At 68.8% G+C, this 53,343-nt stretch carries 58 protein-coding genes (1 of these 58 only partly in view); 36 read left to right on the forward strand and 22 right to left on the reverse strand.

What is annotated here, in order from left to right; translation table 11 throughout:
* Window positions 1-82 precede the first annotated feature (82 nt).
* Together TSO352_RS16800 and TSO352_RS16805 are read right to left on the reverse strand one after the other, a co-directional pair.
* Window positions 83-2,035, reverse strand: coding sequence for an acetoacetate--CoA ligase (locus TSO352_RS16800; RefSeq protein WP_109108472.1), 1,953 nt, complete (start codon window positions 2,033-2,035; stop codon window positions 83-85).
* A 215-nt stretch (window positions 2,036-2,250) separates the two neighbouring features.
* Window positions 2,251-4,248 carry a methyl-accepting chemotaxis protein gene (locus TSO352_RS16805; RefSeq protein ID WP_247872208.1) on the reverse strand — a complete coding sequence of 666 codons (1,998 nt, stop codon included), beginning with the start codon at window positions 4,246-4,248 and terminating at the stop codon, window positions 2,251-2,253.
* A gap of 529 nt (window positions 4,249-4,777) precedes the next feature.
* Here TSO352_RS16805 and TSO352_RS16810 point away from each other — a divergent pair.
* Both TSO352_RS16810 and TSO352_RS16815 read left to right on the forward strand, forming a co-directional pair.
* Entirely contained in the window at window positions 4,778-5,359 is a 582-nt protein-coding gene (locus TSO352_RS16810; protein ID WP_109108473.1) for a DJ-1/PfpI family protein, read from the forward strand.
* Window positions 5,360-5,430: 71 nt separating this feature from the next.
* Window positions 5,431-5,775: a ribbon-helix-helix domain-containing protein gene (locus TSO352_RS16815; RefSeq protein ID WP_109108474.1), complete on the forward strand. Its 345-nt coding sequence runs from the start codon at window positions 5,431-5,433 to the stop codon at window positions 5,773-5,775.
* A gap of 14 nt (window positions 5,776-5,789) precedes the next feature.
* Here TSO352_RS16815 and plsY read toward each other — a convergent pair whose 3' ends face one another.
* The 4 genes from plsY to TSO352_RS16835 form a co-directional block, all read right to left on the reverse strand.
* A complete protein-coding gene (gene plsY, locus TSO352_RS16820) occupies window positions 5,790-6,404 on the reverse strand; it encodes a glycerol-3-phosphate 1-O-acyltransferase PlsY (RefSeq protein WP_109108475.1) in 615 nt (204 codons plus the stop codon).
* A gap of 4 nt (window positions 6,405-6,408) precedes the next feature.
* Window positions 6,409-7,704, reverse strand: a complete 1,296-nt coding sequence (locus tag TSO352_RS16825; RefSeq protein WP_109108476.1) for a dihydroorotase — start codon at window positions 7,702-7,704, stop codon at window positions 6,409-6,411.
* Window positions 7,701-8,663: an aspartate carbamoyltransferase catalytic subunit gene (locus tag TSO352_RS16830; RefSeq protein WP_109108477.1), complete on the reverse strand. Its 963-nt coding sequence runs from the start codon at window positions 8,661-8,663 to the stop codon at window positions 7,701-7,703. The genes TSO352_RS16825 and TSO352_RS16830 overlap by 4 nt, the downstream gene beginning before the upstream one ends.
* 67 nt (window positions 8,664-8,730) lie before the next feature.
* Window positions 8,731-9,618 carry a transcriptional regulator GcvA gene (locus tag TSO352_RS16835; protein WP_109108478.1) on the reverse strand — a complete coding sequence of 296 codons (888 nt, stop codon included), beginning with the start codon at window positions 9,616-9,618 and terminating at the stop codon, window positions 8,731-8,733.
* 193 nt (window positions 9,619-9,811) lie between these two features.
* Here TSO352_RS16835 and TSO352_RS16840 point away from each other — a divergent pair, with 193 nt between their 5' ends.
* The 6 genes from TSO352_RS16840 to TSO352_RS16865 all read left to right on the forward strand — a co-directional run bounded on the left by TSO352_RS16840 (window position 9,812) and on the right by TSO352_RS16865 (window position 14,167).
* Window positions 9,812-10,042: a DUF1127 domain-containing protein gene (locus tag TSO352_RS16840; protein ID WP_109108479.1), complete on the forward strand. Its 231-nt coding sequence runs from the start codon at window positions 9,812-9,814 to the stop codon at window positions 10,040-10,042.
* A 1-nt stretch (window position 10,043) separates the two neighbouring features.
* Window positions 10,044-10,502, forward strand: a complete 459-nt coding sequence (locus tag TSO352_RS16845; RefSeq protein WP_109108480.1) for a GFA family protein — start codon at window positions 10,044-10,046, stop codon at window positions 10,500-10,502.
* Window positions 10,499-10,921, forward strand: a complete 423-nt coding sequence (locus TSO352_RS16850; protein ID WP_109108481.1) for a GFA family protein — start codon at window positions 10,499-10,501, stop codon at window positions 10,919-10,921. Before TSO352_RS16845 ends, TSO352_RS16850 begins: the two co-directional genes overlap by 4 nt.
* Window positions 10,922-11,050: 129 nt before the next feature.
* Entirely contained in the window at window positions 11,051-11,401 is a 351-nt protein-coding gene (locus TSO352_RS16855) for a cupredoxin domain-containing protein (RefSeq protein ID WP_109108482.1), read from the forward strand.
* Window positions 11,402-11,446: 45 nt separating this feature from the next.
* A complete protein-coding gene (locus TSO352_RS16860; protein ID WP_109108483.1) occupies window positions 11,447-12,292 on the forward strand; it encodes an FTR1 family protein in 846 nt (281 codons plus the stop codon).
* A gap of 99 nt (window positions 12,293-12,391) precedes the next feature.
* Window positions 12,392-14,167 (forward strand): monovalent cation:proton antiporter-2 (CPA2) family protein, encoded by a 1,776-nt coding sequence (locus TSO352_RS16865; protein WP_109108484.1) that lies wholly within the window; start codon window positions 12,392-12,394, stop codon window positions 14,165-14,167.
* A gap of 21 nt (window positions 14,168-14,188) precedes the next feature.
* On the opposite strand, the gene TSO352_RS16870 is transcribed toward TSO352_RS16865, so the two are convergent.
* The 3 genes from TSO352_RS16870 to TSO352_RS16880 all read right to left on the reverse strand — a co-directional run bounded on the left by TSO352_RS16870 (window position 14,189) and on the right by TSO352_RS16880 (window position 17,011).
* Window positions 14,189-14,986: an ABC transporter ATP-binding protein gene (locus tag TSO352_RS16870; protein WP_109108485.1), complete on the reverse strand. Its 798-nt coding sequence runs from the start codon at window positions 14,984-14,986 to the stop codon at window positions 14,189-14,191.
* Window positions 14,983-15,876: an ABC transporter permease gene (locus TSO352_RS16875; RefSeq protein ID WP_109108486.1), complete on the reverse strand. Its 894-nt coding sequence runs from the start codon at window positions 15,874-15,876 to the stop codon at window positions 14,983-14,985. Before TSO352_RS16875 ends, TSO352_RS16870 begins: the two co-directional genes overlap by 4 nt.
* A gap of 154 nt (window positions 15,877-16,030) precedes the next feature.
* A complete protein-coding gene (locus TSO352_RS16880; RefSeq protein WP_109108487.1) occupies window positions 16,031-17,011 on the reverse strand; it encodes an ABC transporter substrate-binding protein in 981 nt (326 codons plus the stop codon).
* 155 nt (window positions 17,012-17,166) lie between these two features.
* Between TSO352_RS16880 and TSO352_RS16885 the strand changes: the two genes are divergently transcribed.
* Window positions 17,167-17,547: a DUF983 domain-containing protein gene (locus tag TSO352_RS16885; RefSeq protein WP_109108488.1), complete on the forward strand. Its 381-nt coding sequence runs from the start codon at window positions 17,167-17,169 to the stop codon at window positions 17,545-17,547.
* Window positions 17,548-17,660: 113 nt separating this feature from the next.
* Here the strand turns inward: TSO352_RS16885 and TSO352_RS33255 are convergent, their stop codons facing one another.
* The 3 genes from TSO352_RS33255 to TSO352_RS16895 all read right to left on the reverse strand — a co-directional run bounded on the left by TSO352_RS33255 (window position 17,661) and on the right by TSO352_RS16895 (window position 19,272).
* Window positions 17,661-17,834 carry a hypothetical protein gene (locus TSO352_RS33255; protein WP_158284599.1) on the reverse strand — a complete coding sequence of 58 codons (174 nt, stop codon included), beginning with the start codon at window positions 17,832-17,834 and terminating at the stop codon, window positions 17,661-17,663.
* A 207-nt stretch (window positions 17,835-18,041) separates the two neighbouring features.
* Complete coding sequence (locus tag TSO352_RS16890; protein WP_109108489.1) at window positions 18,042-18,419, reverse strand: hypothetical protein; 378 nt, start codon at window positions 18,417-18,419, stop codon at window positions 18,042-18,044.
* 37 nt (window positions 18,420-18,456) lie between these two features.
* A complete protein-coding gene (locus TSO352_RS16895) occupies window positions 18,457-19,272 on the reverse strand; it encodes a hypothetical protein (RefSeq protein WP_109108490.1) in 816 nt (271 codons plus the stop codon).
* A gap of 70 nt (window positions 19,273-19,342) precedes the next feature.
* Between TSO352_RS16895 and TSO352_RS16900 the strand changes: the two genes are divergently transcribed.
* From TSO352_RS16900 to moaE, 8 genes are all read left to right on the forward strand, one after another.
* Window positions 19,343-20,113 (forward strand): SDR family oxidoreductase, encoded by a 771-nt coding sequence (locus TSO352_RS16900; RefSeq protein WP_109108491.1) that lies wholly within the window; start codon window positions 19,343-19,345, stop codon window positions 20,111-20,113.
* 548 nt (window positions 20,114-20,661) lie between these two features.
* Window positions 20,662-22,506, forward strand: a complete 1,845-nt coding sequence (uvrC, locus tag TSO352_RS16905; RefSeq protein WP_199231747.1) for an excinuclease ABC subunit UvrC — start codon at window positions 20,662-20,664, stop codon at window positions 22,504-22,506.
* A 108-nt stretch (window positions 22,507-22,614) separates the two neighbouring features.
* A complete protein-coding gene (gene pgsA, locus TSO352_RS16910) occupies window positions 22,615-23,217 on the forward strand; it encodes a CDP-diacylglycerol--glycerol-3-phosphate 3-phosphatidyltransferase (RefSeq protein ID WP_109110693.1) in 603 nt (200 codons plus the stop codon).
* Window positions 23,218-23,227: 10 nt separating this feature from the next.
* Window positions 23,228-23,731, forward strand: a complete 504-nt coding sequence (gene mobB / locus TSO352_RS16915) for a molybdopterin-guanine dinucleotide biosynthesis protein B (protein WP_109108493.1) — start codon at window positions 23,228-23,230, stop codon at window positions 23,729-23,731.
* Complete coding sequence (locus TSO352_RS16920; RefSeq protein ID WP_109108494.1) at window positions 23,721-24,368, forward strand: HAD hydrolase-like protein; 648 nt, start codon at window positions 23,721-23,723, stop codon at window positions 24,366-24,368. Before mobB ends, TSO352_RS16920 begins: the two co-directional genes overlap by 11 nt.
* Before the next feature lie 56 nt (window positions 24,369-24,424).
* Window positions 24,425-25,678, forward strand: coding sequence for a gephyrin-like molybdotransferase Glp (gene glp / locus TSO352_RS16925; RefSeq protein WP_109108495.1), 1,254 nt, complete (start codon window positions 24,425-24,427; stop codon window positions 25,676-25,678).
* Between the two features lie 11 nt (window positions 25,679-25,689).
* The gene (gene moaD, locus TSO352_RS16930) at window positions 25,690-25,941 is read left to right on the forward strand and encodes a molybdopterin converting factor subunit 1 (RefSeq protein ID WP_109108496.1); all 252 of its coding nucleotides are present in this window, start codon (window positions 25,690-25,692) and stop codon (window positions 25,939-25,941) included.
* A gap of 4 nt (window positions 25,942-25,945) precedes the next feature.
* On the forward strand, window positions 25,946-26,398 hold the full coding sequence (gene moaE, locus TSO352_RS16935; protein ID WP_109108497.1) for a molybdopterin synthase catalytic subunit MoaE: 453 nt from the start codon (window positions 25,946-25,948) through the stop codon (window positions 26,396-26,398).
* Window positions 26,399-26,587: 189 nt separating this feature from the next.
* On the opposite strand, the gene TSO352_RS16940 is transcribed toward moaE, so the two are convergent.
* Window positions 26,588-27,178, reverse strand: a complete 591-nt coding sequence (locus TSO352_RS16940; protein ID WP_109108498.1) for a YqgE/AlgH family protein — start codon at window positions 27,176-27,178, stop codon at window positions 26,588-26,590.
* 195 nt (window positions 27,179-27,373) lie between these two features.
* Between TSO352_RS16940 and TSO352_RS16945 the strand changes: the two genes are divergently transcribed.
* Together TSO352_RS16945 and TSO352_RS16950 are read left to right on the forward strand one after the other, a co-directional pair.
* Window positions 27,374-29,500 (forward strand): protein-disulfide reductase DsbD domain-containing protein, encoded by a 2,127-nt coding sequence (locus TSO352_RS16945; RefSeq protein WP_109108499.1) that lies wholly within the window; start codon window positions 27,374-27,376, stop codon window positions 29,498-29,500.
* A 142-nt stretch (window positions 29,501-29,642) separates the two neighbouring features.
* Window positions 29,643-30,125 carry a peroxiredoxin gene (locus TSO352_RS16950; RefSeq protein ID WP_109108500.1) on the forward strand — a complete coding sequence of 161 codons (483 nt, stop codon included), beginning with the start codon at window positions 29,643-29,645 and terminating at the stop codon, window positions 30,123-30,125.
* Between the two features lie 45 nt (window positions 30,126-30,170).
* Here the strand turns inward: TSO352_RS16950 and rnhA are convergent, their stop codons facing one another.
* From rnhA to cysQ, 4 genes are read right to left on the reverse strand one after another with little or no spacing between them, the layout of a single operon-like run.
* Window positions 30,171-30,662, reverse strand: coding sequence for a ribonuclease HI (gene rnhA, locus TSO352_RS16955; protein WP_109108501.1), 492 nt, complete (start codon window positions 30,660-30,662; stop codon window positions 30,171-30,173).
* 4 nt (window positions 30,663-30,666) lie between these two features.
* The gene (locus tag TSO352_RS16960) at window positions 30,667-31,650 is read right to left on the reverse strand and encodes a homoserine kinase (RefSeq protein WP_109108502.1); all 984 of its coding nucleotides are present in this window, start codon (window positions 31,648-31,650) and stop codon (window positions 30,667-30,669) included.
* 13 nt (window positions 31,651-31,663) lie between these two features.
* The gene (locus TSO352_RS16965) at window positions 31,664-32,512 is read right to left on the reverse strand and encodes a ferritin-like domain-containing protein (protein ID WP_109108503.1); all 849 of its coding nucleotides are present in this window, start codon (window positions 32,510-32,512) and stop codon (window positions 31,664-31,666) included.
* Window positions 32,509-33,285, reverse strand: a complete 777-nt coding sequence (gene cysQ, locus TSO352_RS16970; RefSeq protein ID WP_109108504.1) for a 3'(2'),5'-bisphosphate nucleotidase CysQ — start codon at window positions 33,283-33,285, stop codon at window positions 32,509-32,511. The genes TSO352_RS16965 and cysQ overlap by 4 nt, the downstream gene beginning before the upstream one ends.
* 145 nt (window positions 33,286-33,430) lie before the next feature.
* On the opposite strand from cysQ, the gene TSO352_RS16975 reads away from it, so the two are divergent.
* Window positions 33,431-33,919 carry a GNAT family N-acetyltransferase gene (locus tag TSO352_RS16975; protein WP_247872209.1) on the forward strand — a complete coding sequence of 163 codons (489 nt, stop codon included), beginning with the start codon at window positions 33,431-33,433 and terminating at the stop codon, window positions 33,917-33,919.
* Between the two features lie 4 nt (window positions 33,920-33,923).
* Here the strand turns inward: TSO352_RS16975 and TSO352_RS16980 are convergent, their stop codons facing one another.
* Complete coding sequence (locus TSO352_RS16980; RefSeq protein WP_109110694.1) at window positions 33,924-34,685, reverse strand: EAL domain-containing protein; 762 nt, start codon at window positions 34,683-34,685, stop codon at window positions 33,924-33,926.
* Window positions 34,686-34,827: 142 nt separating this feature from the next.
* Window positions 34,828-37,173: a xanthine dehydrogenase family protein molybdopterin-binding subunit gene (locus TSO352_RS16985; protein ID WP_109108506.1), complete on the reverse strand. Its 2,346-nt coding sequence runs from the start codon at window positions 37,171-37,173 to the stop codon at window positions 34,828-34,830.
* Window positions 37,174-37,370: 197 nt separating this feature from the next.
* Between TSO352_RS16985 and TSO352_RS16990 the strand changes: the two genes are divergently transcribed.
* The 3 genes from TSO352_RS16990 (at window position 37,371) to TSO352_RS17000 (ending at window position 39,647) form a co-directional block, all read left to right on the forward strand.
* Window positions 37,371-38,093 (forward strand): SOS response-associated peptidase, encoded by a 723-nt coding sequence (locus tag TSO352_RS16990; RefSeq protein ID WP_109108507.1) that lies wholly within the window; start codon window positions 37,371-37,373, stop codon window positions 38,091-38,093.
* Window positions 38,071-38,637 (forward strand): thermonuclease family protein, encoded by a 567-nt coding sequence (locus TSO352_RS16995; RefSeq protein WP_109108508.1) that lies wholly within the window; start codon window positions 38,071-38,073, stop codon window positions 38,635-38,637. Before TSO352_RS16990 ends, TSO352_RS16995 begins: the two co-directional genes overlap by 23 nt.
* Before the next feature lie 209 nt (window positions 38,638-38,846).
* Window positions 38,847-39,647, forward strand: a complete 801-nt coding sequence (locus tag TSO352_RS17000) for a response regulator (RefSeq protein ID WP_109108509.1) — start codon at window positions 38,847-38,849, stop codon at window positions 39,645-39,647.
* A 105-nt stretch (window positions 39,648-39,752) separates the two neighbouring features.
* Here the strand turns inward: TSO352_RS17000 and TSO352_RS17005 are convergent, their stop codons facing one another.
* On the reverse strand, window positions 39,753-40,010 hold the full coding sequence (locus tag TSO352_RS17005) for a GlsB/YeaQ/YmgE family stress response membrane protein (protein ID WP_109108510.1): 258 nt from the start codon (window positions 40,008-40,010) through the stop codon (window positions 39,753-39,755).
* 219 nt (window positions 40,011-40,229) lie between these two features.
* Here TSO352_RS17005 and TSO352_RS17010 point away from each other — a divergent pair, with 219 nt between their 5' ends.
* Window positions 40,230-41,045, forward strand: a complete 816-nt coding sequence (locus tag TSO352_RS17010; protein WP_158284600.1) for a DUF4142 domain-containing protein — start codon at window positions 40,230-40,232, stop codon at window positions 41,043-41,045.
* A gap of 114 nt (window positions 41,046-41,159) precedes the next feature.
* Here the strand turns inward: TSO352_RS17010 and rpe are convergent, their stop codons facing one another.
* The gene (gene rpe / locus TSO352_RS17015) at window positions 41,160-41,813 is read right to left on the reverse strand and encodes a ribulose-phosphate 3-epimerase (protein WP_109108512.1); all 654 of its coding nucleotides are present in this window, start codon (window positions 41,811-41,813) and stop codon (window positions 41,160-41,162) included.
* A gap of 212 nt (window positions 41,814-42,025) precedes the next feature.
* Between rpe and modA the strand changes: the two genes are divergently transcribed.
* From modA to modC, 3 genes are read left to right on the forward strand one after another with little or no spacing between them, the layout of a single operon-like run.
* Complete coding sequence (gene modA / locus TSO352_RS17020) at window positions 42,026-42,838, forward strand: molybdate ABC transporter substrate-binding protein (protein ID WP_109108513.1); 813 nt, start codon at window positions 42,026-42,028, stop codon at window positions 42,836-42,838.
* A gap of 10 nt (window positions 42,839-42,848) precedes the next feature.
* Entirely contained in the window at window positions 42,849-43,544 is a 696-nt protein-coding gene (modB, locus tag TSO352_RS17025) for a molybdate ABC transporter permease subunit (protein ID WP_109108514.1), read from the forward strand.
* A gap of 20 nt (window positions 43,545-43,564) precedes the next feature.
* Window positions 43,565-44,686, forward strand: coding sequence for a molybdenum ABC transporter ATP-binding protein (gene modC / locus TSO352_RS17030; RefSeq protein WP_109108515.1), 1,122 nt, complete (start codon window positions 43,565-43,567; stop codon window positions 44,684-44,686).
* Window positions 44,687-44,729: 43 nt separating this feature from the next.
* Here modC and TSO352_RS33260 read toward each other — a convergent pair whose 3' ends face one another.
* The gene (locus TSO352_RS33260; protein ID WP_158284601.1) at window positions 44,730-45,047 is read right to left on the reverse strand and encodes a hypothetical protein; all 318 of its coding nucleotides are present in this window, start codon (window positions 45,045-45,047) and stop codon (window positions 44,730-44,732) included.
* Window positions 45,048-45,450: 403 nt separating this feature from the next.
* Between TSO352_RS33260 and TSO352_RS17040 the strand changes: the two genes are divergently transcribed.
* The 9 genes from TSO352_RS17040 to TSO352_RS17080 form a co-directional block, all read left to right on the forward strand.
* Window positions 45,451-45,822 (forward strand): septum formation initiator family protein, encoded by a 372-nt coding sequence (locus tag TSO352_RS17040; protein ID WP_199231643.1) that lies wholly within the window; start codon window positions 45,451-45,453, stop codon window positions 45,820-45,822.
* A gap of 193 nt (window positions 45,823-46,015) precedes the next feature.
* Entirely contained in the window at window positions 46,016-47,038 is a 1,023-nt protein-coding gene (gene pdhA / locus TSO352_RS17045; RefSeq protein ID WP_109108517.1) for a pyruvate dehydrogenase (acetyl-transferring) E1 component subunit alpha, read from the forward strand.
* Window positions 47,039-47,124: 86 nt separating this feature from the next.
* Window positions 47,125-48,513: a pyruvate dehydrogenase complex E1 component subunit beta gene (locus TSO352_RS17050; RefSeq protein WP_109108518.1), complete on the forward strand. Its 1,389-nt coding sequence runs from the start codon at window positions 47,125-47,127 to the stop codon at window positions 48,511-48,513.
* A gap of 16 nt (window positions 48,514-48,529) precedes the next feature.
* Complete coding sequence (locus tag TSO352_RS17055; protein WP_109108519.1) at window positions 48,530-49,861, forward strand: pyruvate dehydrogenase complex dihydrolipoamide acetyltransferase; 1,332 nt, start codon at window positions 48,530-48,532, stop codon at window positions 49,859-49,861.
* A 20-nt stretch (window positions 49,862-49,881) separates the two neighbouring features.
* Window positions 49,882-50,184, forward strand: coding sequence for a chorismate mutase (locus tag TSO352_RS17060; RefSeq protein ID WP_109108520.1), 303 nt, complete (start codon window positions 49,882-49,884; stop codon window positions 50,182-50,184).
* Between the two features lie 15 nt (window positions 50,185-50,199).
* A complete protein-coding gene (lpdA, locus tag TSO352_RS17065; protein ID WP_109108521.1) occupies window positions 50,200-51,597 on the forward strand; it encodes a dihydrolipoyl dehydrogenase in 1,398 nt (465 codons plus the stop codon).
* 40 nt (window positions 51,598-51,637) lie between these two features.
* The gene (locus tag TSO352_RS17070) at window positions 51,638-52,123 is read left to right on the forward strand and encodes a DUF29 domain-containing protein (RefSeq protein WP_109108522.1); all 486 of its coding nucleotides are present in this window, start codon (window positions 51,638-51,640) and stop codon (window positions 52,121-52,123) included.
* 61 nt (window positions 52,124-52,184) lie between these two features.
* A complete protein-coding gene (lipA, locus tag TSO352_RS17075; protein WP_109108523.1) occupies window positions 52,185-53,144 on the forward strand; it encodes a lipoyl synthase in 960 nt (319 codons plus the stop codon).
* Between the two features lie 30 nt (window positions 53,145-53,174).
* Window positions 53,175-53,343: the 5' portion of a type II toxin-antitoxin system RatA family toxin gene (locus TSO352_RS17080; protein WP_109108524.1), read on the forward strand. Its footprint extends 287 nt past the window's final position; 169 of the gene's 456 nt are visible here — the first part of the coding sequence; the start codon lies at window positions 53,175-53,177; the stop codon falls past the right edge of the window.

The following is a 53,343-nucleotide window of genomic DNA, read 5'->3' on the forward strand; positions in this document are numbered from 1 at the left end:
CCGCTTGCCGGTGACCGCGACGACGCCGCGGTCGAAATCGGCCAGCACCCCGTCAAGGTCGAGGAACAGCGCCGGCGTCACCTCATGCCCCCGTCAGCTCGTCGCGCTCGCGGAACTCGTCGAGCGCCTGCGGGTTGGCCAGCGCCTCCGTGTTCTTGATCGGGCGGCCATGGACGGCATCACGCACCGCCAGCTCGGTGATCTTGCCGGAGCGGGTGCGCGGGATGTCGGTGACCTGGACGATCTTCGCCGGAACGTGGCGGGGCGAGCAGTTGTCCTTGATCCGCTTGCGGATGGTCGCGGTCAGCCCGTCGTCCAGCGTCATGCCCTCGCGCAGCACGACGAACAGCACGACGCGGACGTCGCCGTCCCACTCCTGGCCGATGCAGACCGCCTCCATGATCTCCGGCAACTGTTCGACCTGGCGGTAGATCTCCGCCGTGCCGATGCGCACGCCGCCGGGGTTCAGCACCGCATCCGACCGGCCATAGATCACCCAGCCGCCATGTTCGGTCTGCTCGATGAAGTCGCCATGGACCCAGACGTTGGGGAAGCGGTCGAAATAGGCGGCACGGTACTTGGCGCCGTCCGGGTCGGCCCAGAAGCCGATGGGCATGCTGGGGAACGGGCGGGTGCAGACCAGTTCGCCCTTCTCGCCGCGCACGGCATGGCCGTTGTCGTCGAACGCCTCCACCGCCATGCCCAGGCCGCGGGTCTGGATCTCGCCCTTCCAGACCGGGGAGATCGGGTTGCCCAGCACGAAGCAGGACATGATGTCGGTGCCGCCGCTGATCGAGGCGAGATGCACGTCCTGCTTGATGGCGCGGTAGACGAACTCGAAATTCTCCGGCATCAGCGGCGATCCGGTGGAGGTCAGGGTGCGCACGCTGGCCAGCGAATGGGTCCTGATCGGCTCCAGCCCGGACTTCTCCAGCGACTGGATGAATTTGGCCGAGGTGCCGAACAGGGTGACCTTCTCGGCGTCCGCATAGTCGAACAGGATGTTGCCGGTCGGCGCGAAGGGCGAGCCGTCATAGAGCACCAGCGTCGTGCCGCTGGCCAGCCCGGTCACCAGCCAGTTCCACATCATCCAGCCGCAGGTGGTGAAGTAGAACAGCCGGTCGCCGGGCTTCAGGTCGCAATGCAGCCGGTGTTCCTTCACATGCTGCAGCAGCGTGCCGCCGGTGCCGTGGACGATGCACTTGGGCTTGCCCGTCGTGCCCGACGAATAGAGGATGAACAGCGGGTGGTCGAAGGCAACCCGCTCGAAGGTCGGCTCGGCGGCCGGGAACGGCGCCATGAAGTCCTGGAGGCCGACGGCGCCGGGGATCGCCGAGACGTCCGGCGCCGGATTGACGTAGGGCACGATCACCGTGGCGGCGACCGACGGCAGGTCCTTCAGCACCTCCGCCACCTTGGCGCGGACGTCGTGGCTCTTGCCGTTGTACCAGTAGGCGTCGGGGGCGAAGACCACCTTCGGCTCGATCTGGCCGAAACGGTCGGTGATGCCCTGGATGCCGAAATCGGGCGAGCAGGAGGACCACACCGCGCCCAGGCTGGTGGTGGCGATCATCGCCGCCAGCGTTTCCGGCATGTTCGGCATGATGGCGGCGACGCGGTCGCCCTTGCCGACGCCCTTGGCCTTCAACGCCTGCTGCAGGCGGGAGACGGTCGCCTTCAGCTCCGCCCCGCTCCAGCGGTACTTCACCTTGTCCTCGCCCCAGAACACCAGGGCGTCGCCGTCGGGTGCCCCCGCCAGCAGATTCTCGGCGTAGCTGAGGCTCGCCTCGGGGAACCAGCGGGCACCCGGCATGCGGTCGCCGTCCAGCAGATCGACCGTGCCGAGATCGCCGGTCAGGCCGGCCCACTCCCACAGGAAACGCCAGAACCGTTCCTTTTCCGCGATGGTCCAGTTGTAGAGCGCCTCGTAATCGTCCAGCCGCAATCCAAAGCGCGCGTTGGCCGCTTCACGGAAGGCGGTCAGATTGGCGTGCGCGACGCGATCCGCGCTCGGGCTCCACAGCGGAGTGTCCATTCTCGGTTCCCTCAGGTCTTCGTTGGCGCTGGAGGTGTTCGACCCCCGGATTGCGGGGCAGCATAAACCAAGCCCGAGGCGGTTGTCTTTTCTCCGGTTGACCCTGCCGATCGACCAGCGGGTTGGGGGTGGCCCAAAACGAAGGCGGCGGGGAATCGCTTCCCCGCCGCCGTTCGACCGTGAAACCGGATGCGCGCGATGCCGGGTGCCTGCGGTCAGGCCGCCCGGATGGTGGCGATGAAGTTCTGCACTTCGCCGCGCAGGCGTTCGGCGTCGCGCGCCAGCCCCTCGGCGGCGTGCAGAACCTGGGTGGCGGCCGAGCCGGTTTCCGACGCCGCCTGGTTGACGCCCAGGATGTTGGCCGAGACGTCGCCGGTGCCGCGGGCGGCCTGCGACACGTTGTTCGCGATGTCGCCGGTGGCGGCGTTCTGCTCCTCGATCGCGGCGGCGATGCCGGTGGAGATGTCGTTGATCTGGTCGATGGTGCCGGCGATGTCGGTGATCGCGGTCTGGGCACCGGCCGTTGCCGACTGGATTTCCCGCACCTTCACCTGGATGTCCTCGGTCGCCTTGGCGGTCTGGTTGGCGAGCTGCTTCACCTCCGACGCGACCACGGCGAAGCCCTTGCCGGCCTCGCCGGCGCGGGCCGCTTCGATGGTGGCGTTCAGGGCCAGCAGGTTGGTCTGGCTGGCGATGGAGTTGATCAACTCCACCACCTGTTCGATCTGCTGCGCCGCTTGCACCAGCCCGGTGATCGCCTTACCGGTCTGGCGCGCGTCGTCCACGGCCTTTCCGGCGACGCGGGTCGAGGTGGTGACCTGCCGGCCGATCTCGGCGATGGAAGCCGACAGCTCTTCGGTCGCCGCCGACACCGTCTGCACGTTGACCGAGGCCTGTTCGGCCGCGGCCGCCACGGTGGAGGCTTGCACGCTGGTCTGGTCGGCGGTGGCGGACATCGCCGACGCCGTGCCCTGCATCTCTGTCGCCGCGGAGGCCACCGTCTCGACGATGCCCTGCACGCTGCTTTCGAAGCGGTCGGCAAGCGCCAGCATCCCGGCGCGCCGTTCCTGGGCGGCGCGGGTTTCAGCGGCCTTCGCCTCCTCCTCCATCCGACGGGTCTGGATCATGGTGTCGCGGAAGACCTGGACGGCGGCGGCCATGGCGCCGATCTCGTCGCGGCGGTCGGCGGCGGGCAACGCGACGGACAGGTCGCCCTGCGCCAGCCGTCCCATCGCGGCCGTCATCGCCACCACCGGGTTCGCGATGCTGCGGCCGATCAGCCACGCCATCAGCATGGCCAGGACCGTGGCGGCGGGGGTGAGGATCTTGGCCAGCGTCTCGGCCGACTCCGCGGTCCGGGTCGCGTCCTCGCGCAGCGCCGCCTGATTGACCGCCACCGCCTCGCGGATTTCCTGCAACTGCTTGCCGATGGCGTTGCCGATCGGAACCAGACGGTTGTTCTGGATGTCGTCCTTGCCGTTGATGCGGCCTTCCATCGTCTTCAGGCCGGTGGCGAAGCTGGCGAGCATGGTCCTGGCCGAGGCGATCCGCGCCTCCTGCCCATCGGCCAGCGGCAGGCTGGCCAGTTGCTGCACCGCCTCCGATGCCTGGGTCAGACGTTCGACCACCCGGTCGAAGCCGTACTCCTTGTCGCCGTCCAGCAGGCGGAACACCAGGATGCGCGTGGTCCAGACCGCCTCGCTGAGCTTGTTCAGCATGACGACCGTGCTGATGTGATCCGTGTTCTCCTCCACCGTGCGCATCTCCAGCAGCAGCGCGCGCAGGGCCGAACCGGTGTCGTAGACGATCTCCTTGTTCAGGCGCTCGATGTCGGTTTGCAGGGCCTGGAAGTCACGAACGGCGGCGGTGTAGGACTGCAGCTTCGCGTTCACCTCGTCGATCGCGCGGCGCTCCGCATCGGTCGCCAGCATCGACTTCGTCGTTTGAAGTTCCTGCTCGGCCCTGGCCAGTTCGGCGTAGGTGCGTTCGGTGTTCTCCGGCTTGTTGGTGGCCATATACCGTATGAACGCCATCCGGCCGTTCAGGACGGCGAGGTCCACACGCTGCATCCGCTCGACGATCAGTCCCTGGTGGGAGAAATCGTTCAGGCTGTCGTTGGAATGCTGAGCCGAACGCCAGGACACCACGCCGAGCAGGATGAGAAGCAGAACGATCAGGCCGAAGCCGGAATTCACCCGTGCTCTGATCTTCAAGCCACCAAACATTTCGTGTACTCTTGTCTGTTGTTTCCTTGAGCGGTCACGACGTTGCCGAGCGTGTGTGTCCGCAGCGGGTGACTACGGGAGTATGAGAACAAATTGTGGGAAGTGGATCAATGAACGTTTTCCCTGATTCGCGGACCCGTTTTAACGAGTTTTTATAAAGAGACTTCGCTGTATGATTTCGGATCTCAGCCATCGCTAATGCCGGTACGTTTGAGCTTTGGATTGTTACTGTCGATAATATAGAAAAAGAAACTTCAGATTCTCCGAGACTTTGCCTGACGGTGTGAAGACGAACCGAGCTTGATTGTGGCGCCGGGCCGGACGGCCTATGCCGTTAGGGGCAGTTTTATTACCGATCCGACAGGCTCGATCGGTTGCTCCATTCGCAGCGATCTCGGCTGCCGCCGGTGGAGTGGCGAAAATCGTGGCCGTCGTAGCCCGCTGTTACCTGCCCGGTGGTTCCGCCTCCTACAATCCGCCGCACAAGCGGACTTTGACCCACTTTGGAGAGGGCGTGATGGCGGCGAAGAAAATTCTGATGCTGGTGGGTGACTACGCCGAAGATTACGAGACCATGGTGCCGTTCCAGACCCTGCTGGCCGTGGGGCATGCGGTGGACGCGGTGTGCCCCGGCAAGGTGTCCGGCGACCGCATCGCCACCGCCGTGCATGATTTCGAAGGCGACCAGACCTACAGCGAGAAGCGCGGCCACAACTTCACCCTGAACGCCGATTTCGAAACGGCGTCGGCCGACCGGTATGACGGGTTGGTGATCCCGGGCGGTCGGGCGCCGGAGTATCTGCGGCTCAACCCGGCCGTGCTGGCCCTGGTCCGGGCGTTCGACGCCGCCGGAAAGCCGATCGCCGCGGTCTGCCACGGGGCGCAGTTGCTGGCCGCCGCCGGGGTGCTGAAGGGCCGCCGGGTGTCGGCCTATCCCGCCTGCCGGCCGGAGGTGGAACTGGCGGGTGGCGAGTACGCCGACATTGCCATCGACGACGCCGTGACCGACGGACACCTGATCACCGCGCCGGCTTGGCCGGCGCACCCCGCCTGGATGGCGCGCTTCATCGCCGCGCTGGGAACCCGCATCGAACTGTGATGTGATCGGGAGAGGCGGTGGGTGTTCCCCGTCGCCTCTCACCCTGCCGCCGGACTGGGAGGACGCCGCCGATGTGCGAAATCTACGTCAAGGCCGACCCGATCCTGTACGAACCGCGCTCGCGGTCGGTGCGGATCCACGGTGTCGTGACGACGATCCGCCTGGAATCGCTGTTTTGGGACGTGCTGGCGGAAATCGCCGCCCGCGACGGCATGACCACCAACCAGTTGATCGCCAAGCTGTATGACGAGATCGTCGAGTACCGCGGCGAGGTGCCCAATCTGGCGTCCTTCCTGCGAGTCAGTTGCCTGCGCTACCTGTCGCTGGTGGTCAACGCCGCCGAAACCCGCGCGTCGCCATCGCCATCGCCGCGGCGATTGGGTGACAATGTGGTGAGCCTGCGCGCGGGTTTATGAAGCAGGGCGGCTTTTCACGCCGCCTTCTTCTTGCCCGCCCCGATCTTCGGCTCCTCGCCCTTCAGCAGGCGGCGGATGTTCGCCTCGTGGCGGATGAAGACCAGCACGGCGATGAACAGGCACAGGCCGCCGACCAGCGGACCGCCGAAATACCAGCCGGTCAACGGGCTGACGGCCAGCGCGGTTAGGGCCGACAGCGACGAGATGCGGAACAGCCCGGCCATCGCCAGCCAGGTCAGGATGGCGAGCAGACCGACCGGCCAGGACACCGCCAGCAGCACGCCGATGGCGGTCGCCACCCCCTTGCCGCCCTTGAAGCCGAGCCAGACCGGGAAGGTGTGGCCCAGCATGGCGCCGCCGGCGGCCAGGATCGCCGCCTCCAGCCCGATGCCGCTGCTGTTCGCCAGCCACAGCGCCAGCAGCGCGGCGATGGCGCCCTTGCCGCTGTCGAGCAGCAGGGTCGCCAGCGCCAGCGGCTTGTTGCCGGTGCGCAGCACGTTGGTCGCGCCGATGTTGCCCGAGCCGATCTTGCGGATGTCGCCGAGGCCGGCCAGCCGGGTCAGCACCAGGCCGAAGGGGATCGAGCCCAGCAGGTAACCCAGCAGGGCGGAGAGGACGAGGATCGGCACCGGGTCAGCCCTCCGCTTGCCAGACGGTGCGGCCGTCGACGATGGTGCGCAGCGGCCGGCCCTGGACCGGACGGTTCTCGAACGGCGAGTTCTTGGACTTCGACCGGAAGCCCTCGACGTCGATGCGCCAGGGCGTGTCGAGGTCGAAGGCGACCAGATCGGCCGGCCCGCCCTTGACGATGCGGCCGACCGGCAGGTCGAGGATGGCGGCCGGCTTCGACGTCACGCAGGCCAGCGCGTCCAGCAGCGACATCTTGCCCTTGTGCACCAGTTCCAGCGTCAGCGGGAACAGCGTCTCCAACCCGATCACACCGCAGGCGGCCTGGGCGAAAGGCAGGCGCTTCTGGTCCTGGTCCTGCGGCACATGGTCGGACGCGATGGCGTCGATGGTGCCGTCGGCCAGCCCCTCCACCACCGCCCGGCGATCCATCTCGCCGCGCAGCGGCGGCGACACCTTGGCGTAGGTGCGGTAGTCGCCGACATCCGTCTCGGTCAGGGCGAAGTAATGCGGGGCGGTGTCGCAGGTCACCCGCAGGCCGCGCGCCTTGGCCCGGCGGATCAGGTCGACCGATTCGCCGGTGGTGACGTGGGCGAAGTGGAGCCGTCCGCCGGTCAGCTCGGCCAGCCTCAGGTCGCGTTCGATCATGATGATCTCGGCCTCGCGCGGGATGCCGACGAGGCCGAGGCGGGTGGCGATCTCGCCGGAGTTCATCATGCCGCCCGAGGCCAGCGACGGCTCCTCCGGGTGCTGGACGATCAGCTTGTCGAAGGTCTTGGCGTAGCTCAACGCCCGGCGCATCGTCTTGGCGCTGGCGATCGCCTTGATGCCGTCGGTGAAGGCCACCGCCCCGGCGCGGGCCAGCAGGCCCATTTCGGTGATCTCGTTGCCTTCGGTGCCGCGGGTGGCCGAGGCGTAGGCGAAGACCTTGACCAGCTTCACCTCGCGGGCGCGGTGGGCGACGAACTCCAGCCCGGCGACCTCGTCCAGCACCGGGTCGGTGTTGGGCAGCAGCGCCATCGCGGTGATGCCGCCGGCCACGGCGGCGCGCGACGCGCTCTTGATCGTGTCCTTCTCCTCCTCGCCCGGCTCGCCGATCAGCACCCGCATGTCGACGAGGCCGGGGGCGAGGCACAGGCCGGCGAGGTCGACGGCTTCCGTCCCCGCGGGGGTGGCGCCGCCGAACAGGTTGGGACCGAAATCGGCGATGCGGCCGTCTTCGGTCAGCAGGTCGGCGCGCTGGTCCAGCCCGGTCGCGGGATCGAGCAGGCGGGCGTTGAGATAGGCGACGCGGCTGGTCATTGCTGGGCGTTCCGGCGTTCGCGGGTCAAAAGGTCGAGCACGGCCATGCGGACGGCCACGCCCATCTCCACCTGTTCCAGGATCATCGACCGCTTGAGGTCGTCGGCGACGTCCGAGTCGATCTCCACGCCGCGGTTCATCGGGCCGGGGTGCATGATGACCGCGTCGGGCTTCGCCACCTCCAGCTTCTCGTAGTCGAGGCCGTAGAAGTAGAAATACTCGCGCGTCGACGGGATGTACTGGCCGCTCATCCGCTCGGTCTGCAGGCGCAGCATCATGACGACGTCGGCGTCCTTCAGGCCGGCCTTCATCGAATGGTGGACCTCGACCCCCAGCCGTTCGATCTGCGACGGCAGCAGCGTCGGCGGCGCCACGCAACGCACCCGCGCGCCCATCGCGTTCAGCAGGTGGATGTTGGAGCGCGCCACCCGGCTGTGCAGGATGTCGCCGCAGATCGCCACGATCAGCCCGTCCAGCCGGCCGAGCCGGCGGCGGATCGCCAGCGCGTCGAGCAGCGCCTGGGTCGGGTGTTCGTGGTGGCCGTCGCCGGCGTTGATGACGGAGCAGTTGACCTTGTCGGCCAGCAGCTTGACCGCGCCCGAGTCGGCGTGGCGCACCACCAGCGCGTCGAGATGCATGGCGTTGAGCGTCATCGCCGTGTCGATCAGCGTCTCGCCCTTCTTCACCGAACTGCCGTCGGACGACATGTTGATGACGTCGGCGCCCAGCCGCTTGCCGGCCAGCTCGAAGCTGGTGCGGGTGCGGGTGGAGTTCTCGAAGAACAGGTTCACCAGCGTGCGCCCGTCCAGCAGGCTGGACTTCTTCACGGTGCGGCGGTTCTGCTCGACATAGCCGTTGGCGAGGTCAAGAATCTGGGTGATCTCGCCGGCCCGCAACCCCTCGATACCGAGAAGATGGCGGTGCGGGAAGACCGTGTCGGGGGACGGGTTCGCGCTCATGGCCGCGGACTATAGGAGCGGTCCGATTGCCCCGCAAGCCGTTCACTGCGGCTTTCCGCCGACACCCTCAGGTCGCCTCCGCCTCTTCGAACAGCCAGTCGCGCAGCGCCTTCACCTTGGGCCGGGAAAAGTAATGCGGCGGCGCCACGACATAGTAGGCGAGGCTGCCCGGCAGCCGCACGTCGAACAGCCGCACCAGCCGCCCGGCGGCGATGTCGTCGGCCACCAGCACGCCCCGGGCCAGCGCGATGCCGTGCCCGTTGATCGCTGCCTGCAGGGTGAAGGACGAATCGTCGAAGCGCAGGCCGCGTTCGGTGTCGACCCCGTCGATCCGCGCCGCCCGGCACCACACCGCCCACGAGATGTTGTAGTCGTCGTGCAGCAGGGTGTGGTGGCACAGGTCCTCCGGGTTGACCAGCGGACGGTCGCCGTTCAGCAGCGAGGGATGGCCGACCGGATAGATGTCCTCGGTCAACAGCCGCTCCACCCGCAGGTCGGGCCAGTGGCCGCTGCCGAAGCGGATCGCCAGGTCGACGTCTTGGCGGGCGAAATCAACCACTTGCGACGTGCTCTGCACCCGCACGTCCATGTCGGGGAAGCGGTTCTGGAAGCGCATCAGCCGCGGCACCAGCCATTTGGACGCGAAGCTGGGCATGGTGGAGATCGTCAGGGTGCCGGAGCTGTCGGCGCGGATCAGCCGGTCGGTCGCCTGGGACAGCGTGTCCATCGCCTCGCGCACCGGCGGCAGGTAATTCTGCCCGGCCTCCGTCAGGGCCAGAGCCCGGTTCATCCGGCGGAACAGCGGCAGCCCGAGCCACTCCTCCAGCGCCTTGATCTGGTGGCTGACCGCCGCCTGGGTGACGTGCAGTTCGTCGGCGGCCTTGGTGAAGGACAGATGCCGCGCGGCGGCTTCGAAGGCGCGCAGCGCGTTCAGCGGGGGCAGGCGTCGGGACATCGGGGGACGGGCATGGGGATCAGGAACCGGAGTCGGATGGTTTCGGATTAGGATAGCTAATCGATTCTATGAGAAACCGTCGTTTGTCCGCAAGCCGTGTCTGACCGATCCTCAGTTCCGGAAACGATCATTGTCACGAGGGAGCGGACCGGCCGACGAGGCGGCGCTCCCCATTCCCCGGAGGAGACCGATCATGGCTCACGGTACCCAGTCCTCGCTGTCCCGTGGCGTGTCCGCCCACACCGGCGCCGACACCGGCCTGGGCAACCGGCTGGTCGCGCTGTTCGACCGGCTGGCGACCTGGAGCGAGCGGCGGCGGCAGCGCCGGGCGCTGGAGGCTCTGCCCGACCATCTGCTCTCCGACATCGGCGTGTCGCGCGCCGACGCGGATTACGAGGCCGAGAAGCCGTTCTGGCGGGGCTGAGATGGCTGGCGATCCCACCACCAACCGCGATGACGATCGGCTCTGGACCGGCGGCTGCCTGTGCGGCGGCGTGCGTTACGCCTTCGACGTCCGGCCGGAGCCGATCTCCTTCTGCCACTGCGCCCAGTGCCGGCGCCAGCACAGCCATGTCGGCGCCTACACCGGCCTGCCGCGCTCGGCGTTGCGTCTGCTCAACCAGGAGACGCTGAGCTGGTACGACTCGTCGGCGAGGGCACGGCGCGGCTTCTGCGCGCGTTGCGGTGCCGGCCTGTTCTGGGAGGCGCTGAACCAGGATGACGCGGTGGCCGGTCCGCGCATCACCGTGACCGCCGGCAGTCTGGACGACGCGTCGGGGCTGTGGGTGGACCGGCACATCTTCGTCGACCACAAGGGCGCCTATTACGAGATCGGCGACGACGGCGTCGAACGCCGCACCAGCGCGGGGGAGGTGGTGGAATGAGCGATGTGGCGAACGGGAACGACGGATTGGCCGGCGGATGCCTGTGCGGCGGCGTGCGCTTCCTGCTGGCCGAGCGGCCGGACGGGGTGGTGACCTGCCATTGCGGCCAGTGCCGCCGCTTCCATGGCCACATCGGCGCCTACGTCACCGTGCCGCGGCGGACCGTGTTCTTCGACGCCGACGGCACGCTGGCGTGGTACCGCTCGTCCGACATCGCCGAGCGTGGGTTTTGCAGCCGTTGCGGCTCGTCGCTGTTCTGGAAGGGCGACGGCAGCCCGGACATCGAGATCGCCGCCGGCAGCCTGGACCAGCCGACCGGCCTGACCACCCTGCGGCACGGCTATGTCGCCTGGAAAGCGGACTATTACGACATCACCGACGGGCTGGAACAATTCCCGGGCTCGTCCGAAGCCGGCTGACGGGCAGGTGCGCTGTTCCGTCGCAGGTGGGTTGCGGCGGGGCAGGGCAGCTTTTTGTTTGACCGAGGGTGCCTGGAGTGAGAATGATTTGCAGAAGCAAACGCTCACCATGCCTGAGGTTTCCCGCGAATGCGTCGCATCCAACCGCTCGCCGCCGCCTGCGCTCTCGCACTGTTCGGCGCCACCCTGGCGACGGCCGCCCCCGCGCGGGCCGATGACGCCCCGGTGACGATCGTTATCAAGGATCACAAGTTCCAGCCGGCCGAGGTCAAGATCCCGGCGAACAAGCGGGTGACGCTGCTGGTCGACAACCAGGACGCCACGTCGGAAGAGTTCGAAAGCGGCGAGATGAAGGTCGAGAAGATCGTCGGTGGGCGCAAGCAGATCAAGGTCATGGTCGGTCCGCTGAAGCCGGGACGCTATCCCTTCTTCGGCGAGTTCCACGAGGCGACGGCGCAGGGCGCCGTCATCGCCGAATAGTCCTGTCCTGACCGCCCGACCCGCCGTCCCGCATCGGAGTCGACCATGCTCGCCAGTCTGATCATCGTCTTTCGCGAGGTCCTCGAAGCCGGCCTCATCGTCGGCATCGTCCTGGCCGCCACCAAGGGGGTGGCCGGCCGCGGCCGCTGGGTCACGCTGGGGATCGTCGGCGGCATCACCGGGTCCTGCGTCGTCGCCGCCTTCGCCGACGGCATCAGCGCGCTGTTCGCCGACACCGGGCAGGAGCTGTTCAACGCCGGCGTCCTGCTGGTCGCGGTGGCGATGCTGGCGTGGCACAACGCCTGGATGGCCCAGCATGGCCGCGAGTTGGCCTGCGACATGAAGGCCGTCGGCCGTGCGGTGTCCAGCGGCGAGACGTCGCTGGCGGCGCTGGCGGTGGTGATCGGCGTGGCGGTGCTGCGCGAAGGCTCGGAGGTCGTGCTGTTCCTGACCGGCATCCTGGCGTCGGATGACGGAGGCTTCGCCACCGTCGTCGCCGGCGGGCTGGGCGGCATGGCGCTGGGCGCGCTGGTGTCGGTGCTGCTCTACGCCGGCCTGCTGCAAATCCCGACCCGCCACCTGTTCGCCACCACCACCTGGCTGCTGACCCTGCTGGCGGCCGGCATGGCGGCGACCGCGACCAACTTCCTGGCGCAGGCCGGCATCCTGATGGCCGGCGGCACCGTGCTGTGGGACACCTCCGGCATGCTGCGCGACAACAGTCTGATCGGTCAGGCGCTGCACATCCTGGTCGGCTACACCGACCGCCCGACCGCGGCGCAGCTCGCCGCCTATCTGGCGGTGGTGGCCGGCATCCTGCTGCTGACCCGCTGGGCTTCCCGCGGCAACACGCCGACCAACGGCCCGCGCATGGTCAGCCCGGCCGAGTGAGTGATACGAACATATAGGGTCACGCCGACGGTTTAGTGTCTGGCCTTACGCGTTGATATCACGCCATAGTCGTCCCGCGACAGCGAACGGGCGAGGGACATGGCGGAGTTGGTGACGTTGGTGGTGCTGCTGGCGGCGATGGTGATCGCGGTGCCGGTGGCGAAGCGGTTCGGGTTCGGCGCGCCGCTCGGCTATCTCGCCGCAGGGCTGATCGTCGGACCGGCCGGCATGGGGCTGGCCAGCGGCGCCGGGGCCATCGGCCACGCCTCCGAATTGGGCGTGGTGATGCTGCTGTTCCTGATCGGCTTGGAACTGCGGCCGGCCCGCCTGTGGGTCATGCGCAAATCGGTGCTGGGGCTGGGAGGGGCGCAGGTCGCGGCGACCGGCGCCGTCATCGCCGCCCTGTGCGTCTGGATCCTGGGGCTGGAGTGGCCGGGCGCCATCGTGCTGGGCTTCGGCTTCGCCCTGTCCTCCACCGCCATGGCGCTGCCGATGATGGCGGAGCGCGGCCTGCTCGCCAACCAGTCCGGCCGCAACGCCTTCTCCGTCCTGCTGTTCCAGGACCTCGCCATCATCCCCGCCGTGGCGCTGCTGCCGCTGCTGGGCGGCGGCGAGGTGCCGAATGCGGACGGCGCCTGGATCGCCGTCGGCAAGGCGGCGGTCGCGGTGGCGGTGGTGCTGATCGGCGGCCGATATCTGCTGCGCCCGATCTTCCGCACCGTCGACCGGGCCGGCGCGCCGGAGATCTTCACCGCGACGGCGCTGCTGATCGTCATCGGCACCGCCGTGCTGATCCAGGAGGCCGGCCTGTCGATGTCGCTGGGCGCCTTCATGGCCGGCGTGCTGCTGTCCGATTCCGAATACCGCCACGAGGTCCAGGCCGATATCGAGCCGTTCGAAGGGCTGCTGCTCGGTCTGTTCTTCGTCACGGTGGGCATGGGCGCCGACGTGCCGGCGCTGATGGCCCACCCGTTCCGTTTTCTTGGGCTGGCCGTCGGCCTGCTGGTGGCGAAGGCGCTGGTGATGCTGGTGCTGGCGCGGCTGGCCGGGGTGCCGCTGGCCGGCGCCGTGCGGATGGCGACGGTGCTGAGCCAGGGCGGCGAGTTCGGCTTCGTGCTGTTCGGGCTGGCCGCCGGCGGCGGGTCGATGGCGCAGGAGCAAGCGTCCTCGGCCATGCTGGTGGTGACGCTGTCGATGCTCGCCACCCCCTTCCTGTTCGCGGCGGAGGAGCGTTGGCTGGTGCCGCGCCTGCTGACGGCCAAGCCCAAGCGCCCGTTCGACGCCGTTCCCGACGACAACCCGTCGATCATCATCTGCGGCTTCGGCCGGGTCGGGCAGGTGGTCGGTCGCGTCCTGCGGATGCGCGGCATCCCCTTCACCGCGCTGGAGCAGAACGCCGCCCAGGTCGATTTCGTCCGCAAGTTCGGCAGCAAGGTCTATTACGGCGACCCGACCCGGGTCGATCTGCTGCGCGCCGCCGGGGCGGAGAAGGCCAGGGTGCTGGTGGTGGCGCTGGACGACATGGAGCAGTCGTTGCGCGTCGCTGAGATGGCGCGGCGCCACTTCCCCAACCTGACCATCGTCGCCCGCGCCCGCAACCGGCGGCACGTCCACCACCTGATGGACCGCGGCATCACCCACATCTTCCGCGAAACCTTTGATTCCAGCCTGCGGATGACCGGCGACGTGCTGCGGCAGATGGGGGTGCCGGACGGCGAGGTGACGCGGACGCTCGACACCTTCCGCGCCCACGACGAACGCACCCTGATCCGCCAGCACGCCGTCCACCAGGACGAGGCCAAGCTGATCCAGACCTCCCGCGATGCGGCGGCCGAGCTTCAGGCTCTGTTCGAGGCCGATCGGGAGAATGGGTAGGGGGCACCGCACCCCCCAACCTCACCCGATCAGCAGGCTGTCGTCGCTGATCTCCACCCCGCCGCGCTGCTTGGCGAACAGCGCCAGCAGGTGGGGCACGTCCAGGCCGGCGCGTTCGTCGCCGGCGACGTCCAGCACGACGCGGCCTTCGTGCAGCATCAGCGTGCGGTCGCCGTAATCCAGCGCCTGGCGCATCGAATGGGTGACCATCAGCGTCGTCAGCCGGTTGTCGCGGACGATGCGGCGGGTCAAATCCAGCACGAAATCGGCGGTGGCGGGGTCGAGCGCGGCGGTGTGCTCGTCCAGCAGCAGGATCTTGGAGCCCGCCAGCGTCGCCATCAGCAGGCTGACCGCCTGCCGCTGGCCGCCGGACAGCAGGCCCATGCGGTCGTGCAGCCGGTTTTCCAGCCCCAGCCCCAGCGCGGCGATGCGGTCGCGGAAGCCCTTGCGTCGCTCGCCGCCCAGCGCCAGGGCCAGCCCGCGGCGGCGTCCGCGCGCGGCGGCCAGCGCCATGTTCTCCTCGATCGTCAGGGCGGCGCAGCTGCCGGCCATCGGGTCCTGGAAGACGCGGGCGACCAGCCCGGCGCGGCGCGGCGTGTCCCAGCGGGTGACGTCGGCGCCGTCGATCGCGATGCGCCCCTGCTCCGCCAGCACGTCACCGGCGAGCGAGCCGAGGAAGGTCGACTTGCCGGCGCCGTTGGAACCGATGACGGTGACGAACTCGCCCTCCGGGATGGTCAGGTCGACGCCGCGCAAGGCGTGCTTTTCCAGCGGCGTGCCGCGCCCGAAGGTGACGTGGATGTCCTCGACGACGATCATCGTGCGACTCGTGTGCTGCGGGCCTTGGCCTTCAGGCGCGGCAGGATCAGGGCGACGGCGACCAGGACGGCGGTCACCAGATTGAGGTCGGAAGCCTGGAGGCCGATGCTGTCGGCCGACAGCGCCACCTGGACCGCCAGACGGTAGAGGATGGAGCCGGCGACGCAGCCGACCAGCGCCAGCGCCAGCGCGCGCGCCGGCAGCACCGTCTCGCCGACGATCACCGCGGCCAGCCCGACGACGATGGTGCCGATGCCGGTGGTGACGTCGGCGAAGCCGTTGGTCTGGGCGAACAGCGCGCCGGCCAGCCCGGTCAGCCCGTTCGACAGCGCGATGCCGGCGTAGATGTGGGCGTCGGTGTCGACGCCCTGGGCCCGCGCCATCCGCGCGTTGACCCCGGTCGCCCGCATCGCCAGCCCGAACTCGCTGCCCAGGAAGCGGGCCAGCAGGGCGACCACCACGGCGACGATCGCCCCGACGACCAGCGGCCGCACGATGTGGTCGGGCACGCCCAGGCCGTAAAAGGGCGTCAGCACGGTGTCCTGCATCAGCAGCGCCACGTTCGGCCGGCCCATCACCCGCAGATTGACCGAGAACAGTGCGATCATCGTCAGGATGCTGGCGAGCAGGTGCAGAATCTTGAAGCGCACGTTCAGCGTCGCCGTCACCAGCCCGGCCGCCGCCCCGGCCAGCGCCGCGGCGAGGCTGGCCAGCCACGGGTTGACGCCGGCGATCAGCAGCACCGCGCAGACCGCCGCCCCCAGCGGGAAGCTGCCGTCGACCGTCAGGTCGGGGAAGTCGAGGATGCGGAAGGACAGATAGACGCCGATGGCGACCAACGCATAGACGAGGCCGATCTCGATGGCGCCGAAGAGGGCGATTTCGGACATGGGGATGCTTTTGTTAGATGCCGGCGCTTGCCCCCACCCCGACCCTCCCCGCTCTCGCCGAGGAGGGAGGTGCGTGCGTGATCGGGAGAGCGGCGGAAGCCCCTCCCCTGCGAAGCGGGGGAGGGTCGGGGTAGGGGCAACGAGCCTTGCGCCCTTACTGCCCGACCACCTTGGTCGCGCGCTTCACCAGCGCGTCCGGCAGGGTGACGCCCATGGCGGCGGCGGACTTGGGGTTGACGAACAGGTCGGTGCCCTTGGCCAGGGCGACCGGAATGTCGCCCGGCTTCTCGCCCTTCAGCACCCGGGCGACGATCGCGCCGGTCTGCTTGCCGACCTGGAAATAGTCGAAGCCGATCGAGGCGACGGTGCCGCGGGCGACGCTGTCGGTGTCGGCGGAGAACAGCGGCAGCTTGGCCTGCTGGCCGACCGCGATCACGCTTTCCAGCGCCGAGACGACGGTGTTGTCCAGCGGGATATAGACCGCGTCGGCCTTGCCCACCAGGCTGCGCATCGCCGGCTGCGCGTCGGAGGATTTCGGCACCGACGCCTCGACGACCGACAGGCCGGCCTTGCCCGCCTCGTCCTTCAGCGCCTTGATCAGCACGACGGAGTTCGGCTCACCGGGGTTGTAGAGCACGCCGATGCGCTTGGCCTGCGGCAGGATCTCGCGGATCAGCGCCACATGCTCGGCCACCGGGGCCATGTCGGACAGGCCGGTGATGTTGGCGCCGGGCTTGTCCATCGACTTGACCATCTGGGCCGACACCGGGTCGGTCACCGCGGTGAAGACCACCGGGATGTCGCGTGTCGCCGCCGCCACCGCCTGGGCCGACGGGGTGGAGATCGGCACGATCACATCCGGGCGCGACCCGGCGAACTGGCGGGCGATCTGCGCCGCGGTGGCCGGGTTGCCCTGGGCGCTCTGGTATTCGACCTTCAGGTTCTGGCCCTGGATCCAGCCGGCATCCTTCAACGCCTCCACCACGCCGTCACGGGTCGCGTCGAGCGCCGGGTGCTGGACGATGGCGGTGATGGCGACGGTCTTGCTCTGCGCCAGCGCCGGGAGCGGCGCGGCAAGCGGAGCGACGAACGCGGCGAGTGCCGCCGCGGCGCACAACAGACGGGTGACGGGCATGGCTACGGTTCTCCGGAACGCAGAAGGACTTCCCCTAGACCGCGGCGGGGTCGGCGTCAACTCGGCAGCATGGCCGGATGCCTGCTACGCGTGTCGGCGGGGGTGCGGTTTGGTTGGGAAGAGCCTATATTGTGCGCTTCACGGAAGGAACGGGCATGATTGCTGAAACCCGGACGGCTCCCTCGAAATTCACCGCATCGCTTCGCGGCCTGATCGGCGCCTGCCCCAACTGTGGCCAAGGCCGGTTGTTGCGGAATTTCCTGAAGCCGGTGGATCACTGCGCGGTGTGCGGCGAGGCCTACGGCCATTTGCGCGCCGACGACGCGCCGCCCTGGATGACGATCCTGATCGTCGGGCACATCGTGATCCCGTCGCTGCTGGCGGTGGAGCAGAGCTATGAACCGCCGACCTGGGTGCATCTCGCGGTGTGGCCGCTGCTGACCCTGCTGCTGACGCTGATCTTGCTGCCGCGCTGCAAGGGTCTGGTGCTCGGGCTGCTGTGGAGCACCGGGGCGCCGGGGTCGGAGCAGGGCTGAATCCTGGTCGCGACCAGGGTCCGGACACGAAAACGGCGCCGCGCATCACCGTGCGGCGCCGTTTTCATGGTGTTCTCCCGACCTCGCGCGGTTCTCTTAACAAAGGGCGCGCGTCAGTGGGCGTGCGGCGTCAGGCCTGGGCCATGGCTGGCGCGCGCGCCGAACAGGCTGGTGCGCAGCTTGCCGAACCACTCGCGCAGGTAGGCGGCACGCATCTGGCGGGCGGCCAGTATGATTTCGTCGTAGGTGCGAGCGTCGCGCTCGTCGGTGTGCAGCGTCATCGACATGATTGGGGAATCTCCACGTGAGGTGAGAGACGTCCGCTCCCTGGTGCTTGTTCGTTTGCTGCCACCAAGGTAGGGCAGAGCTTCTGCCCTAGGAAACGCTCACCACGCAACGCGGCCCGACCTTTTCCGTATCAGCTTTCCCAATCAATGGATGTGCGGACGGTTGCGCCGGCGCATCGACCCGGCCCGAACCGTCCGCGCGTCCGGTCACCGGCGGTCGCGGGCACCGTCGACGGCGACGTTGCGGTCCGACACGATACGGTCATCGGGCCGATCACCCGGGGAGCCGTCATCCCGCCCGCCGGCCGGCCGCTGCGGATGATCGGGCTGGCGCGGCGGCAGCGGACCGGTGCCGAGGCCGCTCGCCTCCTCGCTGCCCGGTATGCCAAAATCCTCCTCCCGGCCCTGGCGGTCGGTGGCGGTTCCCGCGCCGGGGCCGATGACGCGCTGGAAACCCTCGACCTGCTCGTCGATGTCGGGGTGATCGCGGGTTTCACGGATGTCGAGCGGGATGGGGCGCTCGTCGATGCCGCCGCTGTCGCTCGGGCCACGGTCTTTCGGGGTGTTGCGGTCGTCGGCGGCCATCAGAGTCTCCCGTCCGTTGCTGGGGTGTGTCCCTCCTTCAACAGGGCGCGATGGCGCTTGTCACCGCGTGGACATCGAACCAGCCGCCGACGCTGTGGCGCAGGTCGCGCCGGCGATCCTGTTCGGGGGCCGGGGCGATGTCCCACAGCCACGACAAGTCGGGGGCGGGCAGGGCGAGGCCCCAGGTCGACTCCTCGATCTCCAGCACCCGCTCGCCGTTCAGCCAGCGGCTGTCGACGTCGGTGAACAGCGCCGAGCGTTCGGCCACGGCGCCCAGCCAGTCGAGGTGGCCGCGGACCATGCGGTGGGCGAAGGCGAGCCGGTCGGTGTCCGGCGTGCCGGGGGCGTGGCGCTCCACCGCCTCCAACGGCAGCAGCGGCAATTGGGACAGCAGGTTGCAGGATACCGCGAAGCGGACGGGCGCTCCCTCCACCACCGGCGGGGTGAAGGCGGTCGGCAGGGGGGCGTGGCGGTCCAGCGCGGCGGCCAACGGCGCCAGCGCGCCGCTGACGTCCAGTTCCAGCAGGCGGACGTTCGCCAGGGCGGCGGCGCGGCGGCGCACCGCGCGGGTGTGCAGGACGTCGACCAGCAGCACCTCGTCGAATCGGGTGCTCAGTGATTCGAGCGGGATTTCGATCAGGAGCCCCGACCCGGCGACCAGCGCCCGACCGCCCGGCGCGACCCGTTGCATCGCCTGCTCGACGAAGCGATGGCAGGCGGCGACGTGCGGTGCCCAGGCCCGCCGCTGCCGCCGGTAACGGGCGCCGAGCGCCACCGTTTCCGCCAGATAGCCGAAGCGGCGGGCGAGCGGGTCGCAGGGGGTGGTCAGGTATTGGAAGGCTTCGCGCAACATGCCCGGCCTCTGCGTTCCATCACACCTCTCTCCCCTTGACCCGCGCCGGTGGCAAGGTACCTATGGCGGCATGGTCGAGATCAAGAGGAAAACGGCCCTGGTGACCGGGGCCGGCAAGCGCATCGGGCGGTGCATCGCGCTCGATCTGGCAGCCCAGGGCTGGGACGTCGCCGTCCATTACCGTCGGTCACGGGACGAGGCCGACGCCGTCGTCGCCGAGATCGCGCGGGCCGGCGGCCGTGCCATCGCCTTCGCCGCCGACCTCGACCGCGAGGCGGAGGTGAAGACGCTGGTTCCGGCGGTGTGCGACCGGTTGGGTCCGCCGACCCTGCTGGTCAACAACGCCTCCCGCTTCGAGCGCGACGAGGTTGCCGACGCCACCCGCGAATCATGGGACGCCCACATGGAGGCGAACCTGCGCGCCCCGTTCGTGCTGTCCCAGGACTTCGCGTTCCGGTTGCCGCAGGACGAGCGCGGGCTGATCGTCAACGTGATCGACCAGCGGGTGTGGAACCCGACCCCGCACTTCGTTTCCTACACCCTGTCGAAGATGGGGCTGTGGGCGCTGACCCGGACGCTGGCGCTGGCGCTGGCCCCGCGCATCCGCGTCAACGGCATCGGACCCGGCCCGACCCTGCGCAACGACCGCCAGACGGAGGAGGAGTTCGCGGCCCAGTGGGACTCGACCCCGCTGCACCGCGGCACCACGCCGGAGGAGATCTGCGCCGCCATCCGCTTCATGATCGCCGCCCCGGCGATGACCGGCCAGATGATCGCGCTGGATGGTGGGGAGCATCTGGGATGGGCGCAGCCGGCGCATGGCTTCGTCCCCACCGAATAGCGCATTGTTTCAGTGCGGAAACCGACGCGGACAGGGTCGATCAAGGCCCGGACAAGGCCGTGGCGGGTGCGGTGCGGTGACAGGGACCGCGCGTTTTACACAGGTGTCCCACCCGGCGCAAGCACCGCCTTTACGCCTGGGACAATTTTGTGGCCGCGCGTCAATTGCCACCCTTGACTCAAGCCTGACCTAGGGAAATCAATAGCTTAGCCAAAATGCCTAAAAAATAGGCGGACGCATGGGAGTCCTTGCGGCGCCTAGCTCCCGACGGTGTACCCCCTTCGTTATCGACAAACTTATCCACAGGAATGGTGGATAGTCTGTCGGGGTGGTGAGTCGTCCCGGATGCGCCGGAGGCGTGCCGGACGGTTGACCCGCGAAGGCGGCTCGACGACATTCTGGTCATGTCCGAAACGCATTCCTCCACTCCCCCCGACACCCCCGAGGCCGCCGCCGCTCCGGACGGGTCCGCGTCATCCGGCGGCGCTTCCGCTGGTCCGGCCGCCGCGGACACGGTCGCGGCGCGGCCGAAACGGCGCCCGGCCGACATCAACCGCGGCGTGGAAATCATTCGTGAGCATCTGAAAACCCTGCCGCAGACGCCGGGTGTCTATCGCATGCTGGCGGGTGACGGGGCGGTCCTGTATGTCGGCAAGGCGCGCAATCTGAAACGCCGGGTGACCAACTACACCCAGGTCGCCAAGCTGCCGATCCGGCTCCAGCGCATGGTCGCCGAGACCGAGACGATGGAGTTCGTCAACACCCACACCGAGGTGGAGGCGCTGCTTCTCGAATCGAACCTGATCAAGAAGCTGATGCCGCGGTACAACGTGCTGTTGCGGGACGACAAGACGTTTCCGCACATCATGATCACCAAGGACCACGACTATCCGCAGCTGACCAAGCACCGCGGCGCCCGCGGGCGCGACGCCGACTACTTCGGGCCCTTCGCCTCGGCCGGGGCGGTGAACCGGACGATCACCGCGCTGCAGCGCGCCTTCCTGCTGCGCAACTGCGCCGACACGGTGTTTTCCGCCCGCACGCGGCCCTGCCTGCAATATCAGATCAAGCGCTGCACCGCGCCTTGCGTCGGCCGGGTCTCGCCGCAGGAGTATCGGGCCCAGGTCGATCAGGCCCGCGCCTTCCTGTCGGGCAAGAGCCGCGACATCCAGACCGAGTTCGCGGAAAAGATGACCGCGGCGTCCGACGCGATGGATTTCGAGACGGCGGCGCGCTACCGCGACCGAATCCGGGCGCTGACCGCGATCCAGGCCCACCAGGACATCAACGTCGAGGGGGTGGTGGAGGATGCCGACGTCATCGCCGCCTACGCGGAAGGCGGGTCGACCTGCGTCCAGGTCTTCTTCTTCCGCGGCGGGCGCAATTACGGCAACCGCGCCTATTTCCCCAGCCACGACAAGGCGGCGGACACCGACGAGGTGCTGTCGGCCTTCATCGCCCAGTTCTACGAGAACAAGGCGGCGCCGCCGCTGGTGCTGGTCAGCCACGCCTTGCCGGAGCTGGACCTGCTGACCGAGGCGCTGAGCCTGCGCGCCGGCCACAAGGTCGAGTTGGCCGAGCCCAAGCGCGGCGAGAAGCGGCGGATCGTCGAGCACGCGCTGACCAACGCCCGCGAGGCGCACGGCCGGCGGCTGGCCGAAAGTTCCTCCCAGGCGCGGCTGCTGGAAGGGGTGGCGGCGGTCTTCGGCATGGACGCGCCGCCGGAGCGGGTGGAGGTCTACGACAACTCCCACATCCAGGGCGCGCACGCGATCGGCGGCATGATCGTCGCCGGGCCGGAGGGCTTCATCAAGAACGCCTACCGCAAGTTCAACATCCGCGCACCGGGGGCGGCCGGCGACGACTTCGCCATGATGCGCGAGGTGCTGACCCGCCGGTTCGGCCGGGCGGTGAAGGAGGATCCGGAGCGCACGCTCGGCACCTGGCCCGATCTGGTGCTGATCGACGGCGGGCTGGGGCAGTTGAACGTCGCGCTGGAGGTGTTCGCCGAGCTGGGAATCGACGATGTGACGCTGGTCGGCATCGCCAAGGGGCCGGACCGCGACGCCGGGCGCGAGCATTTCTTCATGGAGAATCGGCCGCCCTTCCAGATGGAGATGCGCGACCCGGTGCTGTATTTCCTGCAACGACTGCGCGACGAGGCGCACCGCTTCGCCATCGGCACCCACCGGGCGAAACGGACCAAGGCGATCGGCAAGTCGCCGATCGACGAGATCGCCGGCATTGGTCCCGCCCGCAAGAAGGCGCTGCTGCACCATTTCGGCAGCGGGGCCGCCGTGGCGCGCGCCGGACTGGCCGATCTGGAGGCGGTGGAGGGGATCAATCGGACCGTCGCTAAAAAGATATACGATCACTTCCATCCCGATGGTTAGAATGCGGGCACCCGCGTGCGGCCACACGGCATCCGGCCGCACGGCGTTCGGATGGTGGCCGATCCGGCCCCGTCCAGCGATCTCCTCCAGCGGTTCGAGTCCTCCGTCATGCTGACCAGCCTGCCCAACCTGCTGACCCTGTCGCGCATCGCGGTGATCCCGCTGGTCGTCGGGCTGTTCTATGTGCCGGAGGCGTGGGCCGCCTACACCGCCTGCTCGCTATACGCCGCCGCCTGCATCACCGACTGGTTCGACGGCTATCTGGCGCGCGCCTGGGCGCAGGAGAGCGTCATCGGCAAGTTCCTGGACCCCATCGCCGACAAGCTGCTGGTGGCGGCGACGCTGATCATGCTGGCGGGGTTCCACCGGCTGACCGGGCTGTCGATCCTGCCGGCGGTGGTGATCCTGCTGCGCGAGGTGCTGGTGTCGGGCCTGCGCGAGTATCTGGCCGGCCTACATGTCGGCGTGCCGGTGACGTGGCTGGCGAAATGGAAGACGACGATCCAGATGATCGCGCTGGGCTTTCTGATCGTCGGCGATTATGGTCCACCCAACCTGCCGGTCACCTTCATCGGTACCGTCGGGTTGTGGATTGCGGCCGCGCTGACTTTCTACACCGGCTGGGATTACATGCGCGCCGGATTGACCCACATGATGGCCGAGCAGCCGGCGAAGTCGGCCGCCGCCCGTTCCGCCCGAAGCGCCGGTTGAGAGTTATCCGATGAAGATTTTTGGGCTGACCGGCTGGAGTGGCAGCGGCAAGACCTCGCTGATCGTCCGCCTGATCCCGGCGTTGACCGCCCGTGGCCTGCGGGTGTCGACCGTCAAGCACGCCCACAAGGGCTTCGACATCGACCACCCCGGCAAGGACAGCCACAACCATCGGCTGGCCGGCGCCACCGAGGTGCTGGTCAGCTCCCCCCGCCGCTGGGCCTTGATGCACGAGATGCGCGACGGTGAACCGGAGCTGACGCTGGACGTCCTGCTGACCAAGGTCGCCCCGGTCGACCTGCTCATCATCGAGGGCTTCAAGCGCGAACCCCACGAGAAGCTGGAGGTGTGGCGCGCCGAGGTCGACAAGCCGCTGATCGCCCCCGATGACCCCACCATCGTCGCGGTGGCCAGCAACGGCCCGGTGCCCAACTGCCCGGTCCCGGTCCTGGATCTGAACGACGCCGAGGCGGTTGCGGCCTTCGTGGTGGAGCGCTGCGGGCTTGCCCGGTGACGCCACCGGGCTCCGCCGGCTCGCCATCTTCGACTTCGACGGCACGCTGGCCGACAGCTTTCCCTGGTTCGTCGGGGTCCTGAACGGCGTGGCCGAGCGCTACGGCTTCAAGCCGGTGGAACCGGATGAGGTCGAGCAACTGCGCGGGTACGACGCGCGGCGGATCATGCGGCACCTGCGCGTGCCCGGCTGGAAGCTGCCTTTCATCGCCAACCACATGCGCGGGCTGATGGCGCGCGACATCGACGGCGTCCGGCTGTTCGATGGTGTGCCGGCGACGCTGCAGGCGCTGCATGGCCGGGGTGTATCCATCGCCATCGTCAGTTCGAATTCGGCCGACAACATCCGACGGGTGCTGGGGCCGGAGAACGCCGCCCTGGTCACACATCTTGGCTGCGGCTCGTCGCTGTTCGGCAAGCCGGCCAAGTTCCGCCGGATGATGCGCCAGACCGGTATTCCCGCCGACCGGGCGATCGCCATCGGCGACGAACTGCGCGACATCGACGCGGCCCGGCGGGTCGGCATGGCTTGCGCGGCGGTCGGCTGGGGCTACAGCCGGGTCGACGCGCTGGCGGCGCACCGCCCGGATCGACTGCTGACCCGGGTGGAGGAGATTGCGGGCCTGTTCGACGGCTGACCGCGATCGCCTTTTCCCTCTTCGCAGCCACCGCCGCGACGGACTAGAGTGCCCCCATGGTGCAGCTCGACAATGATTGTTTCGCCTTTGGCGGCCCGATGATGGCTGTGGGACCGGCGCTGGCCTTGCTGATGCAGCGGGTCGGGCCGGTGACGGGTCGCGAGGAGGTGCCGCTGACCGCGGCGTTGGGCCGTGTTCTGGCCGACGACCTCGTGGCGCCGTTCAGCGTGCCGCCGCACGACAACGCGGCGGTGGACGGCTACGCCGTCTTCCATGACGACCTCGCCGCCGCCGGGCCGACAACGCTGCCGGTGACGGCGCGGGTCGCCGCCGGCCAGTCGCTCGGCCATCCGGCGGTGCGGGGGGAGGCGGTGCGCATCTTCACCGGGGCGCCGATGCCGGCCGGCATGGACACCGTCGTGATGCAGGAGGACTGCCGCAGCGACGGCGCGACCGTCACGCTGCCGCCCGGCATCCGCCGTGGCGTCAACCGCCGGCTGTCGGGCGAGGACGTGACCAAGGGATCGGTGGTGCTGGCCGCCGGGCGCCGGCTGCGGCCGGAGGACATCGGGCTGGCCGCGTCGCTCGGCTGGCGGACGCTGGCGGTGCGCACGCGGTTGCGGGTCGCCGTGTTCTCGACCGGCGACGAGTTGCGGGAACCGGGGGCGGCGCTCGATGCCGGTGCGGTCTATGACGCGAATCGCTTCACCCTGATCGCGCTGCTGGCTCGGCTCGGTTGCGCCGTCACCGACCTCGGCATCCTGCCCGACCGTGTCGAGGCGATCCGCGACGCGTTGGCCGCGGCGTCGGCCACCCATGACGCGCTGATCACCTCCGGCGGCATGTCGACCGGGGAGGAGGACCACGTCAAGCCGGCGGTGGAGGCCAACGGGCGGTTGGATTTCTGGCGCCTGGCGATCAAGCCCGGCCGGCCGGTGGCGTTGGGCCGCGTGCGCGACGCGGTGTTCGTCGGATTGCCCGGCAACCCGGTGGCGGTGGTGGTGACCTTCCTGCGCATCGCCCGTCCGATCCTGCTGCGGCTGATGGGGGCGGCGGACGAGACGCCGACGCCGATCCCGGTGCGCGCCGCCTTCACCCACAAGAAAAAACCCGACCGGCGCGAGTATCTGCGCGGGTCGCTGACGCGCGCCGCCGACGGCGGGCTGACGGTGACCAAATACCCGCGCGATGGGGCGGGCGTCCTGTCGTCGTTGGTCGACTCCGATGGACTGATCGAGCTGCCCGAGGATCTCGACTGTGTCGAGCCCGGCATGATGGTCGATTTCCTGTCCTTCAAAGAACTCCACTAGGAGATCCGGTGATGAAGATTCTCTATTTCGCCTGGCTGCGGAGCAAGATCGGCGTGCCGACCGAGACGGTCGATCTGCCGGCGGAGGTCACGACGGTCGGCGCGCTGGTTGACTGGCTGAAGACCCGCAGCCCCCGCCACGCCGAGGCGCTGGCCAACAGCAAGGTCGTCAAGGTGGCGGTCAACCAGGAGCATGTGCCCTACGATCACCCGCTGTCGGCGACCGACGAGGTGGCGCTGTTCCCGCCGGTGACGGGGGGCTGACGACATGACGATCCGCGTCCAGGCCGAGGATTTCGACGTCGGCGCCGAATATACCGCCTTCACGGCCGGCCGCACCTCGATCGGCGGGGTGACGCTGTTCGTTGGGCTGGTGCGCGACATCGCCGGTGGCGAGGCGGTCAGCGCCATGACGCTGGAGCATTATCCCGGCATGACCGAACGGCAGTTGGAGGCGATCGAGGCGGAGGCGCGGCGACGCTGGCCGCTGGACGATGTGCTGGTCATCCACCGCTATGGCCGGTTGGAGCCGGGCGACCAGATCGTGCTGGTCGCCACCGCGTCGGCACACCGCGACGCCGCCTTCGACAGCTGCCGGTTCCTGATCGACTGGCTGAAGACGAAGGCGCCCTTCTGGAAGCTGGAGGCCACCCCCGACGGTGAGCGCTGGGTCGAGGCGAAGGACAGCGACGATGCGGCCGCCGCGCGGTGGGCGGAATAGGGGTGTGTTGGGCTCGAAGCCGTGGCGTCGGGGGCAAGATCTCCACGGATGTCACGGATTACACGGATGCCGCCTCGCCATCGTGGCTGTTTTCCCACAAGGTCGGAGCGCCTCCAGGTTCAAAAAATCCGTTAAATCCGTGTCAATCCTGCCCGCTGATCCTGGACTGAACCCTGCAATCAGAACCTCTCACGCGTGGCCGGCCTCGCCCGACAGCATGGAGACGCTGACGCCCAGCTTGCCGATCGCGCGCTCCCACTTGGCATCAAGGTCGGTGTCGAACAGCAGTTGTTCGTCGCAGGGCACGTTCAGCCAGCCGTTGGCCTGGAATTCGGCGTCGAGTTGCCCGGGGCCCCAGCCGGCATAGCCCAGCAGCAGCAGGTTTCGACGCGGGCCGCGGTCCTCGGAAATCGCGCGCAGGATGTCGATGGTGGCGGTCAGCGCCACATCGTCGTTCACCACCAGCGTGCCGTCGCGGACATAGTCGGTCGAATGCAGGACGAAACCGCGGCCCGATTCCACCGGCCCGCCGTAATGGACCGGCAGGTTGTTGGCGGGCTGCGGGATGTTCATATCGAGCTGTTCCAGCAGATCCTCGAAGGTGATCGACCCGAACAGCCGGTTCACCACCAGCCCCATGGCCCCATCCTCGTTGTGGGCGCAGACGTAGATGACGGTGCGCTGGAAACGGGGATCTTCCATCCCGGGCATGGCAATCAGCAACTGGCCGGTCAGCGATTCCGTGGTCTTGGAGTCTGGAGACTTGGTCAGGCGCGGCATGGGCGGTTATCCTTGGTCGTCGGTCCGGATCAGGTGGCCTGTTCCGTCCGAACGTTCGGTTGTGGTTGGCGCTCTGGTGACGCTTTCACCCGAGTTTGACAGCACCGGCGGAGTTTTGTCACCTATATATGGGCTATATATATAGGGCGTCGGGACGCCGATGCGCCCCCTGCACGGAAGAGAACAGTGCGCGCGATGAAAAGACATGCCTCCTTCTTCCAGCGGCTGGCCGGGCTTGCCGTGGCCGGGCTGATTGGCGCGGCGTCTCCGGTTCTGGCTCAAGACGGCGCGCAGGACGGCGTCGGTGCCTGGGTGAAGGCCGGCCCGGTGGAGGCGCGGCTGGTCTCCGCCGTGCGCGCCGCCGGCGACTTGACGGCGCTGCCGCTGGGGCTGGAACTGCGGATGGAGCCGGGGTGGAAGACCTATTGGCGCTCCCCCGGTGACGCTGGATTCGCCCCGCGCCTGGACTGGAGCCGCTCGGCCAACCTCAAGGACGCTACGCTCGCCTATCCGGCACCGCATCGCTTTTCCGTTCTCGGGTTCGAAACGGCCGGCTACGACACTGCGGTGCTGTTCCCCGTCCAGGGCGTGCCGGCGGCACCGGGCCAGCCGGTCGGTCTGGCGCTGACCGCCGAACTGCTGGTCTGTTCGGAGATTTGCGTGCCGCAGACGCTGGATCTCGCGCTGGCGCTGCCCGCCGGTCCGGCCGACCCGTCGGGCTCGGCCAACGAGGTCGCCCGCGCCCAGGCGCTGGTGCCGAAGGGGCCGAACGGTCTGTTGCGCATCGATGCGGTGCGCGGTCGCGGCACCACGCTGGAGGTCGAGGCGACCGCCGCCGATGGCTTCGTCACCCCGGACGTTTTCGTCGAAACCGACCCGCCGCTGAGCTTCTCTGCGCCCAGGACGGTGTTTTCCGACAACGACCGCCATGTCCGCCTGACCCTGTCGGCGACCGACGCCCAGCCCGGCCTGGATCTCGCCGGTCGGCCGATGACGCTGACCCTGGTCGATGGCGACAAGGCGGTCGAGGCGCCGGCGACCGCGAGCGCGACCGCGAGCGCGGGCACCGCCGCCGCTGGGGCGCCGGCCGGTGCCGGGCTGCTGGCGATGCTGGGGGTGGCGCTGCTCGGCGGGCTGATCCTGAACCTGATGCCCTGCGTGCTGCCGGTGCTGTCGCTGAAGCTGTTGTCGGTGGTGAAGCATGGCGGGCGGGCGCCGGCCGCCGTGCGCGCCGGCTTCCTGGCGAGCGCGGCCGGCATCCTGACCTCGTTCCTGCTGATGGCGTCGGTGTTGGTGGCGGTCAAGGCGGCGGGCGGGGCGGTCGGCTGGGGCATCCAGTTCCAGCAGCCGCTGTTCCTGGTCTTCATGGTGGTGCTGGTCACCCTGTTCTCCGCCAACCTGTGGGGCCTGTTCGAGGTGCCGTTGCCGCGCGCGCTGGCCGACCGGCTGGGCGGGGAGGGGCTGGCCGGTCCGTTCGCCACCGGCGCCTTCGCCACCCTGCTCGCCACCCCCTGTTCGGCGCCGTTCCTGGGCACCGCGGTCGGCTTCGCGCTGGCCAAGGGGCCGCTGGAGGTGTTCGCCATCTTCGCCGCGCTGGGCGTCGGGCTGGCGCTGCCCTATCTGGCGGTGGCGGCCTGGCCGCGCATCGCCGCCTGGATGCCGCGTCCGGGACGCTGGATGGCGACGCTGCGGACCGTGATGGGCTTTGCCCTGATGGTGACGGCGCTGTGGCTGCTGTCGGTGCTGACCGCGCAGATCGGTGACGTCGCCGCGGCGACGGTCGGGCTGTTGATGGCGGCGCTGGTTCTGGCGCTGTGGCTGGGCCGTTACCTGCGCGTCGCGGGGCGGCGCGGCGGGCCGGTGCTGGCTGGTGGGTTGGCCGGCGTTCTGGCGCTTGCCGCCTTCGCCATGCCGGCGGCGGTCGGCCCCTCCGCCGGTGCGGCGCCGATGGTGAGCGAGGCCAAGGCGCGTTGGGTGCCCTTCGCCGAGTCGGCGATCCGCGACGATGTCGCCGCCGGCCGCACCGTCTTCGTCGACGTCACCGCCGACTGGTGCATCACCTGCCAAGCCAACAAGAAGCTGGTGCTGAATCGCGGCGACGTCGCCCAACGGCTGGAGGATCCGGCGGTGGTGGCGATGCGCGCCGACTGGACGCGGCCGGATGCGACGATCGCCCGCTTCCTGGCCGATCATGGCCGCTATGGCATTCCCTTCAACATCGTCTACGGGCCGGGCGCGCCGGACGGCATCGCGCTGCCGGAACTGCTGAGCGATGGCGCGGTGCTGGAGGCGCTGGCCAAGGCCGGCGGCCCCCGTTCATAGGCGTTCCATCCGCGGAGCGGAACAGGGGGCCGGCCGATCGTCGGCCCTCCTTGCGGCCAACGGTCGCGGGGTCTAGAAGGGAGACAGGGCCGCGCTCCGCCAAGAGGGTCCGGCCTTACCAAAAATGGAAGGGTTAGAGACGATGAGCATCCAGGTTGGCGACACCATTCCCTCCGTCACGCTGAAGTGGCTGACCGACAACGGCATGCAGGAGGTGACCACCGACGAGCTGTTCAAGGGCAAGACGGTGGTCCTGTTCTCCGTCCCCGGCGCCTTCACCCCGACCTGCTCCGCCAAGCATCTGCCGGGCTTTGTCCAGCAGGCCGACGCGCTGAAGGCCAAGGGCGTCGACAGCATCATCTGCCTCGCCGTCAACGACCCGTTCGTGATGCGCGCCTGGGGTGACAAGGGCGGCGTCGGCGACAAGGTCGCCATGCTGCCGGACGGCAACGCCACCTTCACCACGGCGCTGGGCCTGACGATGGACGGTTCGGGCTATGGCCTGGGCACCCGCGGCCAGCGCTTCGCCCTGGTCGCCAAGGACGGCAAGGTCACCCACGTCGCCGTCGAGGCCCCCGGTAAGTTCGAGGTGTCGTCGGCCGAGGCGGTTCTGGAAGCGCTGTAAGGATGCATCTCCCTCTCCCCATACCTTGTGGGGAGAGGGGCGTCGTTACGACCGCGCCCGCACGTCGGCGACGCCGCGACGGGCCAGTTCGTCGGCGCGTTCGTTTTCGGGGTGGCCGGCGTGGCCGCGGACCCAGTGGAACTCGATGCGGTGCTGCTTCTGCGCCGCGTCGAGCCGCTGCCAGAGATCGACGTTCTTCACCGGCTTGCGGTCGGCGGTGGTCCAGTTCTTGGCCTTCCAGCCATGGATCCACTTGGTGATGCCGTTTTTCACATACTCGCTGTCGGTGTAGAGATTGACCGTCACCGGCTTTTTCAACGCTTCCAGCGCCTGGATCGCCGCCATCAGTTCCATGCGGTTGTTGGTCGTCGCCGGCTCGCCGCCATACAGCTCCTTTTCCACCGCGCCGTAGCGCAGGATGGCGCCCCAGCCGCCGGGGCCGGGATTGCCGCTGCACGCGCCGTCGGTGAAGATGTCCACCGCCTTGGGGCCGGACTCGGCGGATGAAACCTCGGCGGAAGAAACGTCGTCGGTCATCGCCTCAGCTCTCCGCCACGTCGGAATCGTCCAGGAAATAGTCGCCAAGCCCGCGGACCGACTGGTGGAAGCGCAGCTTGCGCAGATACTCCAGCGGATCCTTCGGCCGGACGAAGGCGCCCGGCGGGTGGTTCAGCCAGTCATAGAGACGGGTCAGCAAAAAGCGCACGGCGCTGCCGCGGCACAGCCAGGGCAGGGCGTCCAGTTCCGCCCGCGACAGCGGCCGGACCCGGCGGTAGTGGCTCAGCAGCAGCCGTGCCTTGGTGGCGTTGAACGAGCCGTCGATCTCGAAGCACCAGGCGTTGATGCAGATCGCGACGTCGTAGACGAAGAAGTCGTTGCAGGCGAAGTAGAAGTCGATCAGCCCGGACAACTGGTCGCCGCGGAAGAAGACGTTGTCGGGGAACAGGTCGGCGTGGATGACGCCCGACGGCAGGCCGGCCGGCCAGTTGGCGTCCAGCGCCGCCAGTTCGTCTTCCAGGGTCGCGCGCAGCCCCGGCGCCACCTCGTCGGCGCGGTCGGCCGACTTGGCGAACAGATCCTTCCAGCCGGGCAGGGCGAGCGCGTTCGGCCGCTCCATGCGGAAATCGCCGACGGCCAGATGCAGGCGGGCCAGCGCCTCGCCCAACTGGGCGCAATGCTGCGGCGTGATGCGGCGCGGCCACATGCCGGCCAGGAAGGTGACGATCACCGCCGGGCGGCCGCACAACTCGCGCAGCGCCACCCCGTCCCGCCCGGCGACCGGCAGCGGGCAGGCGATGCCCTTGTCGGCCAGATGCTCCATCAGGCCGAGGAAGAAGGGCAGATCCTCCTTCCGCGTGCGCTTTTCGTAGAGCGTCAGAATGTAGGGTCCGCGTTCGGTCACCAGCAGGAAGTTGGAATTCTCCACCCCCTCCGCGATGCCCTTGCACGACAGCACCGCGCCCAGATCGTACTGGGCGGCGAAGGCGCTGAGATCCTCGTCGGTGACTTCGGTGTATACGGCCATGATGCCCAGCGCCTTACCGGGTTTCCGGCTGGCGGTCAACCGGGCGCCGCTCGATCTCCGGCGTGATCGGCTCGTAATACTCCGGCCCGAAGCCGGCCAGCCGCCGGCTGTCGATGTTGAAGGGCCGTTTCAGGCCGCCGCGAAAATGGCGCCCGACCAGTTCCTGCCACAGGGTCACCGGTTCCGCGCCGCGCTGGGCGCAGAGATGGACAAACCAGCGCCGGCCGGCGGCGACATGATGGATTTCCTCATCATGGATGGTCTGGAGCAGGTCGGCGCTCTCCGCGTCGCCGAAGTCGCGCAGGCGGCGGACGGTGTCGGGGGTGACGTCCAGCCCGCGCGCCTCCAGCACCATCGGCACCACCGCCAGCCGGGCGGCGACATCGTGCGCCGTCTCGGTCGCCGCCTGCCACAGCCCGTCATGGGCCGGCAGGTCGCCGTAGGAGGCGCCCAGCGCGTTCAGCCGGCTCTCCAGCATCTGGAAATGCCGCGCCTCGTCGTCCGCCACCTGGATCCAGTCGTCGGTGAAGCCCTGCGGCAGGCCGCAGCCGGCGAATCGGGCGACGAGGTCCCAGGCCAGATCGATGGCGTTCAGCTCGATGTGAGCCAGCGCGTGCAGCAACGCGACGCGGTTCTGCGCGCTGCCGCCGCGCCCGCGCTTGGGCATGTCGCGCGGCAGCTTCAGCTCCGGCCGGTCGGGACGTGCCGGGCGGTCGGGGGGCGGCACCGGCACGTCGGCCGACAGCCGGCCGTCGCGCCATGCCGCGGCGAACGCGTGGGTCAGGCGCACTTTTTCCAGCGGCGCCGCGGTGGTGAGAACCGCGGTCGCCGCGTCACCCAGGCACGAAACCGTCAACGTCATTTCCAGCCGTAGGCGACAAAATGCGGGTTCAGGATGTCGTCCTTGCCATAGACCAGCGGCGAGCCGTCCGGCTGTTCGACCCGGCCGCCGGCGCCGATCAGCACGGCGTGGCCGGCGGCGGTGTCCCACTCGCTGGTCGGACCGAAGCGCGGGTAGAGGTCGGCCTTGCCGCTCGCCACCGTGCAGAACTTCAGCGAGCTGCCGCAGGACACCCGGTCCTTCACCGTGAAGCGGGTCAGGAAATCGTCCAGCACCGAACCGCTGCCGTGCGAACGGCTGGCGACCACGGTCAGCCCGTCCGACGGCGGGTTGCGCACGGAAATCGGGTGGTCGTGCCGCCCCTCCGCGCAATGGACGGCGGTGCCGGGGCCGGCCGCGGCGTACAGGTCGCCGGTGGCCGGGGCGTAGACGACGCCCAGCACCGGGACGCCCTGCTCGATCAGCGCGATGTTGACGGTGAACTCGCCGTTGCGGGAGATGAATTCCTTGGTGCCGTCGAGCGGATCGACCAGCCAGAAACGCCCGCCGGAAATGTCGGGCTTCGGACCCACCGACATCGCCTCCTCCGCCACCACCGGGACGCCGGGCAACAGGTGGTGCAGCGCGGGAACGATCACCGCCTCCGCCGCCTGATCGGCCTGGGTGACCGGGCTGCCATCCACCTTGGTAGCGACGTCGATGCCATCGTTGTAGAAGCGCAGGATGACCTGACCGGCTTCATGAGCGATCGTGCGGACCGTCGGCAGCAGGCGCGCCACAGCGGCGTCGGGCATGGGGTAGTCTCCCTATGGTATGAAGAGTCAGCATAGCCTGCCCAACGGGCGGCTGAAAGCTCTTGAACGGCTTGTGGAATGGAGAAGGCGGATGACGGTGGGGATTGTGGCGGATCGGACAGCATCGCGCGCGCTATGGCGTGCTATGACCGAGGCCGATCTCGACCGGGTGCTGGCCATCGCCGACATCGTGCATCCGGCCTATCCGGAGGAGCGTAGCGTCTTTGAAGAGCGGCTGGCGCTGTACCCCGCCGGCTGCCGGCTGGCCGAGCGCGACGGGATTGCCATCGGCTACGGCGTCATGCATCCCGGCCGCCTGGGCGCGCCGCCGCCGCTCGACACGCCGCTGGGCGCGCTGCCGGCCGATGCAAACTGCCTCTACCTGCACGACATTGCGCTGCTGCCCGAATCCCGCGGGTCGGGGCTGGGCGCCGCGGTGCTGGAGCATGCCCACGCGCTGGCGGCGCGGCAGGGATGGGGTTGGCTGGCGCTGACCTCGACCCCGGGTGCGCGGAGCTATTGGGACCGCGCCGGCTTCACGCCCTTTGAGGCCGGCGACCCGGCGCTGGCGGCCAAGTTGGCGAGCTATGGCGGCGGCATGAGCTACATGACGGCGCCGGTGAGGGCGCGATAAGACCTCAGGCCGCCAGCGCCGCCAACTCCGGCTCGGTCACCAACGTCTGGAAGGCCGGCTTGGCGAACAGATAGCCCTGCATCAGCGTGACGCCCAGGTCGCGCAGGGTCTTCGCCTCGTCGGCGGTTTCCACCCCTTCGGCGACCGGGGTGATGTCCAGATCCTCGCACACCGCCAGGATGCCCTTGACGATGCTGCGGCGCGCCCGCTCGCGGTCGATGTTGCGGGTCAACTCCATGTCCAGCTTGATGATGTCGGGCTGGAATTCCGCCAGCAGGTTCAGGCCGGAATAGCCCGAACCGAAATCGTCGATGGCGGTCTGGAAGCCCTGGCGCTTGTATTCGTTGAAGATGCTCTTCAGATGGTCATGGTCGACGACCCGCTCGTTCTCCGTCACCTCGAAGATGATGCGGTCGGTGGGGAAGCCGGTGCGCCGCGCGGCGGCCAGCGTCGCCTGGATGCAGGCCTCCGCCTTGTAGACGGCGTTGGGCAGGAAGTTGATCGACAGGCGGGCGCCGTCCATCGGCAGGCCGGAGGCCAGTTCGATCGCCTTGATCCGGCAGGACTGGTCGAAGGCGTAGCGGGTGGCATCGGTCACCTGGCCCAGCACCCAGCCGGCTCCCTGGCCCTGCGTGCCGCGGACCAGCGCCTCATGCGCCCAGACGGTCCCGCCGGCCACGTCGACGATCGGCTGGAACGCCATCGTGAAATCGAGTTCGAACCGCTCGGCGCACCGTCCGCCGCACCCGCCATCGCCAAACGCCATCGCCCCCTCGCCCGTCATGCACGCCGATCATCACCCGAAGGTGGGCAGCGCCGCCACAGGTTTAATCCGACGGAGGTGTGACAAGAGCCACACCTCCGTCCAGGGCGTTTCGCCTATGCCCCTGCCGGGGCCTGGACAACGGTCAATCCGCCGCCATCCGGCCTTCGGCGTGGCGGATTGCCGCCCACACCGATTCCGGGGTCGCCGGCATGTCGATGTGGGTGATGCCGAGGTCGGACAGCGCGTCGACCAGCGCGTTGATGATGGCCGGCGGCGCGCCGATCGCCCCGGCCTCGCCGGCGCCTTTCATGCCCAGCATGTTGGTGGTGCTCGGCACGCTGTTCAGCTTGACCTCGATCGGCGGCATGTCGACCGCGCGCGGCATCTGGTAGTCCATGAAGGAACCGGACAGCAGCTGGCCGTTGTCGGGATCGAAGACCACCCGTTCCTGCAACGCCTGCCCCAGCCCCTGGGCGACGCCGCCGTGGATCTGGCCGATCACCAGCATCGGGTTGACGACGGTGCCGAAATCGTCGACGACGGTGTAGCGCAGCACGTCGACCACGCCGGTGGCCGGATCGACCTCCACCTCCGCGATGTGGCAGCCGTTGGGGAAGGTGCTGGCCGGCGGGGTCCAGCGCGCCACCTCGGAGAAGGCGAGCCCATCCGCCCCGGCCGGCTTGTCGGCCGCCGCCTTGGCCGCGACCTCCTTCAGCGTGACGGCGCGGTCGGTGCCGACGACGGTGAAGCGGCCGTCGGCGAACTCCACGTCGACCTCCGCCGTTTCCAGCAGGTCGGCGGCGACGGCGGTCGCGGTCTTCACCACCATCGCCGCTCCCTCCGCCAGCGCCGATCCGCCGACCGGCACGGAGCGGGAGCCGCCGGTCCCGGCGCCCCAGGTGACGCGGTCGGTGTCACCCTGCACGACCTCGACATCCTCCGGCGGGACGCCCAGACGGTCGGCCAGGATCTGCTTGTAGGCGGTCTCGTGCCCCTGGCCGTTGGTCTGGGTGCCGATCAGCAGCACGACCTTGCCGTCGCCGTTGACCTGCACCGTCGCCTGCTCCGGCCCGCCGCCCGAGCAGGCCTCGATGTAGGTGGACAGGCCGGCGCCGCGCAGCTTGCCGCGCGCCCGGGCCTCCGCCTTGCGGGCGGGCAGGCCGGCCATGTCGGCCAGGACCAGACCGTCCTCCAGATTCTGCACGAACTCGCCGGTGTCGTAGACCTGCCCCATCGGGGTGGCGTAGGGCATGGCGGTGGGCGGGATGAAGTTGCGCCGCCGGATCTCCGCCGGGCCCAGTCCGGTGACGCGCCCGGCATGGTCGATCAGCCGTTCCAGCAGATAGGCGGCCTCGGGACGGCCGGCGCCGCGGTAGGCGTCGACCGGCTGGGTGTTGGTGAAGACGCCCTTCACCCGCACATAGACCGCCGGCGTCCGGTAGGAGCCGACCAGCATCGCCGACCCGGCGTCGGTCGGGATGAAGGGGCCGTAGTTCGACAGGTAGGCGCCCAGGTTGGCGACGGTGTCGACGCGCAGCCCCAGGAAACGGCCGTCGGCGTCCAGCGCCAGCCGCGCCTTGCTGACATGGTCGCGGCCGTGGTCGTCGCTGACGAAGCCCTCGGTCCGGTCGGCGGCCCACTTCACCGCGCGGTTCAGCCGGCGGGCGGCGAACAGGCAGGCGACATATTCCGGGTAGTTGAACAGCTTCATGCCGAAGCCGCCGCCGACGTCGGTGGTCAGCACGCGGATGCGCTCGTCCGGCTCGTTCAGCATCTTGGCGAACTGCTTCTGCAGGCCGTGGACGCCCTGGCTGGTCACATAGATCAGCAGCCGGCCCGGCCCGCCGTCCGCCCCGGCCTCGACCCCGGCGACGCAGGCGCGCCCCTCCATCGGGTTGGCGACGACGCGGTTGTTGACGATCTCCAGCTCAACCACGCGGGCGGCGCCGGCCAGCGCGGCCTCCACCGCCGCCTCGTCGCCGGTGTCCCAGTCGAAGCAGAGGTTGTTGGGCGCCTCGTCCCACACCAGCGGCCGGCCGGGCTCCAGCGCGTCCATCGTGCCGGTGACCGGCTCGCGGTCCTCATAGTCGACCATCACCAGTTCGGCCGCGTCGCGGGCGGCGTCCAGCGTCTCCGCCACCACGATGGCGACCGGGTCGCCGACATGGCGGACGAAGCCCTTCGCCAGCGCCGGGCGCGGCGTGCGGACGTAGCGGGAGCCGTCGCGCTGCTTCAGCACCGCCTGGCAGGGGATCATCCCGACCTGCTCGGCGTCGAGGTCGGCCACCGTGTAGACCGCCAGCACGCCCGGCTGGGCCAGGGCATCGGCCGTGTCGATGGCGCCGATGGCGGCGAAGGCATGGGGTGAGCGGACGAAGGCCGCGTAGGCCTGTCCGGGCAGCGACACGTCGTCGGTGTAGCGGCCGCCGCCAGTCAGCAGCCGAGCGTCCTCGGTGCGCGGAACCGCCTGTCCGATGCCGAACTTCATGGGTGAACTCCCGCCTTGCCGGTTCGAAGCTTGTTGTGCCCCGCGAAGATAGGCCGGCTGACGCGCCAGGGAAACCCCACCGGGCGGCATGGGTGACGCTTGTTTGCTGCAACGACTGTCGGAACGGCCAACCGTCCTGCCGAAGCGGGTGGCGCCGGTGCGGCGGAGGGCCCATACTCAGGGGCATGTGTGGACGCATGCTTCTCACCACCCCGGTCAATGAAATCCAGCGCGTGTTCGGCGTCCCGGAACGGCCGAACCTGAAGGAGCGCTGGAACGTCGCCCCGACCCAGGACATCCCGGCCATCCGCCGCGAAGAGGATGGGCGGCATCTGGCGCTGCTGCGCTGGGGGCTGGTGCCGCCCTGGGCCGACGATCCGTCGATCGGCGGGCGGATGATCAACGCCCGCGGCGAATCGGTGGCTGACAAGCCGGCCTTCCGCGACGCCTTCCGCAAGCGCCGCTGCCTGATCCCGCTCGACGGATTCTACGAATGGACCAGCGTGGGGGAGGGGGCGAGGCCGCGCAAGCAGGGGCACGTCATCCGCCGCCGCGACCGCAGCCTGTTCGCGCTGGCCGGCCTGTGGGAGCGCTGGCGCGGGCCGAAGAGCGGGCCGCCGCTCGACCATCCGCTGGAAACCGCGACGGTCGTCACCACCGGCACCAACGCCACCCTGTCGTTCCTGCACGACCGCATGCCGGTGGTGCTCGATCCGGCGGACTGGGACGCTTGGCTCGACCCGGCGACGCCGCTGCCGGTGGTGGAGGGCCTGATCCGGTCGGCGCCGGAGGATTGGCTGGACGCGGTGCCGGTGGGGCCGCGGGTGAACAGCGTGCGCAACGACGACGCCTCCTGCCTCGACCCGCCGTCGGACGCCGTGGAGCGGAAAAAGCCCGATGACCAGCCGCGCCTGTTCTAGGGCCGCGCTGGCGCTGGCGCTGTGTCTGGCGGTCGCGGCCCCGGCGGCGGCCCCGGTGGCGGCGCAGACCAAGCAGGCGGCCAAGGGGCGCGGCCCGATCGCCAACACGCCGGACCAGACCATCAAGGGCTCGGCGATGGCGGTGGAGGGCGACCTGCTGACCGTCAACGGTACGGCGGTGCGGCTGATGGGCATCGATGCCCCCGATCCCGGTCAGAAGTGCAAGAACCGCTATGGCCACGAGCTGGACTGCTTCAAGGTCGCCACCGCCGTGCTCGCCAACATGGTGAAGGACGAGGAGGTGACCTGCACCATCACCGAACAGGACCGCACCGGCGAGAAGAAGGGCGAATGCCGGGTGCGTGGGGTCGATCTGGGGGCGGCGATGGTGGCGCGCGGCTGGGCCTTCCAGTACGCCAGCCTCTCCCCTGCCTATCAGAAGGGCGAGGCCTACGCCCAGAGCAAGAAGATGGGGCTGTGGGCCGGGCAGGTGGAAAAGCCCTGGCAATGGCGGTCGCGGCGGATCCGCGAAACGGCGCGGTGATACCGCCAGGCCCCCAAGGATGCTGACCGTCGGTTCACGGTGCATCCGTCCCCGGCACCCCCCATTTCCCATTCGCCACTTTTGTCCGCCGTGGTAGGATTCGGGCGCGACCGACGACCATTTCGACATAGCGACGCGGTTCCCGCGGGGGTGCTTCCAGACGGTTGGCTCCCTCGGGGCAACTCCCATCGGGGAGCGGAGTCACGGGCATGCTCGTTTACGAATGCGAAGTTTTCGACATTGTGCCGGTGCTGCGCCGCTACGCGCGCGCCCTGTGCGGAACGACCGACCGCGGCGACGCGCTGGTGACCCGGTGCGTCGAGGCGGCGGTGATGGCGCCGTCGCGCTTCGGGCTGGACCGGGGCGAGGGCGCGCGCCTGCCGCTCTACGCCCTGCTGAACCTGCTGTTCGACCGCTCGACCGAGGCGGATGGCCCGCCGGGCCGGCCGCTGCCCTCGCCGCATCCGATCGAACGCGCGCTTGCCGAATTGCCGGAGCCCGACCGCCGGCTCTACCTGCTGACCGCGCTGGAAGGGTTGAGCCTGCCGCAAGCGGCGAAGGTGCTGCAACTCCCGCGGGCCGCGGCGGTCGACCGGCTGAAGGCGGCCCGGGCGCATGTGCGCGCCGCGATGGTGCAGCGGGTGATGGTGGTGGAGGACAACGCCCTGCTGGCGATGGAACTGGGCGAGCTGGTCGCCGACATGGGCCATGTCGTCTGTGGCACCGCCGGCAACGAGCTGGAGGCGCTGGCCCTGCTGAAGGCGGAAAAGCCGACGCTGGCGCTGCTCGACGTCCGTCTGGCCGACGGCGGCAGCGGGATCGAGCTTGCCCGGCGGCTGAAGCGTGTCCGCGACCTGCGCACCATCTTCGTCACCGCCTTTGACGGTGACATCCACGCGCGGGACGCCCGGCACCTGGGCCAGATCGTGCGGAAGCCCTTCACCAACGCCGGAATCCAGGCTGCCATTTCCCGGGCGATCTTCATGCCGCAGCCGGTGGCGCTCGCCTGACCCGGTCTTTTTTCAACAGGACGTAAAAAAGGGACCGCCCAGCGGAGTGGCGGTCCCTTCTGCACTGCTGCACGGCTTCGGTGCAAGCCGGCCTTGTCGCTGCCGTTACACCGTCGTACGGCGGCCGACGATCATCCGGTAGATGGCGAGGATGACGATGGCGCCGACGATGGCGCCGATGAATCCGGCCCCTTCACCCGGCCGATACCAGCCGACCGCGGCCCCCAGATAGGTGGCGACGAAGGCACCGGCGATGCCCAGCAGGGTGGTGATGATGAAGCCGCCCGGATCGCGACCCGGCATCAGGAACTTGGCGACGATGCCGGCGAGAAACCCGATGATGATCGTCCAGAGAATGCCCATGGTTGTTTTCCCTTCCGTTGCGGGACCGTCTTCCCATGCCCAATAACGGGCAAAACCGCGTTTGGTTCTGTTGGCCGGCGGATCTTTTGGCCCCAAGGAACTTTTCGGGGTGCCCCCATGTTGTCGGCTGCACGTGATCGCTGTCGCGCGTCCGGCGCCGACGCGGTCATCCAGCACGCCCCACCCGGGCCGTACTGCAATAATGTTGGGAGAACCCGCATGACCAAGACCTTTGTTTTCACCGCGATGGGCGCGGTTCTGTTGTCGACCACCGCGATGGCGCAGGTGGGCGGCGCGACGACGCCCCAGGCCGGGTCGAGCTACACGCTGGGCGCGTCGTCCGGTTCGACGACCATCCCGCCGCTGAGCGCGCCGGCGCGCGGCCTGCCGGTCACCGACACGCCGCAGGGCGGCAAGGTCGTGGTGCTGGGCGAGGGCATCGGCGCCCGTCAGGCGGCCGAGCAGCGGCGGATGGAACAGCAGATGACCACCGGCATCGCCGGCTCCAGCGCCGGTGTGGCCGGTTCGGAGATGAGCGGCAGCGGCATGGCCGCGCAGGACCGCAACGCCCGCATGGCCCCGGTCGCCAGCGCCGCCGACTTCGTGAACCGCGCCGCGCAGAGCGACCTGTTCGAGATCGCGTCGAGCCGCATGGCGGTGGATCGCTCGACCAGCGAGCCGGTGCGCCAGTTCGCCCGCCACATGATCATGGACCACACCACCACCAGCGAACTGGTCAAGACCCAGGCCCGTGCCAGCGGCCTGGAGCCGCCGGCCCAGCCCGACCTGGACCAGCAGCAGAAGCTGACCCAACTGCAGGGCCTGCGCGGCGCCGCCTTCGACCGCACTTACGTCAACCAGCAGGTGATGGCGCACCGCGAGGCGGTCGACCTCTACCAGACCGTCGCCAGCAGCACCGATCCGGATCTGCAGCCCTACCGCAGCCTTGCCCAGCAGACCTTGCCGAAGCTGCAGCAGCATCTGAGCGACATCCAGGCGATCGCGGCCAGCGCACCGATGGCCAGCGCCCGCTGACGGATCCCGGTCCGTGCTTGAAAGACCGGGCCTTCCTTGAAACGGCAACGGCCCCGCACCGCTCCCCAACCGGGGGCGGATGCGGGGCCGTTGCCGTGTGGCCGGGCGCGCCGGTCAGCGCAGGGCGCGGATGTTGGCGGCGTAGTGCTCCGGACCGCCGGTGAAGGTGGCGGTGCCGGCGACCAGCACATCAGCGCCGGCCTCCACCGCCAGCCGGGCGGTCTCCGGATTGATGCCGCCGTCGATCTCAAGGTCGATCGGCTTGCCGATGGCGTCGATGCGGGCGCGCAGGTCGCGGATCTTCGGCAGTTGGCTCATGATGAAGCTCTGGCCGCCGAAGCCGGGGTTGACCGTCATCACCAGCACCAGGTCGATGTCCTCCAGCACATGCTGGATCGCGTCCACCGGCGTCGCCGGGTTCAGCGAGACGCCGGCCTTCTTGCCCAGCGACTTGATCAGCTGGATCGTCCGGTGCAGGTGCGGCCCCGCCTCCGGATGGACGGTGATGATGTCGGCGCCGGCCTTGGCGAACTCGGTCACGAAGGCGTCGACCGGGGAGATCATCAGGTGGACGTCGAAGACCTTCGCCGTGTGCGGCCGCAGCGCCTTCACCACGCCCGGGCCGATGGTGATGTTGGGCACGAAATGGCCGTCCATCACGTCGATGTGGATGTAGTCGGCGCCGGCGGCGTCAACCGCGCGGACCTCCTCGCCCAGCCGGGCGAAATCGGCGGAGAGAATCGAGGGGGAGATTTTGACGGCGCGCATGGCAAGCTTTCCTGGATGAAAAATCGGGAAACACGGGCGATTCGCGACCCTCCTTATCACGCCGCAGCCTGCCGAGTCATGACGCGAAGTGGCCGTGGCCGGCCGCCGGGCCGGGCCAAACCAGCGTGAACCGGGCGTTTCCGCTTTACCGCATCTGCGAAGCGCTGTATCCGTTGAGATATAGGTTGAACCGCAAGCAGGTCGGAGGGGCGATGTTCGGTTTCCGTATGGGCGTGCGCGGACAGGGGGTTGCGCGGGCCGTGTCGGTGCTGGTGGTCGGCCTTGGCCTGACGCTGGCGGTGACCCCGGCGGCGATGGCGCAGGACCCGCTGGTCCTGGCTGCGGCATCGACCAAGAACGCGGTGGAGAAGCTGGCAGCCCAGTTCAAGGCGAAGACCGGCGCGTCGATCACCGCATCCTTCGCCGCGTCCTCCGCGCTGGCCAAGCAGATCGAGAACGGCGCGCCGGCCGACATCTTCATCTCGGCCGATCTCGACTGGATGGATTACTTGCAGACGCGCAACCTGATCAAACCGGGAAGCCGCGTCAACCTGCTCGGCAACGATCTGGTGGTGGTTGCGCCCAAGGGGTCCAGCCTGAAGCCCGACCTGTCCAAGGGCGGCCGGCTGGCCGAACAGCTCGGCGACGGCCGTCTGGCCACCGGCGACCCGTCGAACGTCCCGGTCGGGAAGTACGCTCGCAAGGCGCTGGAGTCGCTCGGCCAATGGCAGGCGGTCGAACCGAAGCTGGCGCGGGCGGACAGCGTGCGCGCCGCGCTGGTGCTGGTCAGCCGCGGCGAAGCGCCGCTGGGCATCGTCTACCGCACCGACGCGGCGATCGACCCGGGGGTGGAGGTGGTCGCGACCTTCCCGCCGGACAGCTATCCGCCGGTCGTCTATCCGGCGGCGCTGACCGCGACGTCGACGAGCGGCCCGGCCGCCGCCTTCCTCGACTACATCAAGTCGCCGGACGGCATGGCGGTGTGGAAGGAATTCGGCTTCGTTCCGGCGCCCAACTCGCCGTAAGCTGGGCGGCATGGACATCCTGACGCCGATGGAAACCACCGCGTTGCTGCTGAGCCTGCGTGTCGCCGGGGTGGCCATCGCGTTGGGGTTGCCGGTCGCCGTGGTCGCCGCCTGGATCCTCGGGCGTTATTCCTTTCCGGGAAAGACGCTGGTCGACGGCTTGGTGCATCTGCCGCTGGTTCTGCCGCCGGTGGTGACCGGCTACATCCTGCTGGTGACGATGGGCACCAAGGGGGTGATCGGCGGCTGGCTGTACCACACGTTGGGCATCAAGCTGATCTTCACCGCGGAAGGGGCGTCGCTGGCGGTCGCCGTCACCTCCTTCCCGCTGATGGTGCGGGCGATCCGCCTGTCGGTCGAGGCGATCGACGGTGGGCTGGAGGCGGCGGCGCGCACGCTGGGCGCCGGGCCGGTCGACCGCTTCTTCACCATCCTGCTGCCGCTGATGGCGCCCGGCCTGCTGTCCGGCGCCATCGTCGCCTTTGCCGCGGCGATGGGCGAGTTCGGCGCCGTCATCACCTTCGTGTCGAACATTCCCGGCCAGACCCAGACCCTGCCGCTGGCGATCTACGCCGCGACGCAGGAGCCGGGCGGTGACGCGGTGGCGGCGCGGCTGGCCACCATTTCCTTCGCGGTGGCGCTGGTGGCGCTGACGCTGTCGGAGGTGCTGGCAAGCCGGGTCCGCCGGCTGATCGGCCAAACCTGAGCCCCGGGGACACGACCGCCATGCTGGACCTGTCGATCCGCCAGACGTTGGGCGCCTTCACCCTCGACATCGCTTTCACCGCCGAGGAGGCGGGCGTGACCGCGCTGTTCGGCCGGTCGGGGTCGGGCAAGACCTCCGTCATCAACGCCATCGCCGGGCTGACCCGTCCGGATTCCGGGCGCATCCGCGTCGGCGACACCGTCTTCTTCGACAGCGCACGGCGCATCGATGTGCCGGTGGAAAAGCGGCGGGTCGGCTATGTCTTTCAGGATTCGCGGCTTTTCCCGCACATGACCGTGCGCGGCAACCTGGACTATGGGCTGCGCCGGGTTCCCGCCGGGGATCGGCGCATCGCCTTCGGCCCGGTGGTGGATCTGCTGGGACTGGCGCCTCTGCTCGACCGCCGGCCGCGCGGGCTGTCCGGCGGCGAGAAGCAGCGCGTCGCCGTCGGCCGGGCGCTGCTGGCGCAGCCGCGCCTGCTGCTGATGGACGAGCCGATGGCGTCGCTCGACGCCGCCCGCAAGGCGGAGATCATGCCTTACATCGAGCGGCTGCGCGACGAGATGGCAATCCCCATCGTCCTGGTCAGCCACGCGCTGGACGAGGTGGTGCGGCTCGCCACCACCATGGTGCTGATTGGGGAGGGCAGGGTGCGCGCCGTCGGGCCGGTCGGTACGGTGATGGGCCGGCTCGACCTGTCGGCGGCGACCGGGGCGCAGGACGCCGGCGCGGTGCTGGACCTGACGGTGGAACGCCAGGAGGAGGCCGACGGGCTGACTGTGCTCGCCTTCGACGGTGGCCGGCTGACAGTGCCGCGGGTCGACCGGCCGCCGGGCGCGGCGGTCCGCCTGCACATCCACGCCCGCGACGTCATCGTGGCGCTTCAGGCGCCGACCGGGGTCAGCGTCCGCAACGCCCTGCCGGCGCGGGTGGTGGAGGTTGCCGAGTCCGGCCCCTCCTCTGCCGACGTGCGCATGGCGGTCGGCGGGTCCTTCCTGATCGCCCGCATCACGCGGGCCGCGGTGCGCGAACTGGGCTTGGCGCCTGGGCGTCCGGTGGTGGCGCTGGTCAAGGGCATCGCCTTCGAACCGGAATCCGGCAACGGCGGCGGAACGGGCCGGGGCCGTGTCGTGGATGTCTGAGCCCCGACACGGCCCCTGGTCCGTCGTCTATGCCGCGGTCGCCTTACTGACCGCCGGACGGGGTCGCCGTTCCGGTGCTGGCGCCACCGCCGGCCGAGCCGCCGGCGGTCGCCCCACCGGGCACCGTCGCGCCGCCGGTCGATTCGCGGCTGTTGCCCATGGTCGTGCCGCCGGAGGTGCCGCCCGCCGTGCCGGCGTTTCCACCGCCCACACTGGTCGACGGCGTGCTGGTGGTGGCCCCGCTGCTGGTGGTCGGGTGCGAGTCGGTCGCCGCGTTGGAGTTCTTGGCGTTCTGTTCGTCGCAGGCCGCCAAGCCCAGAAGCAGGGCGGGCAGGGCCGCGATCAGAAGCTTGCTGCGCATGGAGTGTCTCTCCTTAGCCATGGGTCGCATGGGTGGGTCGGTCATCGCCGGGGCGGGATGCCTCCGGGGGATGCACGGTGACGCACGGTCGTCGCGTGGTCCTGCCGACGCCATGATGACCCAAACACGCCACAACCGTTTTTCATTCCCAGACCCGATAGGACTATGCCGGGTGGTGGTAGGCCGGGCGGACAGGCCCCGCGGGGGTGGTGCCGGCGAGGCAGTCCCAATCCGCTGCCGCTCCGACCGCCGTCATTTTCACGGAACGTTTCGGCAACTTGTGCCGAAGAACTCATCGGTACCCATTACTGGGTTGCGCAAACATCACGAAGCTTTCGCGACGTGTCTGTTCCACTTTTTTCGTTTGACCGGCGGAAAGTCGCTGTGATTCCATCCTCGCACCATGACCATGATCGCCGACATCACCGACAGCCTCGCCCGCGCCGCCAAAAGCGCGCTCCGCCAAGCCATCATGCCGGCGCTGTGCGCCTGCGTGGTCGCCTACTTCGCCTACTACGCGGTCCACGGCGACCGCGGACTGGTGGCGATGAAGCAGATGCAGGGGGAGATCGCCCAGACCGAAGAGGTGCTGACCCAGTTGCGCACCGAGCGCGAGGATATGGAGCGCCGCGCCCAGTTGCTGCGCGCCGACGGGCTGGACCGTGACATGCTGGAAGAGCGGGCGCGGCTGATGCTGAACTTCTCCAATCCCCGCGACGTGATCGTGAAGCTGCCCAAAATCGCCGACCAGGAAGGGGCGGTCCCGCAGAAGTAAGGGGGAAATCAGCAGATTAACCGAAAGGCGGTTAATCGCGAATTTGCCATCAAAAACAGGTATTTGCGCGGGCCCGCAAGCTCGTGTACTGTGCGCGCCATATTCGCTTCCGGTGCGGGATCACTCATGCCCGCAACGCGTGGCGGCAACGGCTGTCTTAAGGCTGTTGCCGCGTGAACCCTGGGGAGGAATCATGGCCGCGTCCCGACGCCGTCCGACCAAGGCGCAGACCGACACCGCGCCCGCTGCTCAAGCCGTCTCTTCCGAAGAACTTCTTCACTATTACCGCGAGATGCTGCTGATCCGCCGCTTCGAAGAGAAGGCGGGCCAGCTCTACGGCATGGGCCTGATCGGCGGCTTCTGCCATCTATACATCGGCCAGGAAGCCGTCGTCGTCGGCGTGCAGGCCGCGCTGAACGAGGGCGACAGCGTCATCACCAGCTACCGTGACCACGGCCACATGCTGGCCTGCGGCATGGACGCCAAGGGCGTGATGGCCGAGCTGACCGGGCGCCGCGGGGGCTACTCCAAGGGCAAGGGCGGCTCGATGCACATGTTCAGCCGCGAGAAGAACTTCTACGGCGGCCACGGCATCGTCGGCGGGCAGGTTCCGCTCGGCACCGGTCTGGCCTTCGCGCACAAGTACGCCAAGGACGGCGGCATTGCGGCCGTCTATTGCGGCGACGGCGCCATCAACCAGGGCCAGGTGTACGAGAGCTTCAACATGGCGGCGCTGTGGAAGCTGCCGGTGCTGTTCGTCATCGAGAACAACAAGTACGCCATGGGCACTTCGCAGGAGCGCGCCTCGGCCGGCGAACTGCACCAGCGCGGCGCCGCCTACGGCATTCCGGGCTATCAGGTCAACGGCATGGACGTGCTGGACGTGAAGGCCGCGTCCGACCAGTGGGTGAAGTACATCCGCGAGGGCAACGGCCCGGTCATCCTGGAGATGAAGACCTACCGCTACCGCGGCCACTCGATGTCCGATCCGGCCAAGTACCGGACGAAGGAAGAGGTCGAGAAGATGCGGTCGGAGTCCGATCCCATCGACCAGCTGAAGTCGAAGCTTCTGGCCGGCGGCCATGCCGACGAGGACAAGCTGAAGGAGATCGATCGCGCGGTGAAGGCGATCGTCACCGAATCGGCCGAGTTCGCGCAGCAGAGCCCCGAGCCCGATCCGGCGGAGCTGTGGACCGACATTCTCGTCGAATCCTGACATCAACGATAAGCGGGAGCGGCGCCTGTGGGCCGGTTGACCCTGAGAAGGGTAACCGATCGCCCCGCGCCGCCGGAGGTTGAGGAATGCCGATCGAAGTGCTGATGCCGGCCCTGTCGCCCACCATGACCGAGGGCAAGCTGGCGAAATGGATCAAGAAGGAAGGCGACGCGGTGAAGTCCGGCGACGTGCTCGCCGAGATCGAAACCGACAAGGCCACCATGGAAGTCGAGGCGGTCGATGAAGGCCGCGTCGGCAAGATCCTGGTGCCGGAAGGCACCGACAACGTCGCGGTGAACACCCCGATCGCCATCCTCCTGGAGGAGGGCGAGGACGAGAGCGCGCTGTCGAAGGGTGGCAACGCCCCGACCACCGCCGCGCCGGCCGCCGTTGCCCCGGCCCCGGTGGCGGATGCTGCTCCGGCCCCGGCTCCGACCGTGCCGGCCGCCCCGGTGGCAGCGCCGGCGTCCGACGAGGACAAGTTCTTCGCCAAGACGGTGAAGAAGACGGTCCGCGAAGCCCTGCGCGACGCCATGGCCGAGGAAATGCGCCGTGACGCGAAGGTCTTCGTCATGGGCGAGGAGGTCGCGCAGTACCAGGGCGCCTACAAGGTGACCCAGGGCCTGCTGCAGGAGTTCGGCGAGGATCGCGTGATCGACACGCCGATCACCGAGATCGGCTTCGCCGGTCTGGGCGTCGGCGCCTCCTTCAAGGGGCTGAAGCCGATCGTCGAGTTCATGACCTTCAACTTCGCCATGCAGGCGATCGACCACATCATCAACTCGGCCGCCAAGACGCTCTACATGTCCGGCGGCCAGATGGGCAGCCCCATCGTGTTCCGCGGCCCGAACGGCGCCGCGGCCCGCGTGGCCGCCCAGCATTCGCAGTGCTACGCCTCGTGGTACGCGCATTGCCCGGGCCTGAAGGTCATCGCGCCGTGGTCGGCGTCCGACGCCAAGGGCCTGCTGAAGGCGGCGATCCGCGACCCCAACCCGGTCGTCTTCCTTGAAAACGAAATCCTCTACGGCCAGAGCTTCGAAGTGCCGGAAGACGAGGAGTTCGTGCTGCCGATCGGCAAGGCGAAGATCGAGCGTCCGGGCAAGGACGTGACCATCACCGCCTTCTCGATCATGGTCGGCCACGCGCTGGCCGCCGCCGAGATCCTGGCCAAGGAAGGCATCGACGCGGAGGTCATCAACCTGCGCACGATCCGTCCGCTGGACACCGCCACCATCGTCAACAGCGTCAAGAAGACCAACCGCCTCGTCTCCGTCGAGGAGGGCTGGCCCTTCGCCGGCATCGGGTCGGAGCTGTGCGCGCTGATGATGGAGCAGGCCTTCGACCACCTCGACGCGCCGGTGGCGCGCGTGGCCGGTCTGGACGTGCCGATGCCCTACGCCGCCAACCTGGAAAAGCTGGCGCTGCCGCAGGTCGATCACATCGTCCAGGCCGCCAAGCAAGCCTGCTACCGCTGAGAGGAGGGCTGATAGGATGACCGTTCAGATTCTGATGCCCGCCCTCTCGCCCACGATGACCGAGGGCAACCTCGCCAAGTGGCTGAAGAAGGAAGGCGACACGGTGAAGTCCGGCGACGTGCTCGCCGAGATCGAAACCGACAAGGCCACCATGGAAGTCGAGGCGGTCGATGAAGGCCGCATCGGCAAGATCCTGATCCCGGCCGGCAGCCAGGGCGTCGCGGTGAACACCCCGATCGCCATCCTGCTGGAAGAGGGCGAGGACGACAGCGCGCTGTCGGCCGCCGCCGCTCCCGCTCCGGCCGCTGCCCCGGCGGCGGCCCCGGCTCCCGCGGCGGCTCCGGCCGCTTCGGCGCCCGCCGCTTCCCCGGCTCCGGCCGCCGCTCCGGCGGCGGCGTCCGGTGACCGCGTGTTCGCCAGCCCGCTGGCGCGCCGCATCGCCGAACAGGCCGGCGTCGACCTGAAGACCGTCAAGGGCACCGGCCCGAACGGCCGCATCGTCAAGGCCGACGTCGAGGCCGCCAAGGCCGCCGGCCCGGCCAAGCCGGCGCCCGCTGCCGCCGCTGCTGCTCCGGCCGCAGCCTCGGCGCCCGCCGCCGCTCCCGCTCCGGCCGCCAAGCCGGCGGAGGGCATCGACGCCAAGGGCCTCGCCGACAAGCTGGGCATGGCCTACACCGCCGTGCCGAACAGTGGCATGCGCAAGACCATCGCCAAGCGTCTGGGCGAGGTGAAGCGCACGGTTCCCGACTATTTCCTGACGGTGGATGTCGAGATCGACGCGCTGATGAAGGTGCGTGCCGAGCTGAACGGCCGGTCCGACGCCTACAAGCTGTCGGTGAACGACTTCATCATCCGCGCCGTCGCGCTGGCGCTGAAGAAGGTCCCGGCGATCAACGCGTCCTGGACCGACGAGGCGATGCTGAACTACCGCCACGCCGACGTCTCGGTGGCGGTGGCGACCCCGACCGGCCTGATCACGCCGATCGTCAAGAAGGCGGAAACCAAGGGTCTGGCCGAAATCTCCAACGAGATGAAGGCGCTGGCCAAGAAGGCGCGCGACAACGCGCTGAAGCCGGAAGAGTACCAGGGCGGCACCATCTCCATCTCCAACCTGGGCATGATGGGGATCAAGCAGTTCCAGGCGATCATCAACCCGCCGCAGGCCTGCATCCTGGCGGTCGGTGCCAGCGAGCAGCGCCCGGTGGTGAAGGACGGAGCGCTGGCCATCGCCACGGTGATGAGCCTGACCGGCACCTTCGATCACCGCGTCGCCGATGGCGCGGTCGGTGCGGAATTCCTTGCGGCGGTGAAGAAGCTGCTTGAGGATCCGCTCTCGATGCTGCTCTGACGGTCGAGAGGATCCGGATCGTGTCCCACAGCCTTGCCCCGCTTCGCGCCGAAATCGACGCCATCGACGACGAGATCGTCGCCTTGCTGGGCAAGCGCCTGTCCGTCGTCCACCGCGTGGCCGTGGTGAAGATGGCGGAGGGGTTGCCGGCCGTCCTGCCCGACCGCGTTGAAGCGGTCAAGGCGTTGGCGGCCGAGCGTGGCAAGGCTTACGGCCTCGATCCGGACTTCATGGCCACCCTGTACCAGACGATCATCGACGAGGCGTGCCGGGTCGAGGAAGGCATCTTTGCCGCCGGCCGCGAGGATGCGCCTCGCTCCTGAATGGGGAGAACACCCTTGGCCGACATGAATTACGACGTCATCGTCATCGGCGGCGGGCCGGGCGGTTACGTGGCGGCGATCCGCGCCGCGCAGCTGGGCCTGCACACCGCGGTCATCGAGCGCGAGAACCTGGGCGGCATCTGCCTGAACTGGGGCTGCATCCCGACCAAGGCGCTGCTGCGCTCGGCCGAGGTGCTGCACCTCGCCAAGCACGCCGCCGACTATGGTCTGGTCATCCAGAACCCGTCCTTCGATCTCGACAAGGTCGTGGCGCGGTCGCGCAAGGTCGCCGGCCAGCTCAACGGTGGCGTCAAGCACCTGCTGAAGAAGAACAAGGTCACGGTGATCGAGGGCTCGGCGAAGCTGGCCGGCAAGGGGCTGGTCGCGGTCACCAAGGGCTCGGCCGCCGTCGGCACCTTCGGCGCCAAGCACATCATCATCGCCACCGGCGCCCGCGCCCGCACCCTGCCGGGGCTGGAGGACGACGGCAAGCTGGTCTGGACCTACCGCAAGGCGATGACCCCCGACACCATGCCGAAGTCGCTGCTGGTCATCGGATCGGGCGCCATCGGCATCGAATTCGCCAGCTTCTACAACGCCTTGGGCGCCAAAGTTACCGTGGTCGAGGTGATGGACCGCATCCTTCCGGTGGAGGATGAGGAAATCTCCGGAATGGCCCGGAAAGCCTTCGAAAAGCAGGGCATGCGGATCATCACCGGCGCCAAGGCCGGCAACCTGCGCAAGGCCGCCGACAGCGTGACCGTAGCCGTCGAGGCCGGCGGCAAGACCGAGGACATCACGGTCGACCGCGTCATCGTCGCCGTCGGCATCAGCCCGAACACCGAGGGGCTGGGGCTGGAGAACACCAAGGTCAAGACCGACCGCGGTCACATCCAGACCAACGCCATGTGCCAGACCGACGAGCCGGGCGTCTACGCCATCGGCGACGTGACCGGCGCCCCCTGGCTCGCCCACAAGGCCAGCCATGAAGGCGTGATCGTTGCCGAACACATCGCCGGCAAGCACCCGCACGCGCTGAACGTCCGCAACATCCCGGGCTGCACCTACTCCCACCCGCAGATCGCCTCGGTCGGCCTGACGGAGAAGAAGGCCAAGGAGCTGGGCTACGAGGTCAAGGTCGGCCGCTTCCCCTTCATCGGCAACGGCAAGGCGATCGCTCTCGGCGAGGCGGAGGGTCTGATCAAGACCGTCTTCGACGCCAAGACCGGCGAGATGCTGGGCGCCCACATGATCGGCGCTGAAGTGACCGAGCTGATCCAGGGCTACGGCATCGCCAAGACGGCGGAGCTGACCGAGGCCGAGCTGATGCACACCGTGTTCCCACATCCGACCCTGTCGGAGATGATGCACGAGTCGGTCCTTGATGCCTATGGCCGGGCGATCCACTTTTAACTAAGCTTTTCCGAGGTGACGTTTTCCCGAAAGGCGGAGCATGGACCGCAGCAGCGCCGCGTATGACGAGGATTTCTGCGCCTGGACCCAGAACCAGGCGGCGGAGCTTCGCCATGCCGGCGCCGAGCGCAACAACGCCCCCGTCGATTGGGAAAACGTCGCGGAGGAGATCGCGTGCTTGGGCCGCAGCCAGAGGTCCGAGATCGACAGCCGCCTGGGCGTGCTGCTGGTCGACCTGCTGAAATGGCTGTGCTGTCCGGATTTGCGCGAGCGGTGCGAGCGCGGCTGGCGGCTGACCGTCCGGGAGCAGCGGGAAAAGCTGCTGCGGGAAATCAACGACAGCCCGAGCTTGCGGCCCTACATCGCCGAGGCCTTCGCCGATGTCTATGCGGACGCCCGCCTGCGGGCTGCCGTCGAGGCGGACGCATCGGATGGACAATTCCCGGTCGAGCCGCCTTTCACGCTTGACCAAGCGCTCGATCCGGCCTATCCGGCCGAACTGTTTCCGCCGGAATGGCGGGTTTGACACCCTCATCGCACCTATGTCGGGGCCGGGGCATCGCGTCGGCCGTCGGGAGCTTTAGACCATGACCCTCGTCGACCAGACCGAGAAGCTGCGCCACCCCGAAAAGGCCCACAAGCCCGACAACCCCATCCAGCGCAAACCGGCCTGGATCCGGGTCAAGGCGCCGATGAGCCAGGAATACAGCGAGACTCGCCAGCTGATGCGCGGGCTCAAGCTGAACACCGTGTGCGAAGAGGCCGCCTGCCCGAACATCGGGGAGTGCTGGAAGCACAAGCATGCCACCTTCATGATCCTGGGGTCGATCTGCACCCGCGGCTGCGCCTTCTGCAACGTCGAGACCGGGCGTCCCGACCGGTTGGACCCGCATGAGCCCGACAATGTGGCCGACGCGGTCGGCAAGCTGAAGCTGTCCCACGTCGTCATCACCTCGGTCGACCGCGATGACCTGGAGGACGGCGGGGCTGAGCATTTCGCCCGCACCATCCGCGCGGTGCGCGCCGCGTCGCCCAGCACGACCATCGAAATCCTGACCCCCGACTTCCAGAAGAAGAAGGGCGCGGTCGAGGTGGTGGTCGAGGCCAAGCCCGACGTGTTCAACCACAATCTGGAAACCGCGCCGCGGCTCTACCCGACGATCCGTCCGGGCGCCCGCTATTTCGCCTCGCTGCAGCTGCTGGCGCGGGTGAAGGAACTGGACCCGACGATCTTCACCAAGTCCGGCCTGATGGTCGGGCTGGGCGAGACCAAGGAAGAGATCGGGCAGGTGATGGACGATCTCCGCTCCGCCGATGTGGACTTTCTGACGATTGGGCAGTATCTCCAGCCCACGCCCAAGCACGCGGCGGTGGACCGGTTCGTGACTCCCGAGGAGTTCGACGGTTATATCACCGTCGGTCGCGGCAAGGGCTTCCTGCTGGTGGCGTCGTCGCCGCTGACGCGGTCGTCCTACCATGCGGGCGCGGATTTCGAAAAGCTGCGCGAGGCCCGGCTTCGCAAGCTGGGTGCTGTGGCCGCGGACTAAGGCGGCGGAACAAAAGGATACGGGACGGGTATGCCGACGCACGCGGAAAAGAAGGTTCTTCCCTACACGCCCATGCAGATGTACGCGCTGGTTGCCGATGTGGAGAAGTACCCGGAGTTTCTGCCCTGGTGCCTCGCGTCCCGCATCCGCAAGCGCGACGGCAACGTGATGTTCGCGGACCTGATCATCGGCTTCAAGA

Origin of the sequence: Azospirillum sp. TSO35-2 (assembly GCF_003116095.1) — a bacterium.
In the GTDB taxonomy this organism is placed as follows: Bacteria; Pseudomonadota; Alphaproteobacteria; order Azospirillales; family Azospirillaceae; genus Azospirillum.

Bases quoted from the DNA above. Each gene is read 5' to 3' on its own strand.
- TSO352_RS16800 (WP_109108472.1), bottom strand. From the start codon at position 2,035: ATGGACACTCCGCTGTGGAGCCCGAGCGCGGATCGCGTCGCGCACGCC.
- TSO352_RS16810 (WP_109108473.1), top strand. From the start codon at position 4,778: ATGGCGGCGAAGAAAATTCTGATGCTGGTGGGTGACTACGCCGAAGAT.
- TSO352_RS16815 (WP_109108474.1), top strand. From the start codon at position 5,431: ATGTGCGAAATCTACGTCAAGGCCGACCCGATCCTGTACGAACCGCGC.
- TSO352_RS16825 (WP_109108476.1), bottom strand. From the start codon at position 7,704: ATGACCAGCCGCGTCGCCTATCTCAACGCCCGCCTGCTCGATCCCGCG.
- TSO352_RS16830 (WP_109108477.1), bottom strand. From the start codon at position 8,663: ATGAGCGCGAACCCGTCCCCCGACACGGTCTTCCCGCACCGCCATCTT.
- TSO352_RS16835 (WP_109108478.1), bottom strand. From the start codon at position 9,618: ATGTCCCGACGCCTGCCCCCGCTGAACGCGCTGCGCGCCTTCGAAGCC.
- TSO352_RS16840 (WP_109108479.1), top strand. From the start codon at position 9,812: ATGGCTCACGGTACCCAGTCCTCGCTGTCCCGTGGCGTGTCCGCCCAC.
- TSO352_RS16845 (WP_109108480.1), top strand. From the start codon at position 10,044: ATGGCTGGCGATCCCACCACCAACCGCGATGACGATCGGCTCTGGACC.
- TSO352_RS16850 (WP_109108481.1), top strand. From the start codon at position 10,499: ATGAGCGATGTGGCGAACGGGAACGACGGATTGGCCGGCGGATGCCTG.
- TSO352_RS16855 (WP_109108482.1), top strand. From the start codon at position 11,051: ATGCGTCGCATCCAACCGCTCGCCGCCGCCTGCGCTCTCGCACTGTTC.
- TSO352_RS16860 (WP_109108483.1), top strand. From the start codon at position 11,447: ATGCTCGCCAGTCTGATCATCGTCTTTCGCGAGGTCCTCGAAGCCGGC.
- TSO352_RS16865 (WP_109108484.1), top strand. From the start codon at position 12,392: ATGGCGGAGTTGGTGACGTTGGTGGTGCTGCTGGCGGCGATGGTGATC.
- TSO352_RS16870 (WP_109108485.1), bottom strand. From the start codon at position 14,986: ATGATCGTCGTCGAGGACATCCACGTCACCTTCGGGCGCGGCACGCCG.
- TSO352_RS16875 (WP_109108486.1), bottom strand. From the start codon at position 15,876: ATGTCCGAAATCGCCCTCTTCGGCGCCATCGAGATCGGCCTCGTCTAT.
- TSO352_RS16880 (WP_109108487.1), bottom strand. From the start codon at position 17,011: ATGCCCGTCACCCGTCTGTTGTGCGCCGCGGCGGCACTCGCCGCGTTC.
- TSO352_RS16885 (WP_109108488.1), top strand. From the start codon at position 17,167: ATGATTGCTGAAACCCGGACGGCTCCCTCGAAATTCACCGCATCGCTT.
- TSO352_RS33255 (WP_158284599.1), bottom strand. From the start codon at position 17,834: ATGTCGATGACGCTGCACACCGACGAGCGCGACGCTCGCACCTACGAC.
- TSO352_RS16890 (WP_109108489.1), bottom strand. From the start codon at position 18,419: ATGGCCGCCGACGACCGCAACACCCCGAAAGACCGTGGCCCGAGCGAC.
- TSO352_RS16895 (WP_109108490.1), bottom strand. From the start codon at position 19,272: ATGTTGCGCGAAGCCTTCCAATACCTGACCACCCCCTGCGACCCGCTC.
- TSO352_RS16900 (WP_109108491.1), top strand. From the start codon at position 19,343: ATGGTCGAGATCAAGAGGAAAACGGCCCTGGTGACCGGGGCCGGCAAG.
- pgsA (WP_109110693.1), top strand. From the start codon at position 22,615: ATGCTGACCAGCCTGCCCAACCTGCTGACCCTGTCGCGCATCGCGGTG.
- mobB (WP_109108493.1), top strand. From the start codon at position 23,228: ATGAAGATTTTTGGGCTGACCGGCTGGAGTGGCAGCGGCAAGACCTCG.
- glp (WP_109108495.1), top strand. From the start codon at position 24,425: ATGGTGCAGCTCGACAATGATTGTTTCGCCTTTGGCGGCCCGATGATG.
- moaD (WP_109108496.1), top strand. From the start codon at position 25,690: ATGAAGATTCTCTATTTCGCCTGGCTGCGGAGCAAGATCGGCGTGCCG.
- moaE (WP_109108497.1), top strand. From the start codon at position 25,946: ATGACGATCCGCGTCCAGGCCGAGGATTTCGACGTCGGCGCCGAATAT.
- TSO352_RS16940 (WP_109108498.1), bottom strand. From the start codon at position 27,178: ATGCCGCGCCTGACCAAGTCTCCAGACTCCAAGACCACGGAATCGCTG.
- TSO352_RS16945 (WP_109108499.1), top strand. From the start codon at position 27,374: ATGAAAAGACATGCCTCCTTCTTCCAGCGGCTGGCCGGGCTTGCCGTG.
- TSO352_RS16950 (WP_109108500.1), top strand. From the start codon at position 29,643: ATGAGCATCCAGGTTGGCGACACCATTCCCTCCGTCACGCTGAAGTGG.
- rnhA (WP_109108501.1), bottom strand. From the start codon at position 30,662: ATGACCGACGACGTTTCTTCCGCCGAGGTTTCATCCGCCGAGTCCGGC.
- TSO352_RS16960 (WP_109108502.1), bottom strand. From the start codon at position 31,650: ATGGCCGTATACACCGAAGTCACCGACGAGGATCTCAGCGCCTTCGCC.
- TSO352_RS16965 (WP_109108503.1), bottom strand. From the start codon at position 32,512: ATGACGTTGACGGTTTCGTGCCTGGGTGACGCGGCGACCGCGGTTCTC.
- cysQ (WP_109108504.1), bottom strand. From the start codon at position 33,285: ATGCCCGACGCCGCTGTGGCGCGCCTGCTGCCGACGGTCCGCACGATC.
- TSO352_RS16975 (WP_247872209.1), top strand. From the start codon at position 33,431: ATGACCGAGGCCGATCTCGACCGGGTGCTGGCCATCGCCGACATCGTG.
- TSO352_RS16980 (WP_109110694.1), bottom strand. From the start codon at position 34,685: ATGGCGTTTGGCGATGGCGGGTGCGGCGGACGGTGCGCCGAGCGGTTC.
- TSO352_RS16985 (WP_109108506.1), bottom strand. From the start codon at position 37,173: ATGAAGTTCGGCATCGGACAGGCGGTTCCGCGCACCGAGGACGCTCGG.
- TSO352_RS16990 (WP_109108507.1), top strand. From the start codon at position 37,371: ATGCTTCTCACCACCCCGGTCAATGAAATCCAGCGCGTGTTCGGCGTC.
- TSO352_RS16995 (WP_109108508.1), top strand. From the start codon at position 38,071: ATGACCAGCCGCGCCTGTTCTAGGGCCGCGCTGGCGCTGGCGCTGTGT.
- TSO352_RS17000 (WP_109108509.1), top strand. From the start codon at position 38,847: ATGCTCGTTTACGAATGCGAAGTTTTCGACATTGTGCCGGTGCTGCGC.
- TSO352_RS17005 (WP_109108510.1), bottom strand. From the start codon at position 40,010: ATGGGCATTCTCTGGACGATCATCATCGGGTTTCTCGCCGGCATCGTC.
- TSO352_RS17010 (WP_158284600.1), top strand. From the start codon at position 40,230: ATGACCAAGACCTTTGTTTTCACCGCGATGGGCGCGGTTCTGTTGTCG.
- rpe (WP_109108512.1), bottom strand. From the start codon at position 41,813: ATGCGCGCCGTCAAAATCTCCCCCTCGATTCTCTCCGCCGATTTCGCC.
- modA (WP_109108513.1), top strand. From the start codon at position 42,026: ATGTTCGGTTTCCGTATGGGCGTGCGCGGACAGGGGGTTGCGCGGGCC.
- modB (WP_109108514.1), top strand. From the start codon at position 42,849: ATGGACATCCTGACGCCGATGGAAACCACCGCGTTGCTGCTGAGCCTG.
- modC (WP_109108515.1), top strand. From the start codon at position 43,565: ATGCTGGACCTGTCGATCCGCCAGACGTTGGGCGCCTTCACCCTCGAC.
- TSO352_RS33260 (WP_158284601.1), bottom strand. From the start codon at position 45,047: ATGCGCAGCAAGCTTCTGATCGCGGCCCTGCCCGCCCTGCTTCTGGGC.
- TSO352_RS17040 (WP_199231643.1), top strand. From the start codon at position 45,451: ATGACCATGATCGCCGACATCACCGACAGCCTCGCCCGCGCCGCCAAA.
- pdhA (WP_109108517.1), top strand. From the start codon at position 46,016: ATGGCCGCGTCCCGACGCCGTCCGACCAAGGCGCAGACCGACACCGCG.
- TSO352_RS17050 (WP_109108518.1), top strand. From the start codon at position 47,125: ATGCCGATCGAAGTGCTGATGCCGGCCCTGTCGCCCACCATGACCGAG.
- TSO352_RS17055 (WP_109108519.1), top strand. From the start codon at position 48,530: ATGACCGTTCAGATTCTGATGCCCGCCCTCTCGCCCACGATGACCGAG.
- TSO352_RS17070 (WP_109108522.1), top strand. From the start codon at position 51,638: ATGGACCGCAGCAGCGCCGCGTATGACGAGGATTTCTGCGCCTGGACC.
- lipA (WP_109108523.1), top strand. From the start codon at position 52,185: ATGACCCTCGTCGACCAGACCGAGAAGCTGCGCCACCCCGAAAAGGCC.